Source organism: Nocardiopsis terrae (genome assembly GCF_014651695.1).
In the GTDB taxonomy this organism is placed as follows: domain Bacteria; phylum Actinomycetota; class Actinomycetes; order Streptosporangiales; family Streptosporangiaceae; genus Nocardiopsis; species Nocardiopsis terrae.
Genome location: NZ_BMXJ01000002.1, coordinates 171,214 through 227,639, shown reverse-complemented (window position 1 = coordinate 227,639; position 56,426 = coordinate 171,214). Strand labels below are relative to the sequence as shown.

55 protein-coding genes (2 of these 55 only partly in view) are annotated in these 56,426 nt (G+C 72.4%); 30 read left to right on the top strand and 25 right to left on the bottom strand.

The window, feature by feature from the left end; all coding sequences use genetic code 11:
• The 3 genes from secA2 to IE195_RS05115 form a co-directional block, all read left to right on the top strand.
• Positions 1-104, top strand: partial view of an accessory Sec system translocase SecA2 gene (gene secA2, locus IE195_RS05125; RefSeq protein WP_191268972.1) — the final stretch only. It extends 2,206 nt beyond the left edge of the window; only the last 104 of its 2,310 coding nucleotides appear in the window; its start codon lies beyond the left edge, outside the window; it ends in the stop codon at positions 102-104.
• A 139-nt stretch (positions 105-243) separates the two neighbouring features.
• The gene (locus IE195_RS05120) at positions 244-546 is read left to right on the top strand and encodes a DUF6406 domain-containing protein (protein WP_225942334.1); all 303 of its coding nucleotides are present in this window, start codon (positions 244-246) and stop codon (positions 544-546) included.
• Positions 547-1,093: 547 nt separating this feature from the next.
• Positions 1,094-1,396, top strand: coding sequence for a Dabb family protein (locus IE195_RS05115; RefSeq protein WP_191268223.1), 303 nt, complete (start codon positions 1,094-1,096; stop codon positions 1,394-1,396).
• A gap of 280 nt (positions 1,397-1,676) precedes the next feature.
• On the opposite strand, the gene IE195_RS05110 is transcribed toward IE195_RS05115, so the two are convergent.
• From IE195_RS05110 to IE195_RS05100, 3 genes are all read right to left on the bottom strand, one after another.
• On the bottom strand, positions 1,677-1,967 hold the full coding sequence (locus tag IE195_RS05110) for a hypothetical protein (protein WP_229826090.1): 291 nt from the start codon (positions 1,965-1,967) through the stop codon (positions 1,677-1,679).
• A gap of 608 nt (positions 1,968-2,575) precedes the next feature.
• Entirely contained in the window at positions 2,576-3,148 is a 573-nt protein-coding gene (locus IE195_RS05105) for a hypothetical protein (protein ID WP_225942335.1), read from the bottom strand.
• A 283-nt stretch (positions 3,149-3,431) separates the two neighbouring features.
• Positions 3,432-4,283, bottom strand: a complete 852-nt coding sequence (locus IE195_RS05100; protein WP_191268221.1) for a spermidine synthase — start codon at positions 4,281-4,283, stop codon at positions 3,432-3,434.
• 167 nt (positions 4,284-4,450) lie between these two features.
• Between IE195_RS05100 and IE195_RS05095 the strand changes: the two genes are divergently transcribed.
• A complete protein-coding gene (locus IE195_RS05095) occupies positions 4,451-6,184 on the top strand; it encodes a proline--tRNA ligase (RefSeq protein ID WP_191268968.1) in 1,734 nt (577 codons plus the stop codon).
• A gap of 101 nt (positions 6,185-6,285) precedes the next feature.
• Here the strand turns inward: IE195_RS05095 and IE195_RS05090 are convergent, their stop codons facing one another.
• Positions 6,286-6,762, bottom strand: a complete 477-nt coding sequence (locus tag IE195_RS05090; protein ID WP_191268220.1) for a ferritin-like domain-containing protein — start codon at positions 6,760-6,762, stop codon at positions 6,286-6,288.
• Positions 6,763-6,803: 41 nt separating this feature from the next.
• Positions 6,804-7,352 (bottom strand): hypothetical protein, encoded by a 549-nt coding sequence (locus IE195_RS05085; RefSeq protein WP_229826089.1) that lies wholly within the window; start codon positions 7,350-7,352, stop codon positions 6,804-6,806.
• 367 nt (positions 7,353-7,719) lie between these two features.
• Between IE195_RS05085 and rimP the strand changes: the two genes are divergently transcribed.
• The 7 genes from rimP to truB all read left to right on the top strand — a co-directional run bounded on the left by rimP (position 7,720) and on the right by truB (position 14,630).
• Positions 7,720-8,202 carry a ribosome maturation factor RimP gene (gene rimP, locus IE195_RS05080; protein WP_191268218.1) on the top strand — a complete coding sequence of 161 codons (483 nt, stop codon included), beginning with the start codon at positions 7,720-7,722 and terminating at the stop codon, positions 8,200-8,202.
• 24 nt (positions 8,203-8,226) lie between these two features.
• Positions 8,227-9,249 carry a transcription termination factor NusA gene (gene nusA / locus IE195_RS05075; protein ID WP_191268966.1) on the top strand — a complete coding sequence of 341 codons (1,023 nt, stop codon included), beginning with the start codon at positions 8,227-8,229 and terminating at the stop codon, positions 9,247-9,249.
• A complete protein-coding gene (locus tag IE195_RS05070; RefSeq protein ID WP_308428399.1) occupies positions 9,230-9,571 on the top strand; it encodes a YlxR family protein in 342 nt (113 codons plus the stop codon). The genes nusA and IE195_RS05070 overlap by 20 nt, the downstream gene beginning before the upstream one ends.
• Positions 9,572-9,804: 233 nt before the next feature.
• Entirely contained in the window at positions 9,805-12,852 is a 3,048-nt protein-coding gene (infB, locus tag IE195_RS05065) for a translation initiation factor IF-2 (RefSeq protein ID WP_191268217.1), read from the top strand.
• An 86-nt stretch (positions 12,853-12,938) separates the two neighbouring features.
• Positions 12,939-13,235, top strand: a complete 297-nt coding sequence (locus IE195_RS05060; RefSeq protein WP_017542630.1) for a DUF503 domain-containing protein — start codon at positions 12,939-12,941, stop codon at positions 13,233-13,235.
• Between the two features lie 2 nt (positions 13,236-13,237).
• Positions 13,238-13,675 (top strand): 30S ribosome-binding factor RbfA, encoded by a 438-nt coding sequence (gene rbfA, locus IE195_RS05055; protein ID WP_191268216.1) that lies wholly within the window; start codon positions 13,238-13,240, stop codon positions 13,673-13,675.
• Positions 13,676-13,742: 67 nt separating this feature from the next.
• Complete coding sequence (truB, locus tag IE195_RS05050; protein ID WP_191268215.1) at positions 13,743-14,630, top strand: tRNA pseudouridine(55) synthase TruB; 888 nt, start codon at positions 13,743-13,745, stop codon at positions 14,628-14,630.
• On the opposite strand, the gene IE195_RS05045 is transcribed toward truB, so the two are convergent.
• The 3 genes from IE195_RS05045 to IE195_RS05035 form a co-directional block, all read right to left on the bottom strand.
• Positions 14,631-14,915, bottom strand: coding sequence for a type II toxin-antitoxin system VapC family toxin (locus IE195_RS05045; protein ID WP_225942336.1), 285 nt, complete (start codon positions 14,913-14,915; stop codon positions 14,631-14,633). It lies immediately after the preceding gene.
• A 125-nt stretch (positions 14,916-15,040) separates the two neighbouring features.
• Positions 15,041-15,427: a hypothetical protein gene (locus tag IE195_RS05040; protein ID WP_191268213.1), complete on the bottom strand. Its 387-nt coding sequence runs from the start codon at positions 15,425-15,427 to the stop codon at positions 15,041-15,043.
• 28 nt (positions 15,428-15,455) lie between these two features.
• A complete protein-coding gene (locus tag IE195_RS05035; protein ID WP_191268212.1) occupies positions 15,456-16,400 on the bottom strand; it encodes an alpha/beta fold hydrolase in 945 nt (314 codons plus the stop codon).
• Between the two features lie 173 nt (positions 16,401-16,573).
• Here IE195_RS05035 and IE195_RS05030 point away from each other — a divergent pair, with 173 nt between their 5' ends.
• The 4 genes from IE195_RS05030 (at position 16,574) to IE195_RS05015 (ending at position 22,122) form a co-directional block, all read left to right on the top strand.
• On the top strand, positions 16,574-17,536 hold the full coding sequence (locus IE195_RS05030; protein ID WP_191268211.1) for a bifunctional riboflavin kinase/FAD synthetase: 963 nt from the start codon (positions 16,574-16,576) through the stop codon (positions 17,534-17,536).
• A 268-nt stretch (positions 17,537-17,804) separates the two neighbouring features.
• Entirely contained in the window at positions 17,805-18,074 is a 270-nt protein-coding gene (gene rpsO / locus IE195_RS05025; RefSeq protein WP_191268210.1) for a 30S ribosomal protein S15, read from the top strand.
• 292 nt (positions 18,075-18,366) lie between these two features.
• Positions 18,367-20,679 (top strand): polyribonucleotide nucleotidyltransferase, encoded by a 2,313-nt coding sequence (locus tag IE195_RS05020; protein ID WP_191268209.1) that lies wholly within the window; start codon positions 18,367-18,369, stop codon positions 20,677-20,679.
• A 108-nt stretch (positions 20,680-20,787) separates the two neighbouring features.
• A complete protein-coding gene (locus tag IE195_RS05015; protein ID WP_191268208.1) occupies positions 20,788-22,122 on the top strand; it encodes a M16 family metallopeptidase in 1,335 nt (444 codons plus the stop codon).
• Between the two features lie 83 nt (positions 22,123-22,205).
• On the opposite strand, the gene IE195_RS05010 is transcribed toward IE195_RS05015, so the two are convergent.
• The 5 genes from IE195_RS05010 to IE195_RS04990 all read right to left on the bottom strand — a co-directional run bounded on the left by IE195_RS05010 (position 22,206) and on the right by IE195_RS04990 (position 27,163).
• Positions 22,206-23,435, bottom strand: a complete 1,230-nt coding sequence (locus IE195_RS05010) for a Dyp-type peroxidase (RefSeq protein ID WP_191268207.1) — start codon at positions 23,433-23,435, stop codon at positions 22,206-22,208.
• Positions 23,435-24,040: a copper chaperone PCu(A)C gene (locus tag IE195_RS05005; RefSeq protein WP_191268206.1), complete on the bottom strand. Its 606-nt coding sequence runs from the start codon at positions 24,038-24,040 to the stop codon at positions 23,435-23,437. Before IE195_RS05005 ends, IE195_RS05010 begins: the two co-directional genes overlap by 1 nt.
• Positions 24,041-24,178: 138 nt before the next feature.
• The gene (locus tag IE195_RS05000; RefSeq protein WP_191268205.1) at positions 24,179-24,646 is read right to left on the bottom strand and encodes an Hsp20/alpha crystallin family protein; all 468 of its coding nucleotides are present in this window, start codon (positions 24,644-24,646) and stop codon (positions 24,179-24,181) included.
• Positions 24,643-26,310 (bottom strand): BCCT family transporter, encoded by a 1,668-nt coding sequence (locus IE195_RS04995; protein ID WP_191268962.1) that lies wholly within the window; start codon positions 26,308-26,310, stop codon positions 24,643-24,645. The genes IE195_RS05000 and IE195_RS04995 overlap by 4 nt, the downstream gene beginning before the upstream one ends.
• Before the next feature lie 262 nt (positions 26,311-26,572).
• On the bottom strand, positions 26,573-27,163 hold the full coding sequence (locus IE195_RS04990; RefSeq protein ID WP_191268204.1) for a MarR family winged helix-turn-helix transcriptional regulator: 591 nt from the start codon (positions 27,161-27,163) through the stop codon (positions 26,573-26,575).
• Positions 27,164-27,309: 146 nt separating this feature from the next.
• Here IE195_RS04990 and IE195_RS04985 point away from each other — a divergent pair, with 146 nt between their 5' ends.
• The 4 genes from IE195_RS04985 (at position 27,310) to IE195_RS04970 (ending at position 32,009) form a co-directional block, all read left to right on the top strand.
• Positions 27,310-28,446: a polyprenyl synthetase family protein gene (locus tag IE195_RS04985; RefSeq protein ID WP_191268203.1), complete on the top strand. Its 1,137-nt coding sequence runs from the start codon at positions 27,310-27,312 to the stop codon at positions 28,444-28,446.
• A gap of 121 nt (positions 28,447-28,567) precedes the next feature.
• On the top strand, positions 28,568-30,034 hold the full coding sequence (crtI, locus tag IE195_RS04980; RefSeq protein WP_191268960.1) for a phytoene desaturase family protein: 1,467 nt from the start codon (positions 28,568-28,570) through the stop codon (positions 30,032-30,034).
• The gene (locus IE195_RS04975; RefSeq protein WP_191268202.1) at positions 30,031-30,990 is read left to right on the top strand and encodes a phytoene/squalene synthase family protein; all 960 of its coding nucleotides are present in this window, start codon (positions 30,031-30,033) and stop codon (positions 30,988-30,990) included. Before crtI ends, IE195_RS04975 begins: the two co-directional genes overlap by 4 nt.
• An 11-nt stretch (positions 30,991-31,001) precedes the next feature.
• On the top strand, positions 31,002-32,009 hold the full coding sequence (locus IE195_RS04970; RefSeq protein WP_191268201.1) for a DUF5914 domain-containing Rieske (2Fe-2S) protein: 1,008 nt from the start codon (positions 31,002-31,004) through the stop codon (positions 32,007-32,009).
• On the opposite strand, the gene IE195_RS04965 is transcribed toward IE195_RS04970, so the two are convergent.
• Both IE195_RS04965 and IE195_RS04960 read right to left on the bottom strand, forming a co-directional pair.
• Positions 31,973-33,547, bottom strand: coding sequence for an FAD-dependent oxidoreductase (locus tag IE195_RS04965; protein ID WP_191268200.1), 1,575 nt, complete (start codon positions 33,545-33,547; stop codon positions 31,973-31,975). The genes IE195_RS04970 and IE195_RS04965 overlap by 37 nt on opposite strands.
• Positions 33,544-34,290, bottom strand: coding sequence for a class I SAM-dependent methyltransferase (locus tag IE195_RS04960; RefSeq protein WP_191268199.1), 747 nt, complete (start codon positions 34,288-34,290; stop codon positions 33,544-33,546). Before IE195_RS04960 ends, IE195_RS04965 begins: the two co-directional genes overlap by 4 nt.
• 52 nt (positions 34,291-34,342) lie before the next feature.
• On the opposite strand from IE195_RS04960, the gene IE195_RS04955 reads away from it, so the two are divergent.
• Positions 34,343-35,572 carry a lycopene cyclase family protein gene (locus IE195_RS04955; RefSeq protein WP_191268198.1) on the top strand — a complete coding sequence of 410 codons (1,230 nt, stop codon included), beginning with the start codon at positions 34,343-34,345 and terminating at the stop codon, positions 35,570-35,572.
• Here the strand turns inward: IE195_RS04955 and IE195_RS04950 are convergent.
• On the bottom strand, positions 35,541-36,605 hold the full coding sequence (locus IE195_RS04950; protein WP_191268197.1) for a MerR family transcriptional regulator: 1,065 nt from the start codon (positions 36,603-36,605) through the stop codon (positions 35,541-35,543). The two genes, IE195_RS04955 and IE195_RS04950, sit on opposite strands and share 32 nt — an antisense overlap.
• A gap of 92 nt (positions 36,606-36,697) precedes the next feature.
• On the opposite strand from IE195_RS04950, the gene IE195_RS04945 reads away from it, so the two are divergent.
• From IE195_RS04945 to IE195_RS04935, 3 genes are all read left to right on the top strand, one after another.
• On the top strand, positions 36,698-37,357 hold the full coding sequence (locus IE195_RS04945; RefSeq protein ID WP_225942337.1) for a DUF4383 domain-containing protein: 660 nt from the start codon (positions 36,698-36,700) through the stop codon (positions 37,355-37,357).
• A complete protein-coding gene (locus IE195_RS04940; RefSeq protein ID WP_191268196.1) occupies positions 37,354-38,856 on the top strand; it encodes an SDR family oxidoreductase in 1,503 nt (500 codons plus the stop codon). The genes IE195_RS04945 and IE195_RS04940 overlap by 4 nt, the downstream gene beginning before the upstream one ends.
• Positions 38,857-39,008: 152 nt before the next feature.
• The gene (locus IE195_RS04935; RefSeq protein WP_191268195.1) at positions 39,009-41,228 is read left to right on the top strand and encodes an MMPL family transporter; all 2,220 of its coding nucleotides are present in this window, start codon (positions 39,009-39,011) and stop codon (positions 41,226-41,228) included.
• Here the strand turns inward: IE195_RS04935 and IE195_RS04930 are convergent.
• Positions 41,188-41,973: an aminotransferase class IV family protein gene (locus IE195_RS04930; RefSeq protein ID WP_191268194.1), complete on the bottom strand. Its 786-nt coding sequence runs from the start codon at positions 41,971-41,973 to the stop codon at positions 41,188-41,190. The two genes, IE195_RS04935 and IE195_RS04930, sit on opposite strands and share 41 nt — an antisense overlap.
• A 182-nt stretch (positions 41,974-42,155) precedes the next feature.
• Here IE195_RS04930 and IE195_RS04925 point away from each other — a divergent pair, with 182 nt between their 5' ends.
• The 4 genes from IE195_RS04925 (at position 42,156) to IE195_RS04910 (ending at position 44,814) form a co-directional block, all read left to right on the top strand.
• Positions 42,156-42,944, top strand: a complete 789-nt coding sequence (locus IE195_RS04925) for a LamB/YcsF family protein (protein ID WP_191268193.1) — start codon at positions 42,156-42,158, stop codon at positions 42,942-42,944.
• Between the two features lie 28 nt (positions 42,945-42,972).
• A complete protein-coding gene (locus tag IE195_RS04920; protein WP_191268192.1) occupies positions 42,973-43,584 on the top strand; it encodes a 5-oxoprolinase subunit B family protein in 612 nt (203 codons plus the stop codon).
• On the top strand, positions 43,581-44,450 hold the full coding sequence (locus tag IE195_RS04915) for a 5-oxoprolinase subunit C family protein (RefSeq protein WP_268249152.1): 870 nt from the start codon (positions 43,581-43,583) through the stop codon (positions 44,448-44,450). The genes IE195_RS04920 and IE195_RS04915 overlap by 4 nt, the downstream gene beginning before the upstream one ends.
• A gap of 193 nt (positions 44,451-44,643) precedes the next feature.
• The gene (locus IE195_RS04910; RefSeq protein ID WP_191268190.1) at positions 44,644-44,814 is read left to right on the top strand and encodes a hypothetical protein; all 171 of its coding nucleotides are present in this window, start codon (positions 44,644-44,646) and stop codon (positions 44,812-44,814) included.
• 351 nt (positions 44,815-45,165) lie between these two features.
• Here the strand turns inward: IE195_RS04910 and IE195_RS04905 are convergent, their stop codons facing one another.
• Both IE195_RS04905 and IE195_RS04900 read right to left on the bottom strand, forming a co-directional pair.
• Positions 45,166-45,846 carry an ABC transporter ATP-binding protein gene (locus IE195_RS04905; protein WP_191268189.1) on the bottom strand — a complete coding sequence of 227 codons (681 nt, stop codon included), beginning with the start codon at positions 45,844-45,846 and terminating at the stop codon, positions 45,166-45,168.
• Positions 45,843-46,940: an ABC transporter permease gene (locus IE195_RS04900; RefSeq protein WP_191268188.1), complete on the bottom strand. Its 1,098-nt coding sequence runs from the start codon at positions 46,938-46,940 to the stop codon at positions 45,843-45,845. The genes IE195_RS04905 and IE195_RS04900 overlap by 4 nt, the downstream gene beginning before the upstream one ends.
• A gap of 168 nt (positions 46,941-47,108) precedes the next feature.
• Here IE195_RS04900 and IE195_RS04895 point away from each other — a divergent pair, with 168 nt between their 5' ends.
• Complete coding sequence (locus tag IE195_RS04895) at positions 47,109-48,344, top strand: sensor histidine kinase (protein ID WP_191268187.1); 1,236 nt, start codon at positions 47,109-47,111, stop codon at positions 48,342-48,344.
• A complete protein-coding gene (locus IE195_RS04890) occupies positions 48,341-48,997 on the top strand; it encodes a response regulator (RefSeq protein WP_191268186.1) in 657 nt (218 codons plus the stop codon). Before IE195_RS04895 ends, IE195_RS04890 begins: the two co-directional genes overlap by 4 nt.
• Here IE195_RS04890 and IE195_RS04885 read toward each other — a convergent pair.
• The 6 genes from IE195_RS04885 to IE195_RS04860 all read right to left on the bottom strand — a co-directional run bounded on the left by IE195_RS04885 (position 48,981) and on the right by IE195_RS04860 (position 56,160).
• Entirely contained in the window at positions 48,981-49,625 is a 645-nt protein-coding gene (locus IE195_RS04885) for a hypothetical protein (protein ID WP_191268185.1), read from the bottom strand. The two genes, IE195_RS04890 and IE195_RS04885, sit on opposite strands and share 17 nt — an antisense overlap.
• A gap of 210 nt (positions 49,626-49,835) precedes the next feature.
• Entirely contained in the window at positions 49,836-50,630 is a 795-nt protein-coding gene (locus IE195_RS04880) for a hypothetical protein (protein ID WP_191268184.1), read from the bottom strand.
• Between the two features lie 90 nt (positions 50,631-50,720).
• Positions 50,721-51,695 (bottom strand): arsenic resistance protein, encoded by a 975-nt coding sequence (locus IE195_RS04875; protein WP_191268183.1) that lies wholly within the window; start codon positions 51,693-51,695, stop codon positions 50,721-50,723.
• A 265-nt stretch (positions 51,696-51,960) separates the two neighbouring features.
• Entirely contained in the window at positions 51,961-53,136 is a 1,176-nt protein-coding gene (locus IE195_RS04870; protein ID WP_191268182.1) for a glycoside hydrolase family 1 protein, read from the bottom strand.
• 16 nt (positions 53,137-53,152) lie between these two features.
• Positions 53,153-55,399, bottom strand: a complete 2,247-nt coding sequence (locus tag IE195_RS04865) for a glycoside hydrolase family 3 C-terminal domain-containing protein (protein WP_191268181.1) — start codon at positions 55,397-55,399, stop codon at positions 53,153-53,155.
• On the bottom strand, positions 55,396-56,160 hold the full coding sequence (locus IE195_RS04860) for a TetR/AcrR family transcriptional regulator (RefSeq protein WP_229826088.1): 765 nt from the start codon (positions 56,158-56,160) through the stop codon (positions 55,396-55,398). The genes IE195_RS04865 and IE195_RS04860 overlap by 4 nt, the downstream gene beginning before the upstream one ends.
• 243 nt (positions 56,161-56,403) lie before the next feature.
• On the opposite strand from IE195_RS04860, the gene IE195_RS04855 reads away from it, so the two are divergent.
• Positions 56,404-56,426, top strand: partial view of an ABC transporter substrate-binding protein gene (locus IE195_RS04855; protein ID WP_191268180.1) — the beginning only. The gene runs 1,504 nt beyond the window's last position; only the first 23 of its 1,527 coding nucleotides appear in the window; its start codon is at positions 56,404-56,406; the stop codon falls past the right edge of the window.

Here is a 56,426-nt window from a genome sequence, read left to right as displayed (position 1 = left end):
TGACCTGGACCTACATGGTGCACGACCACCCGTTCAGCTCGGCGCTGGAAACGCTCGTGGGTCGGCTCAAGGGCGGTCGGGGTTCGTCGAGCGGTACGAATTAGCTTCACCACCGCATGCGCGGGTCAGGACTAAAGTCCTGGCCCGCGCATTACTTTTGTCGGTTATTCTGCTGAAACGCTGATCCGGTCTGCTGGTTCCCTGTGTCATTGATCGGGCCGGGTTAATATGGATGCGTTTTCAATGGAATCCGAGACGGTTGGGACTGAGTCCACGGTGGTCCACGAGATCGGCGCGCAGGAGAAGATCAGTTACGGGCGCAACGACCGCTTCACTGGCGGACCCGTTGGCGGAGGGAGCTTCTGGACTGACGACGACGGTCAGCCGGTGGCCAAGATCGGCGGTCCGAAAGAGTGGCGGCCCACGCCCATGATCGATGTCCGGGTGGGTGATGTGTTCAGTGTCGGCGGCCAGGTGTGGAGGGTTACGGAAATTATTGACGCCGATTCGCCGAGTGCGTATCTGATAGCTACCAGGATTAGCTGAACCACTTCCCCGGGATGACCCGGGAACCTCTTTGTCTGTGCCTCCGCTGGAATTGCAACCCATCGCAACCTTTCCCCTGGTTGCTGCGGAACGTTCCTGTTTCGGTTTTCCGGCGGGGGCTTCGCCGTTCCCCCGGCCGCGCTGGTCCGGCCGCTCTGGCCAGGCCGTCCTGTCCCGCCCGGCCGAGTCCGAGCCCCGGGGCCGAGCCCCCGAGGCCGGGTCCGCCCTGCTGCCCCGATGCCGGCCGGGCCAGATGAACGGACTGTGTGCATCACCTTGCGGAAAGTGCGTCGCAGCAGGTCAGGCGGGTGTCTTGGCTGTCGGGTGGTGGGAATCGAGACGTTCCGGTTATCCGAAGGGGGGTGTTCGCGTTACCGGTGCCTCGTTAACGTCAGTTGGGCATGGCGCGCCCCGGTGTTCGCGGGAGGGTTCTTCGTCCCCGGGGTGAGGGTCGTGGCGTCCTGCCGCCGCCGGTCCCAGGGGCTGTCCCCCGCCCCTGGGCCTGGTCGGCCCCGCCTCACGCCCGGACCCGGGTAGGTTCTCGGGTATGGCACTTCGACACATCGCGCTCTTCCGCTGGCAGGACGGCGTCACCCCCGAGCAGGTCGCCCAGGTCGAGAGACTGTTGGGCGCGCTTCCCGACGCGATCCCCGCGCTTGATTCCTACACCTTCGGCCCGGACCTCGGGATCAGCGGGGGCGCCTACGACTTCGCCGTGGTCGCCGAGGTCGCGGACGAGGCCGGTTTCGTCGCCTACCGGGACCACCCCGAGCACCGTTCAGCCCTCGCGGTCATCGGCCCGCTGCTGAGCGACCGGGCCGCGATCCAGTACTCGATTCCTGGTAAGTAGATCCTGTTCCATGGGTGCTTTTGGTTCTGTCTCTATCGATTCTTCTTTGTAGTCAGGGGTTTTCTAGCAAACCGAGTGGCGCTCGGGTCTTGCGATAGAACAGGTTTCAGTATTAACCTCTGGGTAAGCCTCGCCCGGTGAGGGCACCCGACAGTTCGGTCGTGGGGTGTCGCTGGCGGCAGGCGAACCGAAGAACCGTCGCCCGTCGAAGTCGGATCGCGCCCCGACTTCGACGGGCGACGTCCGTTGTGCGAGCCCCGTCTGCGGGAGGGGCGGATGCTCAGCCGAGGAGTCGTGAGATCTCGCCGAAGGTCGGGCACGGCCAGGCCAGGCGGCAACTCCGACAGCGGCGCCCGGCGGTCTGGTCGGGCTGCTCCGAGCCGTCGGGGCTGTGCAGCAAGAGGAGGTCCACGCAGACGCCCGCCAGGGTGGCCACCTCGTTGCGCGCGTTCGCGTAGAAGGCGACGTCGTTGATCCGGGCCAGTGCGCCGCCGGATCGGGCGTCGGGAAGTCCGACGGTCTCCGGTTCCCAGGGCACGGCCTGAGTCGAGCGCTCCAGGATCTGCTGCACGCACTGGAGCAGCCTCGCGTGGTCGGAGAGGCGTCGTCCCCTCCGCGTCGCTGGTCTCGTGAACGGCGGCATCGCTGATCTCCCCCAACGGGTGGATACGCAGCGGCTCATCCCCAAGGGAAAAGCGCTGTGACTTAGAGTACACATATCGTTGCGGATTGTCGCGATGTGGGGGTGGGATCCGCCGGGCAAAGGGTGCGGGCCGCCCCCGAGGGGAGGGACGGCCCGCCGGAAGGGGCGGGGCCCGTCAACTGGACGGGTGCACCCGGTCGGGGCGGTCAGCCGCAGCTGCCGCCACAGCCGCACGAACCACCGCTCTGGCAGCCGCAGCCGCATCCGGAGCCGCAGTTGCAGCCGCTCTGACTCGGTGGTCTGGTCAGGGGGTAGGTCACAGTCCCTCCTCAGGGCTCGACGCCGCGCCCGTGCGCGATCACGCCGGATCCCCCCGGGGTCGGGAGGGGCGTCACGGGTGCGTTTCCCGCAACAGGAAGTGCCCGCCTCCCGGCTTTCCCAACCCGAGGCGGGGAGTTGACCCTGCCTTGGTCCGGGGGCGCGAATCCGGCTCCCCTCGATTGGCACCGCGCTGACCAGTGACTTCTCCGGGTTGATCAGGCGAAGACGCTGGGAGAGGTCGCGGGGCGGCGGGTCATTCGGTAGAGCCAAACCTGGCCGAGGAACATGACCGGAACTGCGGGCGCCAGCATCGACCACACGAACACTGCGGTCACCTGGGGGATGTCCGCCGACGGAAGCTGCGCGGACGACGCCACCAGCAGCCCCGGGACCGCGATCGCCAGAGCGGAGGTGGGCCGGGACAGCATCGGACCGCTCAGGCCGCTGGTGGCGGTCAGGGCCGCCACCAGTACTGCGACCAGTACCACCGCGACCTCGGGGCGCACCAGTACCGGCCCGCCGAAGCCCGCCGCGGCGACCACCGTCACCGCGACGGAGCCCAGCGCCACCCGGGCCAGGATCCGCGTCGCCCCGGCGGCGGTGTCAGCGCTCTCCCCGGGGGCCGGCCCGACCAGCCGCGGTGCGCCGAAGGCCGCGCCGCGCAGTGCGAACAGGGAAGTGACCGCCGCCGTACACGTGACGGTGAAGGGGTTCGCGGAGAGGCCGCTGCCGAGCAGACCGGCCAGCACCAGCCCCCAGGCGATGGCCAGGGCCCAGCTGCCCGTCACGAGCGCGGTGCCGCAGACGGACCGCCACCGCCGGCCGTCCACCCGAGGGGGACACTTCGGGGCTGGTCTACTCCCCGGGGAGTACCGCCCGCCTGCGGAGGCCCCTCATGGCGGTGGCAGGGCCCGGGTCCCGGGGAGGCCCCCGGGCGGGGGAGGGGGTGTCTCCCCGCCCGGAGAGCGCTGGGGGAAGGCGCGCCAGAACCAAAGTTAGGGGGTTTTGGCGGCGAAGAAGGGGCTTATGTCCGCTTCCGGTCATTCGCCTGAGCCGAACGGCGGCCCGGCCTCAGAAGATGTCGGTCGGCGGGGCGGGCGAGTCCACGGCGTCTGCGTCGCGCACGGGGGAGTGGCCGGAGACGAACCTGTCCAGGTCGTCGCCCTCCACCAACCGCGCCATCTCCGGGTCCCGGTGCGCCAGCCGCCCCAGTTCCTCCACCGGGAGCGGCCGGTGCCCCGCCACCAGGACGAGGTTGCCGAAGCGGCGGCCGCGCAGGACACCCGGCTCGGCGGTCATCACCACGTGCGGCAGCACCGAGCGGGCCGTGGCCACCTGGGCGCGGGTGTGCTTCAGGGCGTAACCGTCGCCCACGTTGACCACCAGGAAACCGCCCGGCCGCAGCACCCGTGCGGCTTCGGTGTAGAACTCGGCGGAGGTCAGCCGGGCCGGGGTTCGCGCCCCCGCGAAGACGTCGGACACGATCAGGTCCGCGCTGGACGCGTGCCGCGCGGCGATCCAGTCCCGGGCGTCGCCGACCCCCACCCGCAGCTGCGCCCTGCGGTCCCACGGAAGGCGCCGCCGGACCATCTCCACCAGCGCCGCGTCCACGTCCACCGCGCGCTGGCGCGACCCCGGACGGCGGTGCGCCACGTAGCGGGCCACCGTCAGCGCCCCCGCACCCAGGTGCATCGCCTCGATCGGCTCACCCTCCGGGGCCACCAGGTCGACCGCGTGCGCGATCCGCCGCACGTACGAGAAGTCCAGGTAGCCGGGGTCGGACAGGTCCACGTGCGACTGCGGGGTGCCCTCCACCAGCAGGAACCACGAGTCGGGCCGGTCCGCGTCGGCGAGCAGGTCCACTCCGGGCACCGCCGAGAACTCCTCCTCGGGCTCCACCCTGTCACGCACACGTCTGCCCATGCCCCCGCCTTCGCTCCTCGAAAACCGTTCACACCCTAGGCGCACCTCCGCCCTGTCGGGAACCGGCGCGCGAACCCCCCTGCGGTGGCGCTAGCCTGGGTTTCCCCAGATCTTCCAACCTGCGCCCCCCGGGGCGTGATCACCTAGGAGTGGCCGTGCTACTGCGGATGTCGACCCTGTTCCTGCGCACCCTGCGTGAGGACCCGGCGGACGCCGAGGTGCCGAGCCACAAGCTGCTCGTCCGCGGCGGCTACGTCCGCCGAGCCGCACCCGGCGTCTACACCTGGCTGCCCCTGGGCAAGCTCGTCCTGGAGAACGTGGCACGGGTGGTGCGCGAGGAGATGAACGCGATGGGCGGCCAGGAGGTCCTCCTGCCCGCCCTGCTCCCCAAGGAGTACTACGAGGCCTCCGGACGGTGGGAGGAGTACGGCGACACCCTGTTCCGTCTGAAGGACCGCAAGGGCGCCGACTACCTGCTCGGCCCCACCCACGAGGAGCTCTTCACCCTCCTCGTCAAGGGCGAGTACTCGTCCTACAAGGACTTCCCGGTCGTGCTCTACCAGATCCAGGAGAAGTTCCGCGACGAGGCCCGTCCCCGCGCCGGGATCCTGCGCGGCCGCGAGTTCCACATGAAGGACGCCTACTCCTTCGACATCGACGACGAGGGCCTCCAGGAGTCCTACGACAAGCACCGGGCCGCCTACGTCCGGATCTTCGACCGGCTCGGCCTGGACTACGTCATCGTCGCCGCGACCTCCGGTGCCATGGGCGGTTCCGCCTCCGAGGAGTTCCTTGCCGTCGCCCCCACCGGTGAGGACACCTTCGTGCGCAGCACGGAGTCCGACTACGCCGCCAACGTCGAGGCCGTCCGGACCCCGGCACCCGCGGAGCTGCCCGTCGAGGGGCTGCCCGAGGCCCGGATCCACCACACCCCGGACACCGCCACCATCCAGACGTTGGTCGACTTCCTCAACGGCGCCGGACTGGGCCGCGACTTCACCGAGGCCGACACCCTCAAGAACGTCCTGGTCAAGACCCGCGCCCCCGGCTCCGCGGAGTGGGAGCTCCTCGCCGTGGGCCTGCCCGGCGACCGGGAGGTCGACTTCAAGCGCCTGGAGGCGGCCCTGGAGCCCACCGAGGTCTCACTCCTGGAGGAGTCCGACTTCGCGGCCAACCCCTTCCTGGTCAAGGGGTACATCGGTCCGAAGGCCCTGCTGGACAACGAGGTCCGCTACCTCGTCGACCCGCGCGTGGTCACCGGCACCGCCTGGGTGACCGGCGCGGACAAGGCCGACCACCACGTGGTCGACCTGGTGGCCGGGCGCGACTTCACCCCGGACGGCACCATCGACGTGGCCGAGGTGCGCGACGGCGACGTCTCGCCCGACGGCCGGGGCACCCTGTACACCGCGCGCGGCATCGAGATCGGGCACATCTTCCAGCTCGGCCGCAAGTACACCGACGCCTTCAAGTTGGACGCCCTCGGCAAGGACGGCAAGCCCAAGCGCGTCACCATGGGCTCCTACGGCATCGGTGTCTCCCGCGCCGTGGCCTCCGTCGTCGAGCAGTCGCACGACGACAAGGGCATCATCTGGCCGCGCGAGATCGCGCCCGCCGACGTGCACGTGGTCGGCACCGGCAAGGGCGGCGAGGTCGAGGAGGCCCTGCGGATCGGCCGCGAACTGGAGACCCGGGGCCTGCGCGTGCTGGTCGACGACCGCAAGGCGGCCCCCGGCGTGAAGTTCAACGACGCCGAACTGCTGGGTGTGCCCACCACCGTCATCGTCGGCCGCGGCCTCAAGGACGGCCTCGTCGAGTTGCGCGACCGCCGCAGCGGTGAGCGCTCGGACGTGCCGGTCGGGGAGATCGTCGAGCGCACCGTGGCCGCCTGCGCCGGGTAGGGCGCGGCCGCTCCGCCGGACACCGGAGGGGGCTCCCGCGCACACGCGGGAGCCCCCTCGCCGTTCGCCGTCCGACCCGCGTCCGGGCGGAACGTACGGTCTCACCCGTCGCCGAAACCGGGGAGCGCGTCCAGTTCGGCACCCCACTCCAGTGAGCGCACGGTCGCCTCCTGGAGGACTCGTGCCGCGGTCATCCTCAGGTCGGTGTCCTCGGCGGCGCTCAACCACAGGTAGGCGTCCATCGTCGTCTGCTCCAGGCCCGCCGCGAAGGAGTCCATGTCGGCGCCGCTGCGCCCCTCGGGCAGCGGGTAGGACGTCCGCGCGGCCGGGGGATCCACACCTCGTTCCATCGCGGCCGTGTGCAGTTCGTCCCGCAGCGCCCTGTGCTTGTACGTCGCCGCCGAGGCGCGCTCCCGCCGGGTCTCGTCCCCGGCGGCCCCGCCGACGAACTCGAAGCCGTACACGGCGGCGTGCTCGGCGCTCAGAGCCTCCGCCAAAGCCGCCGACGCGGGATCGCCGGCACCGTCCGGGCCAGCGCTCTCCGAGGAGCTCTCCGCGGGTGTGGGGCTGTCGCTCACCTGACTGCCTTTCGGTCGCTTCCGGGTGTTCGGGCTGGCGCTCAGGCCCGGGCGAGCAGGTGTGCGTGCCCTGCCTCGCACGCACCGATCCCGCTGATGAGCTGGGCCAGGGCCGGGTCGGTGACCGCGGCCGCCTGGTCGAGCCTGGCGCTGGTCGCCGCGGCGGTCAGCGCCCGCAGCCCCGCCAGGTCGAGCACGGCGTCCAACGCGGGGTCCTCGGGCGGTGGCGAGGGTTCGCCCTCCGGCCCCGCCGAGGGCTCCTCGCTCGCCCCGACCCCCTCCGGAAGGGCGTCGACGAGCGAGTCCAGATGGGTGACGTGCTGCTCCAACAGCCGTTCCAGGAGCTCGGCGGGCCCCGTGCCGTCTTCCAGCGCGGCTTCGTACCGCACCACCATCCGCTCCTTCTCCAGGATGAGCGAGCGCAGGACGGACACGTCGGGCGTCACGTCGAACGGGTACCAGTCGGTCCTGCCGCAACCGCTCAGCCCCACGGCGCCGGTCACCGCGATCCCGGACGCGACACTCGTCACCGCGAAGCCCCGCACCGCGAACCCAAGCACCGTGCGACGGCTGACGCTCCCCTGACCCACGCGCTCTCCTCCCGTGCCCCGCGACTCGGCGCGGCGTCGACAGGACCGCCGCCAACGGCGGTCAGCCCCCATCTTTCCACGGGCGGCGGCGGGCCCGGGCCGCGCCGACACCCCCTACCAGGGCGGTGTTGCGGGACCCGGGGCCGGTGCGGGCGACGCGCCCCGCCCGCTCGGACCGACCCTGGGGGCACTCAGGTGTGGATACCCTTACAGCACAACCGCCGTCGCACGCGACGCGCGGCGCTTTTCGCGTCCCTCCCGGGGCGCGGAGCGAATTCGTCGCAGACACTACGTACAGAGCTGGACCGCCCCGTTGACGGCCCACGGCCGAGCGGGCGGGATTTCGCCGTTTGAGGGGCTAACACGCATGGGAGCGCAGGCGCGCAACGAGCGCATCGCCGAGCTGCTGGAGCCGGTACTGGCCGAAGCCGGACTGGACCTGGAGGGCGTCGAACTGACACCCGCGGGCAAGCGCCGGGTGCTGCGCGTGGTCGTCGACTCCGACAACGGGGTCGACCTTGACACGGTCGGTGAGGTCAGCCAGGCCGTCAACGAGGCCCTGGACGCCTCCGACGTCATGGGCGAGCAGCCCTACGTCCTGGAGGTGACCTCGCCCGGGGCGGACCGTCTGCTGACCCTGCCGCGCCACTGGCGGCGCTCCCAGGGCCGGCTGGTGAAGGTCTCCCCCGTCGAGGGGGCCGACCTCACCGGTCGCGTCACCGGCTCCGACGACCAGGGCGTGACCCTGGACGTCAAGGGACGGCCCCGCACCCTGGCCTACGACTCGATCGCCAAGGCCAGGGTCCAGGTGGAATTCCGTCGCGCAGCCGACGCCGACGCGGCGGACTAGAGGGGGAGCCCCGTGGATATTGACATGAGCGTCCTGCGCAGCCTGGAGCGCGAGAAGGACATCGCCGTCGAACTGGTCGCCAAGGCCATCGAGGACGCGCTGCTGATCGCCTACCACCGCGAGGAGGGCCCCGACAAGAAGGCTCGCGTCGAGCTGAACCGGTCCACCGGCCACGTGGTCGTCTGGGTCGCGGAGACCGACGAGGAGGGCGGGGTCGTCGGAGAGTTCGACGGCACCCCCACCGGGTTCGGCCGCATCGCGACATCCACCGCCAAGCAGGTCATCCTCCAGCGTCTGCGCGACGCCGAGGACGAGCTGACCCTGGGCGAGTTCGCCGGCCGTGAGCACGACATCGTCTCCGGCATCATCCAGCAGGGCAAGGACCCCCGCAACGTCCTGGTCGACCTCGGCAAGATCGAGGCCGTCCTGCCCCCGCAGGAGCAGGTCCCCACGGAGGCCTACACCCACGGCGAGCGCCTGCGCGCCTACGTGGTGCAGGTCCGCAAGGGCCACCGCGGCCCCTCGGTGACCCTGTCGCGCACCCACCCCAACCTGGTGCGCAAGCTCTTCGAGCTGGAGGTCCCCGAGATCGCCGACGGTACCGTCGACATCGCGGCGATCGCCCGTGAGGCCGGTCACCGCACCAAGATGGCGGTCCGTTCCAACCGGGGCGGCGTCAACGCCAAGGGCGCCTGCATCGGCCCGCTCGGCAGCCGTGTCCGCAACGTGATGGCCGAGCTCCACGGGGAGAAGATCGACATCGTCGACCACTCCGAGGACCCCGCCGTCTTCGTCGCCAACGCGCTGTCCCCGGCCCGGGTGAACTCGGTGGAGATCCTCGACATGGCGGCCCGCGTCGCCCGCGTGGTCGTGCCCGACTACCAGCAGTCACTGGCGATCGGTAAGGAGGGCCAGAACGCCCGCCTCGCCGCCCGTCTCACCGGCTGGCGGATCGACATCCGCTCCGACGCCGAGCCCGCCAAGACCGTCGCGGAGGGTGTCGACGAGCCCGTCCCGGGCGATTACGATGCCCCTTCGGCCGGTTAATCGGATCGCGCCCATGTCCCGACACGATATGGTGGCCGGAGACGGTCCTGACCGTCCCGTGCGTACGTGCGTGGGGTGCCGGTCGCGGACAGTCCAGTCCGACCTCGTGCGGCTGGTGGCCGAGGGCACGGTCATCACGCCCGACACCCGGGGTCGACGTCCGGGGCGTGGCGCCTATCTGCACCACGACCGGCGATGCCTTGAGCTCGCCGAACGTCGCAGAGTGTGGCCCCGCGCCTTCCGGAAACGGAACGGTGGAGGCACCACCGGGTGGGACGTCTCACTTGTGGCGTCCCTACTCGGTGACGCCCCGCGTGAGTGAGCGCTTCACCGATCCGGATAGGGTTGGAATGTCTGGGCTGGCCTCAGGGTTGTAGAGACCGAGGTCGGCGTGCAGTGCTGTGTCGGCACGTAAGGGCTGGCCCATTGTTGTGTAGCGATGAGGAAGCAGGTCGAGATTGCGATGAGCGCCTGATGAGTACGCAGCGATGAGTAACTCGAGCTAACGACGGTCCGGCACAAGCCCATGTCCCGGACCGAAGCTGAAGGAGAAGAGTGGCGAAGGTCCGGGTGTACGAACTCGCGAAGGAGTTCGGTGTAGAGAGCAAGGCTGTGCTGGCCAAGCTCAACGAGATGGGCGAATTCGTTCGTTCGGCGTCCTCGACGATAGAGGCCCCCGTCGTTCGACGCCTACAAGAAGCTTTCGACAACGGTTCCGACGGAAACGGCAAGAAGGGTGGCGCGGCTCCCAAGCCGGGCCCCGCCTCCAAGCCCGCCGCCGGTTCCTCCGAGCGTCCCGCGGCCCCCAAGCCGGGGCCCGCTCCCAAGCCGGGCCCGAAGCCGGGCCCCGCGGCCAAGCCCGCCGAGCCGAAGGCTGAGAAGCCGGCTGAGCCGAAGGCCGAGAAGCCTGCCGCGCCGGTCGACAAGCCCGCGGTCCCGCATTTCGAGAAGCCCGCGGAGCCTGCTCCGAAGCCCGGCCCCAAGCCGGGCCCGAAGCCGGCCCGCGGCGAGAACGCGCCGCGCCCCGGCGGTCCCAAGCCCGGTGCGGCCGGTGGCCGCGGTGAGCGCGGCGACCGTCCCCAGCGCGGTGACCGTCCGGAGCGTTCCGGTGGTCGTGAGGGCGGCCGCGGCCCGCGTCCGGGCGGTCCCCGTCCGGGCCCGCGTCCCGGCAACAACCCGTTCGCGTCCAACGCGTCCGGCATGGGCTCCAAGCCGGCCGCTCCGCGTCCCGGCGGCGGTGCTCCGCGTCCGGGCCCGCGTCCCGCAGGTCCGCAGCAGGGTGACCAGCGCACCCCGCGTCCCGGCGGCGGCGCTCCGCGCCCCGGCGGTGCCGGCGGCCCGCGTCCGGGTCCCCGTCCCGGCGGCCCGCAGCAGGGTGACCAGCGCGCTCCGCGTCCCGGTGGCGCCGCTGGTGCTCCGCGTCCGGGCGGTGCCGGCGGCCCGCGTCCGGGTCCCCGTCCCGGTGGTCCGCGTCCCAGCCCGATGAACATGCCCTCGTCCCGTCCGGCCGCGCCCGCTGGTGGCGGTCGCGGTGGCGGCGGCGGTCGTCCCGGCGGCGGCGGTGGCCGCGGCCGCGGCGGCGCTCCCGCGGGTGCGGGTCCGCGTCCCGGTGGCGGCGGCGGTCGTCCCGGCGGTTTCGGTGGCCGTCCCGGCGGCGGCCGTGGTCGCGGCGGCGGAACGGCCGGTGCGTTCGGCCGTCCGGGCGGACGTCCCGGGCGTGCGCGCAAGTCCAAGAAGCAGCGGCGTCAGGAGTTCCACGAGCTCTCGGCCCCGTCCTTCGGCGGCGTCAAGATCCCGAGCGGCAACAACCAGACGATCCGTCTGTCGCGCGGTGCCTCGCTGTCGGACTTCGGTGACAAGATCGACGTCAACCCGGCGTCGCTCGTCCAGGTCATGATGCACCTGGGTGAGATGGTCACGGCGACCCAGTCGCTGCCCGACGAGACCCTGCAGCTGCTCGGCGAGGAGCTCAAGTACCGCATCGAGGTCGTCAGTCCCGAGGACGAGGACCGCGAGCTGCTGGAGTCCTTCTCCATCGAGTTCGGCGAGAACGAGGGCGGCGACGCCGACCTCCGTCCGCGCCCGCCGGTGGTCACCGTCATGGGTCACGTCGACCACGGTAAGACCCGACTGCTGGACACCATCCGCAAGACCAACGTCGTCAGCGGCGAGGCCGGCGGAATCACCCAGCACATCGGTGCCTACCAGGTCGCGACCGAGGTGGACGACGAAGAGCGCAGGATCACCTTCATCGACACCCCCGGTCACGAGGCGTTCACCGCCATGCGTGCCCGTGGTGCGAAGGTCACCGACGTCGCGGTTCTGGTCGTGGCGGCCGACGACGGCGTCAAGCCGCAGACGGCCGAGGCCATCGACCACGCCAAGGCGGCCGAGGTGCCGATCGTGGTCGCGGTCAACAAGATCGACGTCGAGGGCGCCGACCCGCAGCGGGTGCGCGCCCAGATGACCGAGTACGGCCTCGTGGCCGAGGAGTTCGGCGGCGACGTCCAGTTCGTGGACATCTCCGCGCTCAAGGGCGACAACATCGACGCCCTGCTCGAGTCGATCGTCCTGACCTCCGACGCGGCCCTGGACCTCCAGGCCAACCCGGACATGTCGGCGCAGGGTCTGGCCATCGAGGCCTACCTGGACCGCGGTCGCGGTTCCATGGCCACGGTGCTGGTCCAGCGCGGCACGCTCAACGTCGGTGACTCCATCGTCTGCGGCGACGCCTACGGCCGCGTTCGCGCCATGCTCGACGAGCACGGTGAGAACGTCCAGTCGGCTGAGCCGTCCCGTCCGGTGCAGGTGCTGGGTCTGACCAACGTTCCCAGCGCCGGTGACAGCTTCCTGGTCGTCAAGGACGACCGCGTGGCCCGTCAGATCGCCCAGCAGCGTGAGGCGCGCGAGCGCTTCGCCCAGCAGGCGAAGTCGGCCCGCAGGGTCACCCTCGACAACTGGCAGTCCGCCATCAAGGAGGGAGAGCGCTCCGAGCTGCTCCTCCTCATCAAGGGCGACATGTCCGGTTCGGTCGAGGCGCTCGAGGAGTCGCTGCTCAAGATCGACGCCGGTGGCGACGAGGTCAGCATCCGGATCATCGGTCGCGGTGTCGGTGCGATCACGCAGAACGACATCAACCTGGCGTCGTCCGCTGACGCGATCATCGTCGGCTTCAACGTTCGGCCCGAGGGCAAGAACAGCCAGCTGGCCGACCGCATGGGCGTCGACATCCGGTACTACTCGGTCATCTACCAGGCCATCGACGAGGTCGAAGCCGCCGTCAAGGGTCTCCTCAAGCCCATCTACGAGGAGGTCCAGCTCGGCAGCGCCGAGATCCGCGAGGTCTTCAAGGTGCCGAAGATCGGCAACATCGCCGGTTCCATCGTCCGCGACGGCATCATCCGCCGTAACAGCAAGGCACGTCTCATCCGCGAGGGCCGGGTCATCTCGGAGAACCTCAACGTCGAGTCGCTGCGTCGCTTCAAGGACGACGCCACCGAGGTCCGCGAGGGCTTCGAGTGCGGTATCGGTGTCGGTTACAACGACCTCCGGGTCGAGGACGTCATCGAGACCTACGAGATGCAGGAGAAGCCCCGCGACTAGTCGCGAGGACTGATCCACCTGGGGCCCCGGACGACCGTGTCCGGGGCCCCGCCTTTGACGGCTCACACAACACCACAGGTGATCACTTGTACGTTGGGGCGCTGACCCTGGACGTCCTCCTCGGAGACGTCCACTCGCTCAAACAGAAGCGTTCGATGGTGAGGCCTGTCGTCGCCGAACTGCGCCGGAAGTTCTCGGTGTCGGTCTCGGAGGTCGGCGAGCACGACCTCTACCGTCGGGCGAAGATCGGTGTCGCGGTGGTCGCACCGACCGCCGCCCACGCCCGGGACCAGATGGACACCTGCGAGCGTTTCGTCGCGGGCCGTCCCGAACTGGAGCTGCTCTCCGCCAGGCAGCGGCTCTTCAACGAAGAGGAAGACTGACGATGGTTGACGCCGCACGTGCGCGCAAGATCGCCGACCGTATCCAGCGCATCGTCGCCGAGATGCTGGACCGGCGGATCAAGGACCCGCGCCTGGGATTCGTCACCGTGACCGACGCCCGGATCACCGCGGACCTGCGGGACGCCACGGTGTACTACACGGTGTTCGGCTCCCCGGAGGAGAAGTCGGCCAGCTCCGCCGCTCTGGAGAGCGCCAAGGGCGTGATCCGCAGCGAGGTCGGCCGGCAGACCGGCATCCGGCACACGCCCAGCCTGACCTTCGTCATCGACGAGGTCCAGGAGAACGCCCAGCACATCGAGAAGTTGCTGATCGAGGCGCGTAAGGCTGACGAGGAGGTGGCCCAGCGGGCCACCGGTGCCAAGCCCGCGGGTGAGGCGGACCCGTACAAGGTCCCCCGCGAGGACGAGGACGACGAGTAACACCCTTCCGGGTGGCGGCGCGGCCCGCGCCGCCACCCCTCCCCTTCCCACATCCCTGAGGAGTCCCATGGCCGAGAGCGGTGTCGTGGTCGTCGACAAGCCCGCCGACTGGACGTCACACGACGTGGTCGCCAAGACCAGGGGTCTGGCGCGGACCCGGCGCGTGGGCCACGCGGGCACCCTGGACCCGATGGCCACCGGGGTGCTGGTCCTGGGGATCGAGAAGGGCACCAAGCTGCTCGGTCACCTGACCCTGACGGAGAAGACCTACGAGGCCACGATCCGGCTCGGCCTGGTGACCAACACCGACGACGCCGAGGGCGAGCCCGGCGTACGGGTGGACGCCTCCGGGGTCTCGGAGGCGGACGTGCACGCGGCCGTCGCGAAGCTCACCGGCCTGATCGAACAGGTGCCGCCGCAGGTCAGCGCGATCAAGGTGGACGGCAAGCGGGCCTACAAGTCGGCCCGTGAGGGCAAGGAGGTCGCGCTCAAGGCCCGCACGGCGACGATCTCCCGGTTCGACGTCACCGGTATCCGCCGCGTCCCGGACCCCGAGGGCGCCTTCGTCGACGTGGACGCGGTCATCACCTGCTCCAGCGGTACCTACATCCGGTCGCTCGCCCGCGACATGGGCGCGGACCTCGCGGTGGGCGGACACCTGACCGCGCTGCGCCGCACCCGGGTGGGCCCCTACGACCTGTCGCAGGCCCGCACCCTGGACCAGCTCGCCGAGGAGTACACCCAGATCCCGCTGGCCCAGGTGGTGGCCGCGACCTTCCCGGTGCGGACCATGGACGAGGCCGAGACCCGCGCCATCCGGCACGGCAACCGCATCGGTCCGAGCTCCCTGGGCGAGGGGCCCGTGGGCCTGTTCGCCCCCGACGGCACCGTCATCGCCCTGGGCGAGAACCGCCCCGGCCACATGAAGCCGGTCGTGGTCTTCTCCCCGGCCTGATCAGATCTTGATCACGGCGGCTCTGCCCGCGCACAGGGCCAGCAGGTCGTCTGGATCGGACGTCAGGATCGTCGCCGGTCCGCCGACCCGTAGCGCGGTCGCGCACAGCATGGCATCGATGGCGTGCCTGTGACCGTGAAGATCGGCGTCTCGCAGCAACTGCGCGGCCAACAGGGAGACGTCCCTGGTGACGGGTTCGATGATGATTCTGGAGAGGACCCAGTCCAGGGCCGGACGCCTGATCCTGGGGTGGACGACTTCGACCAGTGTCGCTGCGCTGGTCAAGACCGGAACTCCCTTCGCGGAAGCAGCTGTGACCCACTGGGTCATCCGACTGTCCCGAAGGACGGTCTGGGACAGGCCCTCGGAGTCCAGGACGAGGGCACTCGTCCTGGAGGTGCGGTTCCGGTTCACGCCGCCTCCCGGCCCGGGTTCTCGGATCCGGGGACAACACCTTGTTCCGTATGGGCACGATCGATTTCGTCGTGGACCTGTTGGATCGCCTCGTCACTGACCGGGCCGTTCGCTTCCTGCATCCAGGTCGCGAGCTCGTGGAGCCGTTCCTGCTCGACACGGTGTCGGAGCGCCTGCTCCAGATACGAGGACAGCCCGGAGTCGCCGCTCCTGCCCCGTGCTTCGTCCACGAGGTCCTTGGGGAGGTTGACGGAGTATTCCTGGTACGAGCTGCTCATGGGTTGAACGGTACCCAGAGTGGTTCCGGCCATACCGGGGGCACGGTTGCCGACCATCGGAAACGTGCTGTCCTGCATCCGCTCTTCATGTTGTACTTTGCTCACGCTCAGTAACATAACGGCCCGAGGTTCGCTACGGGGTGACTTCTTCGAACCCGTGGGGAAAAGGTGTCCGTGGAGAAGCATCCGCCCTGGTCCTCGCGTCGATCTGAGCTCTCCCGCCAGGCGGGCGCCGAGCGTTCAGGAACTCTGACAGGGCGGCCGTCAGCTCGCCGGGGCGTTCCACGGAGGGCAGGTGGCCGGTCTCGGGCAGCTCCAGCAGCCGGGCGCCGCGAACCCCCTTCGCGTACAGGTCGGCGACCGCCTGGACCTGGGGGACCTCCGACAGGCCCTTGACCACCAGGGTCGGTACGCCGACCTCGTGCAGGCGGTCCACCGCCGGGCGCTCGGGCCACTCCGCGTGGTTGGCGGGGCTCGCCCAGCGGCGGGCGAACATCTCCCGCAGCATCAGCAGCGACAGGTCCCATGCCTCGGTGGGCATCTCCTCGGGTGAGCGCCCCGGGCCCAGCACCATGAACCTCGCCTGCGCCTCGGCCATCGCGGCCACGTCCGCCGGGTCCACCGACGCGCCGCCCGCCCGGTAGGCGGACAGCCGTTCACGGGGCACCGCGGACAGCGCCATCTGCTGCCCGGTCCGGACGAACACCTCCGGCCACACGTAACCCGACATCCCGGGGCAGACCAGGGCTAGCGCGCTGACCCGCTCCGGGGCGTACAGGGCCGCGTCCACCGCGTAGGCGCCGCCGAAGGACGCACCGACCAGTGCGGCCTCCCCGATCCCCAGGGCGTCCATCAGGGCCAGCAGGTCCTCGTGGTGCCGGACCGGCCCCTCGTGGTCGGCCGAGTCCCCGTGGCCGCGCCAGTCGTAGCGCACCACCCGGTGCCGCCTGGCGAGTTCCGCGAACTGGTGGTCCCACATCCGCCGGTCGGCCACCCCCGCGTGGACGAGGACGACCGCGGGACCGGCCCCGGCCTCGTCGTAGGCCAAACGTGTCGTACCGGTGTCGATCGTCGCCATCCAGGCACGCTAAGCCCTGCCCCGTGGGCGTGCCAACCCGCCTCTGCCCACGGCAGAGCCGCGGCCGTGCCGCGCCGGAGCGGCAGTCCGCACCGGGGGAGTGTCGGAAACAGGGCCGCCGCCGTGGCAGGCTTGGGGCGAACGAACTCTGACGACGGACAAGGGGACCGGACGTGCGGCGATGGGACGGGCTGGAGGACATTCCCTCCGACTGGGGGCGGTCCGTGGTGGCGGTCGGTGTCTTCGACGGGGTGCACCGCGGCCACCAGGCGATCCTGGCCTCCGCGCGCGCCCACGGGCGCGAGCTCGGGCTCCCGGTGGTCGTGGTGACCTTCGACCCCCACCCCCAGCGGGTGCTGCGCGGGGTCACCCCGCCCGTGCTGACCCCCGTCGGGCGCCGCGTCGAGCTCATGGAGCCCTTCGGGGTCGACGCCGTGTGCGTTCTGCCGTTCAGCGAGGAGCTGTCCTCTCTCAGCGCCGAGGGGTTCGTCCAGCGGGTACTGGTCGACCGGCTGGCCGCCGCCGCGGTGGTGGTCGGGGAGGACTTCCGGTTCGGGCACCGCGCGGCCGGGAACGTCGCCGTGCTGGCCGAACTGGGTGAGAGGTACGACTTCACCGCCGACGGGGTGCGCCTGGTCGCCGAGGGCGAGACCATCACCTCCACCCGGATCCGTTCCCTGCTGGACGAGGGCGACGTGGCCGCCGCGGCGGACCTGTTGGGCCGTCCCCACCGGGTGAGCGGAAGGATCGTGCACGGGGCGGCCCGCGGCCGTGAACTGCTCGGTTTCCCCACCGCCAACGCGGACCTGCCCCCGGACACGGCAGTGCCCGGCGACGGGGTCTACGCCGGGTGGCTGAGCCGCCTGGAACCGGTGGGGGGACAGGAGGGCCGCTGGCCCGCGGCGGTCTCGGTGGGCACCAACCCCACGTTCAACGGGGCCGAGCGCACGGTGGAGGCCTACGCGCTGGACCGGGACGACCTGGAACTGTACGGGCTGCGCATGGCGGTCGACTTCACCGCGCGCATCCGCGGCCAGGAGAGGTTCGACAGCATCGACGAGCTGATCGTGGCGATGCACCGCGACGTCGACCGCTGCCGGGACGTGCTGGCGGCGGAGACCGGCGACAGCGCCTGAGCGGGCGTCGCCGGGACGAGTCCGGGGTCACCGCCGGGGCGGGATCCGCGGTACCTGAACTGCGGTAAGGTGGATGAGTCCACGTGTGCCCGCGGTCGGGCCACCCCAGGGGTGGCGGAGCCGGCGGGGCGCGGTGCACCCACGCCGTCGGCGTCGGTCCGCGCACACCACACGCGACGGTGACTGTTCGTACGCGCGGTCACCGCGTCTGACCCCTGTCACGTGCCGGGGTTCGCCCTGCGTACCGATTCATCAGAGAAGGAGCGTTGTGTCGATCGACACCGCCACCAAGGAAAAGATCGTCGCCGAGTACGGCACCAAGGAAGGCGACACCGGTTCGCCCGAGGTCCAGGTCGCGCTGCTCACGCACCGCATCACCGAGCTCACCGAGCACCTCAAGGACCACAAGCACGACCACCACAGCCGCCGTGGCCTGCTCCTGATGGTCGGCCGCCGTCGTCGGCTGCTCAAGTACGTCGCCAAGCAGGACATCACCCGCTACCGCTCGCTGATCGAGCGTCTGGGTCTGCGCCGCTAGGTGAATCCGGAGGGAGTGGCTTCGGCCGCTCCCTCTTTGTTAGTAAGGTGTAACCGTAGTGGCGACCGACACGGTCGCCGCACGGTAAGCCACACCCGTGCCGTTTCCCCGGTCCATATGGGTCGGTCCTCGGTAGTGGTCTCCGGCAACACCGCATCAGCTGCGGTGCCGTGGACTTCGATCGATGACCGGCCGTCATCACCTCCGGGGCACGACGCGGGCGAGAAAGCGGCGTCGCGCCCTCCGGCCCAGCCGGACGCGACGCAGTCCAACGTGTAGTAGGAGGTCGCCCATGGAGGGCGCTTACTCGGCCGAAGCCGTCATTGACAACGGCAAGTTCGGCACCCGTACCATCCGCTTCGAGACCGGCCGTCTGGCCCGTCAGGCCGCCGGTGCGGCCACGGTCTACCTGGACGACGAGACCGTCGTCCTGTCGGCGACCACCGCCTCGAAGCGCCCCAAGGAGAACCTCGACTTCTTCCCGCTGACGGTGGACGTCGAGGAGCGGATGTACGCCGCGGGCCGCATCCCCGGCTCCTTCTTCCGGCGTGAGGGCCGTCCTTCCGAGGACGCCATCCTCACCTGCCGCCTGATCGACCGTCCGCTGCGCCCCTCCTTCAAGAAGGGCCTGCGCAACGAGATCCAGGTCGTCGAGACGATCCTGGCGCTGCACCCCGAGCACCTGTACGACGTCGTCGCCATCAACGCGGCCTCGATGTCCACGCAGATCTCCGGGATCCCCTTCTCCGGCCCGATCGGCGGCGTCCGCGTCGCCCTGATCGACGGCCAGTGGGTGGGCTTCCCCACCCACGGCGAGCTGGAGAACGCCACCTTCGACATGGTTGTCGCCGGCCGTGTCCTGGAGGACGGCGACGTCGCGATCATGATGGTCGAGGCGGAGTCCACCACCCAGACCCTGAAGCTGGTCGCCGAAGGGGCCGTCGGCCCCAACGAGCAGACCGTCGCCGAGGGCCTGGAGGCGGCCAAGCCCTTCATCAAGGTGCTGTGCAAGGCCCAGCAGGCCGTCGCCGAGCAGAGCAGCCGCGAGCAGGCCGAGTTCCCGATCTTCCTCGACTACGAGGACGACGCCTACGCCGCCGTCGAGGGCGCCGTGCGCGAGGACCTGGCCAAGGCGCTCACCATCGCCGACAAGCAGGACCGCGAGGCCCAGCTCGACAAGATCAAGGCCGAGGCCGCCGAGAGGCTCGCCGAGGACTTCGAGGGTCGGGAGAAGGAGGTCAGCGCCGCCTTCCGCAGCCTGAGCAAGCAGCTCATGCGCGAGCGCGTCCTGCGCGAGAAGGTCCGCATCGACGGCCGCGGCCCCAAGGACATCCGCCAGCTGAGCGCCGAGGTCGGCATTCTGCCGCGGGTGCACGGTTCGGCCCTCTTCGAGCGCGGTGAGACCCAGATCATGGGCGTCACCACGCTGAACATGCTGCGCATGGAGCAGACGGTTGACACGCTCAACCCGGACAAGACCAAGCGCTACATGCACAACTACAACTTCCCGCCCTACTCCACCGGTGAGACCGGCCGGGTGGGCTCGCCCAAGCGGCGCGAGATCGGGCACGGCGCCCTGGCCGAGCGGGCCCTGCTGCCGGTTCTGCCCGCCCGCGAGGAGTTCCCGTACGCCATCCGTCAGGTGTCCGAGGCCCTGGGGTCCAACGGCTCCACCTCGATGGGTTCGGTCTGCGCCTCCACCATGTCCCTGATGGCGGCCGGCGTGCCGCTCAAGGAGATGGTCTCCGGTATCGCCATGGGTCTGATCAGCCAGGGCGACGAGTTCGTCACACTGACCGACATCCTCGGTGCCGAGGACGCCTTCGGCGACATGGACTTCAAGGTCGCCGGTACCCGTGAGCTGATCACGGCCCTGCAGCTGGACACCAAGCTCGACGGCATCCCCGCCGAGCAGCTGGCCCTGGCCCTGCAGCAGGCCCGCGGCGCCCGTCTGGCGATCCTCGACGTCATGCAGGAGGCCATCGAGCGTCCGGCCGAGATGAGCCCGAACGCTCCGCGCATCCTCACCGTCAGGGTCCCCGTCGAGAAGATCGGCGAGGTCATCGGCCCCAAGGGCAAGATGATCAACTCGATCCAGGACGACACCGGCGCGGACATCTCGATCGAGGACGACGGCACCATCTACATCGGTGCCACCGACGGCCCCTCCGCGGAGGCCGCCCGGGACACGATCAACCAGATCGCGAACCCGACCATGCCCGAGGTGGGCGACCGCTACCTGGGCACCGTCGTCAAGACGACCGCCTTCGGCGCGTTCGTCTCGCTGCTGCCCGGCAAGGACGGTCTGCTGCACATCTCGCAGATCCGCAAGCTGCACGGCGGTCAGCGGATCGAGAACCTCGACGACGTGATCAGCATCGGCGAGAAGATCCAGGTCGAGATCCGCGAGATCGACGACCGCGGGAAGCTCTCCCTGGTCCCGGTCGAGGTCGTCGAGTCCGAGGCCGCACCGGCCCCCAAGGCGGAGAAGCCCGACGAGGCCGAAGCCGCGGACGAGGGCTCCGACAAGGGCGACGACAAGGGTGAGGGCGCCCCGCGCCGTCGTCGGCGTCGTAGCTCGGGCGGGCGTTCCGAGAACACCTGATCCCACCTGACCCGGTACGGGGCGGTCGCGTCTTTCACGATGCGGCCGCCCCGCCGTCGTTCGACACGTATGCTCTGCTGGATGTTCCGACGCGTAGAAGAAGGATTTATGAGTTCTGTCCCCATCGCCGCCGAGCAGGATCCGGGCACGACCGTGACACTGCTGGAGCCCGACGGCGGTTCCGGTCTGGTGCGTCGGACGGTGCTGCCCGGCGGACTGCGCGTGGTCACCGAGAACATCCCCGGGGGCCGGTCCGCGGCCTTCGGGATCTCCGCGGCCACCGGTTCCCGCGACGAGGACTCCGCGCACGCGGGGTCGGCGCACTTCCTGGAGCACCTGCTGTTCAAGGGGACCAGGACCCGGTCGGCGCTGGAGATCTCCGCGCTGCTGGACGGCGTGGGCGCCGACCACAACGCCTACACCACCAAGGAGCACACCTGCTACTACGCGAAGGTCCTGGACCGGGACCTGCCGCTGGCGGTGGACGTGGTCGGCGACATGGTCGCCAACTCCGTGCTCGACGAGGGCGAGGTGGAGACCGAGCGCGGCGTGATCCTGGAGGAGATCGCCATGTACGAGGACGAGCCCGCCGACCTGGTGGACGACGTCTTCGCGGAGCACTTCTTCGGTGACACCCCGCTGGGCCGCCCCATCCTGGGCACCACCGACAGCATCGGGGCGCTGGCCCGCGACCGCATCGCCGAGCAGTACCGGGACGCCTACGTGCCCTCGGAGCTCATCGTCACCGCGGCGGGCAGCCTGGAGCACGACAAGGTGGTCGAGCAGGTCCAGGCGATGTTCGCCGACCAGTTGGCGGCCGCGGGCGAGGCCCGCCCGTCCCGTCCGCGCGGGCCCGGTGAGCCGGTGCGCACGTACGGCGGCACGGTGGTGCAGCCGCGGGAGACCGAACAGGCCCACATCATCCTGGGCTCGGAGGGGCTGACCCGCGCCGATCCGCGCTGGCACGCCCTGCGCCTGCTCAGCGCGGCCCTGGGCGGCGGCATGTCCTCCCGCCTGTTCCAGGAGGTGCGGGAGAAGCGCGGCCTGGCCTACGCGGTGCAGGCCTACCACACGGCCTACGCCGACACCGGCACCTTCCAGATCTACGCGGGCTGCCTGCCGGAGAAGGCCGACGAGGTCATCGGGGTCTGCCGCGACGAGCTGGCCAAGGTGGCCGCCTCCGGTATCACCTCGGAGGAGCTGAGCCGGGCCAAGGGGCAGATCCAGGGGGCCATGGTGCTGGGCAGCGAGGGCACCAGCGCCCGGATGGGCCGCCTGCTCTCACACGAGCTCACCCGGCCGCGGCACTCCTCCATCGACGAGGACCTGGCCCGGTACGACGCCGTCACCCGCGACGACGTGGCCGCGGCCGCGGCCGAGCTGCTGGCCCGCCCGCGCGCGCTGGCCGTGATCGGCCCCTACGAGGCCGACCGCGAGTTCTAGGCTCCCGTGTGCCGGTCCGTTCCGGGCCCGCTCCGCACGCCGCGGGGCGGGCCCGGTCCCGTTTCCCGGGCCCCGCGGGCCGGTCAGCCCTCCAGGAGGCCCTGTCCGACGAACCCTCCCTCGGCGCAGCCGGGCGGGACCGCGTACACGGCCGACCCCACCGCCGTCACCCACTGGTTGAGCAGGTCCAGCTCGTCCAGGCGGCGCTGGACGGGCAGGAACTGGCGTACCGGGTCGGCCTGGAAGGAGACGAACAGCAGTCCCGCCTCCCCCCTGGCGCGGTCCTCGTAGTTGTAGCCGCGGCGGAACATCCGTTCGTCCGGGTCCCCGGTGCGGGCGCGGCGCACGTGCGCGAAGTCGGCGATCACCGGGAGCCCGCCGTCCCCCTTGGCCTCGAAGTCGGGTTCGTCGTGCTCGCTGTCCCCGGTCAGCGGCGCGCCGTCGGACAGCCTGCGACCGATCACCGCCTCGCGGGCGGGGCGGTCCAGTTCGTCCCAGGTGTCCAGGTGGGTGGCGATCCGGCGCAGGACCAGGGAGGTTCCCCCGGTCAGCCAGTCCGGTCCGGCCCCGCCCCACACCAGGCGCTCGAAGTCCTCGGTGCCTGGGGCGGGGTTGACGGTGCCGTCCACCTGGCCCATGAGGTTGCGCATGGTGGTCCCGTCGGGTTGGGACCCGTGGGCGCGGCGGAAGCCGTCCTGGCTCCAGCGCAGCCGACCGAACGCCCGGGTGTCCTTGAGCAGGATCCGGGCGGCGTGCGAGACGGTGACCGGGTCGTCGGCGCACACCTGGAGCAGCAGGTCGGTCTGGCCCCAGGCGGGGTCGAGGTCGTCGTGTTCGAAGTCGGGCAGGTCGGTGAGCCAGTCCGGGACCGCGTCGGGGTCCACCCGCTCCACCAGGCCCGGACCGAAACCGAAGGTCACGGTCAGGCGGGCGGGCACCCGGGCGAGTTCGGGCTCGGTGTCGGCCAGTGCCGGTTCGCCCCGGGTGAGGCGTGCGGCGTCGTCGCTGAGCAGGAACAGCAGCCGGCGGACGCCCTCCGCCGCCACCTCCGGGTCCAGGTCGATGCCCAGGAGGGTGGCGTGCGCCTGGGGCGGGGTCTGCACCCCGGCCTGGCGGGACCCGTGGAAGGCGACGCTCTGTTCACCGTGCGGTGGAGGAGTGGAGGGCGGTGCGGGTTCGTCCGCGGGCAGCGCCCGTTGGGCGAGGGTGGCGCCGAGTGCGCCCGCCCCGGCCGCCGCCCCGCCCAGGAAGAGGTTTCGGCGGCTCAGCCGGCCGCGGGGCCGCCCCCCGTCCGGGTGCCCGGCGGCGCCCATCAGTGGTCCCCGTGCTCGTCGTCGCCCTCGTGTTCCTGGTCGCCGTCCTCGTGGCCGTCGCCGCCCTCGTACTCCTCGTTGGCCCCGGCGTGTTCCTTGACCGGGGCGGTGAACTCGGCGGTGGAGCCGTCGGCGAACTCCAGGGTGAGGGCGGTTTCCGATCCGGGCTCCAGGTCCCCGGTCAGGCCCATCAGCATGATGTGGTCCCCGCCCGGGGTCAGCGGGAGGGTTCCGCCGGCGGGGACGAGGAAGCCGTCCTCCTTCTCCCGCATGGTCCCCTCGGTGCCGCCACCCACCACCTCGTGCAGTTCCGCGGTCTCGGCACCCTCGTGTGCGGCGGCGACGACGGTGACGTCGGTGTCGGTGCCGTTGGCGATCTCGCCGAAGGCCGCGGTCATGCCGTCGTCCTCGGTGGCCGCCTTGATCCAGGGGTCGGTGACGGAGAAGCCGTCGGCCGCGGTACCGGTCCCGCCGCCCTCCGCGGAGGAGCCGTCGGCTCCGGCGGTGTCGGGGGCCTCGGCGGTGTCGGTACCGCCGCAGGCAGCCAGGGCCAGGAGCAGGGTGAGGGACAGCGGCGCCAGGGACAGGGTTCGGACGTGGGTCACGGGATCTCCTCGGGCGGGCCGCCGGATGCGGCCGTTCGGTAGGAGAGTCGGTCACGCGGCGGCCCTGGTTCCCACGGACACGGAAAAGCCCCGCCGGAGGGTGTCCTCCGACGGGGCCGGGTGCCTCGGGGGGCGGGGTCAGCGGCGCTTGCGCCGCGTGACGGTGATGCGCTTGGGGCCCCGCTGGTTGGCGGCCCCTCGCACGACGACCTCCAGGAGTCCCTCGCCGTAACTGGCCGTGATGTCCTCCTCCTCGACCCCGTCGGGCAGGCTGATCTCGCGGCGGAACGTGCCCATGAACCGTTCCGAGGAGTAGTAGACGACGTCCTCGCCGTCGCGCTGGCGCTCCCCGCTGATGGTCAGGATGCCGTGGTTGAGGCTGATCGCCACGTCCTCCTCGTACACCCCCGGCACCTCGCACCGGATCACCAGGTCGTTCCCCTTGGCGAGGATGTCGGTGGGCGGACTCCAGGCGTCGGCGAAGCCGCGCTCGCGTTCGCCGGCCTGACCGCCCTCTATCGAGGACATGGTGTCGGAGATGCGGTTCATCTCGGTGATCATGTCAACGACCCCGTGGAAGGGGTTGCTGAACCTCTTGGGTGTCATGTGCCCTCTGCCTCCTCTGGATTGTCGCCCTCGTTCCTGCGGTCCACCCGGACGCTTCCCGTACGGGCGGGCGGCGGCCGGTCCTCCGCCCGCAGCCGTTTGGCCTCACCGGGCTTGGGTTCGCTGCCCAGCCCCTTGAACAGCCCCCACAGCATGAACACGAGGATGACCGCGAAGGGCAGGCCCGTGACCACGGAGGCCGCCTGGAGCGCGTCCAGGGCGTTCGTCCCGCCCAGTACCAGCAGGATGAGCGTCACGCCGCCCTCGCTGACCGCCCAGAAGGCGCGCTGGAGCCGGAGCGGTTTGGTGTCCCCGCCGTTGGTGAGGGTGTCCACCACCAGTGATCCGGAGTCGGAGGAGGTGACGAAGAAGATGGTCACCACCAGGATCAGCAGGACGGAGGCGATCACCGTGACGGCCGGTGCCAGGGGCAGGGCGTCCAGCAGGTGGTAGGCGGCCTGGGCCTCGTCGCCGTCGTTGAAGCCGCCCTCACCGAACAGTTCGTAGTACAGGCCGGAACCGCCGAACACCCCGAACCACAGCAGGGAGACCACGACCGGGGCGAACAGGGCGCCGAGGATGAACTCGCGGATGGTGCGGCCGTAGGAGATGCGGGCCAGGAAGACACCGACGAAGGGCGCCCAGGAGATCCACCAGCCCCAGTAGAAGACGCTCCAGCCGGTGGTGAAGTTCGCGGCGGTCTCGTCGGCGAGCGGACTCGGGAAGGACAGGCTCCAGGGGACCAGGTTGCCCAGGTACTCGCCCGCTCCGGTGAGTGTGGAGCTGATCATCCACAGCTTGGGTCCCACGGCGAAGACGAACGCCAGCAGGATGAACGCCAGCCACAGGTTGATCACCGACAGGCGGCGGATGCCCTTGTCGATCCCGGACAGGACGCTGAACAGGGCGATGCCGGTGATGACGATGATGATGGCCGACTGGGACCACGAGTTGTTCGGCAGGCCGAAGACCTCGGACAGGCCCCCGTTGATCTGCAGGGTGCCCAGGCCGAGCGAGGTCGCCAGGCCGAAGATGGTGCCGAACACCGCCAGGATGTCCACCAGGTTGCCCGGCCAGCCGAAGGCCCTGTCGCCGAGCAGCGGGTAGAGCGCCGACGCGGGGCGCAGCGGCAGCCCCTTGCGGAAGGCGAAGTAGCCCAGGGACAACCCGAGGGCGATGTAGATCGCCCAGGGATGGAAGCTCCAGTGGAAGAAGCTCAGTCCCAGGGCTTCCCCGACCGCCTCGGGCTGGGGCTCCGGGGCCGCGCCGGGCTCGGGGGCGACCGGGGCCAGCTCGCTGGAGCGCGGTGAGTGCAGGTGGGTGACGGGCTCGGCGACGCCCCAGAAGACGAGGCCGATGCCCATACCCGTGGTGAACAGCATCGCGAACCAGGCGATCGTGCCGAACTCGGGCCTGGAGTCGTCGGGTCCGAGTCGGATCTTCCCGAACCTGCTCAGCATCAGGAAGACGGCGACGCCGAGGAAGAAGGTGGTCGCCAGCACGTAGAACCAGCCCAGCTGGGAGCCGATCCAGTCACGGGCGGCGGAGGCCCCGGCCAGCAGGGGGTCGGTGAGAACGATCCCCAGCACGACGAAGGCGATGATGACGGCGCCTGAGACGACGAAGACGGGTGGGTTGGTGTGGTCGCGAACGTACTCGCGCAGGGATGAGATGGTGGCTCCTTCCCAGCCCCGCTGGGTGTACGGGGGTTGGAGCGCCGGTTCCTGCACCGGCCACGGACATGTCCCGTGGGATGGTAGAGGCTTTGGTCCCTGGCAGTAAAGCGACCTCGCGCTCACGGAGAGTTCCGACAAAGTGTGCCATGTCGGTCTTCGAACGCAACTCCGGAGTCAGGGGCCAAGCGCCGGTCCCCGGGGCTCCGGTCCTGCGGGGGCGCCGGTCCGCTGTGGCGGCCGGGCGGAGCCGTCAGTGGCGGCGGGGTGCCCGCTGGGCGACGAGCGTGTCCAGGGCCGTGTTCACCCGGTCCAGCCAGCCCGTGATCACCTCCAGCTCCTCCAGCGAGTAGTCCTCGTGCAGCGAGGTCATGACGTCGCGCATCCCCGGTGCGGTGCCGGCGGCGATCTTCTCGGCCCCCTCCACCAGGCGCACCGCGACCTTGCGCCGGTCCAGCGGGTGGGGGGTGCGTTCGACCAGGCCGTGTGCCTCCATCCGGTCGATCACCCCGGTCACCGAACCGGTGGACAGGCACAGGCTGTCCGCGATCTCCCCCGGGGTCATGGTTCCGGCCACCCGTAGCAGTGTGTAGCACTGGAAGTCGGTCGGGTTCATGCCCGAGCGCTCCGACATCCGGTGCAGCAGCCGCACCAGCCCCACCGCCAACTGCTGGCCGTCGGTCTGCAGCGCCATGTACAGGTCCGTACGTGAGCGCGGCCCGTGCGCTCCGGACCCGTGCGGTTCGTCCGGCTCCGGCGCGGGCGCGTTCACCCCCGACGCCTCCACCCCGGACGCGGTCGACCCCTCGGGCCCGGCGGGCCGGGTTCTGGGCGCGCTGTCCATGGGTCTCCCAACGTCGCGGTGATCGGGCCCTCCGGTCACCGGGAACGAGTTTAGGGGGACCTCGAAGTGTTGGGTGGCCTGGGAAGAGCACGATGTGTAATAGTTCGGAATATAAGAATCATGGAAACCGAGACATTTGGTTCGTTATGCCTTCCGCTGAGGAGGTTGTCATCACCGAAACCGGTAGGGAAGCACCCGCCGTACCCGGGCGAGCCCCGGCCGGGGACGTCGACGGGGTCCGGGCGGCCGTGGGCGGGGTCCTGCACGAACACCTGGGCGCACGGGTGCGCGAAGTGGATCTGCTCGACCCCGGGTGCGGCCGTGAACTGGCCGAACGCATCGTCTCCTTCACCCTGGGCGGCAAACGGCTCAGATCGGTCCTGCTCTGGTGGGGGTGGCTCGCCGGCGGGGGCGCCGCCCGGGGCGGCCCCGCCCGGGCGGCGCTGTCCGCCGGGGCCGCCATCGAGATGCTCCAGACCTTCGCGCTGGTCCACGACGACGTCATGGACGCGGCACCCACCCGGCGGGGAGAACCCTCCGTGCACGCCGCCCACGCCGCGGAGCACAGGACGCGCCGCTACCGCGGTGAGTCCGCACGCTACGGCGACTCCATGGCGGTCCTGACCGGCGACCTCGCCCTGGCCTGGGCGGACGACCTGCTGTACGGGGCACTCGCCGACCTGGCCACCCGGGCCCGGGCGTACCGCGTGTGGAGCGACATGCGCACCGAGGTGATGGTCGGGCAGTTCCTGGACCTGCGCTCCCAGGCGCGCGCCGAGCGCTCGGTGCGCACCGCCCTGCGGACCGACCGGCTCAAGACGGCCTCCTACACCGTCGAACGCCCCCTGCAACTGGGAGCGGTCATGGCCGGAGCCCCCGCCGCGACCGAGGAGGCGCTGCGCGGCTACGGCTGCGACGTGGGGGTGGCCTTCCAGCTCCGCGACGACCTCCTGGACCTCTACGGGGACCCGGCCCGCACCGGGAAGGAACCGGGGGAGGACCTGCGCGAGGGCAAGAACACCATGCTCCTCGCGGCGGGGATCGAGCTGGCGCGGGAGTGCGGTGACCTCGCCGCCCTGGTCCTGTTGGAGGGGGTGGGCGCCGGCCCCGTGGACCCGGCCGAGGCCGCCGCCGCACTCGACCGCGTGGGCGCCCGAGCCCTGGTCCGCGGACGCTGCCGCGCCCTGGCCAGGCGGGGGACGGCCCGTCTCGCCGACCTCGACCTCGCCCCGGCCCTGCGGGAGGGGTTGGTCGGCTTCGCCGAGACCGCGGCACGAATCTGACCGGCCCCGCCCACGAACCCCACCCATGAACGGAAGAGATCCCGTGAACCCTGCCCAGACACCGCAGCGAACCACCGGGCGCCCCCGGCCGCCAGGGCGCCCCCGTACCGGCCGGGACCCCGTGGTCGTCGTGGGCGCCGGGCTGTCCGGCCTGTCCTGTGCCCTGCACCTGCTCGGCGCCGGACGCGAGGTGGTGGTCGTCGAACGCCAGGAGCACCCGGGCGGCCGCGCCGGCCGCCTGGACATGGACGGCTTCCGCGTGGACACCGGGCCCACGGTCCTGACCATGCCCGAAATCCTGGACGAGGCCTTCGCGGCGGTCGGCGAGAGCCTCCGGGACCGCCTCGACCTCCTGCCGCTGGCTCCGGCCTACCGCGCCTCCTTCGCCGACGGTTCCGTCATCGACGTGCACACCGACCGCCGCCGGATGACCGCCGAGGTCGCCCGGGTCGCCGGAATCCGGGAGGCGGTCGGTTACCTGCGCCTGCGCGAGTGGCTCACCCGCCTGTACGAGGTGGAGATGCGCTCGTTCATCGACGCCCGGTTCGACTCGCCCCTGGACCTGCTCGGCCCGGACCTGGCGCGGTTGGCGGCGATGGGCGGCTTCGGCCGTCTGGCTCCCGCGGTCGGCCGCCACCTCGGGGACGAGCGCCTGCGCAGGATCTTCTCCTTCCAGTCGCTCTACGCCGGGGTGGCACCAGAACGGGCGCTGGCCGCCTATGCCGTCATCGCCTACATGGACACCATCGCGGGCGTGTACTTCCCGCGCGGCGGGATGCGCGCCATCGCCGACGCCCTGGCGGGAGCCGCGGCCAAGGCGGGCGCACGGCTGCGTTACGGGTGCGGCGTCACCCGGCTGGAACGGTCCGGTGACCGCGTCACGGCGGTACTGACCGACCAGGGCGAACGCATCGCCTGCGACCAGGTCGTCCTCACCGTCGACCTGCCCGCCGCCCACCGCCTCCTGGGACACCGTCCGCGGCGCCCGGTGCCGCACCGGTTCTCGCCCTCGGCGGTGGTCCTGCACCTGGGCACCGACCGCACCTGGGACCACCTGGCCCACCACACCATCTCCTTCGGAGAGCAGTGGGAGCGCACCTTCACCGAGATCATCGACCAGGGACGCCCGATGAGCGACCCCTCGCTGCTGGTCACCCAGCCCACGCTCACCGACCCCTCGCTGGCCCCGGACGGCCACCACCTGCTCTACGTTCTGGCCCCCGCCCCCAACCTCGCCGCGGGCGACACCGACTGGGACCGGGAGGGTCCGCGCTACCGCGACGCCGTCGTCCGGACCCTGGAGGAGCGCGGCCTCACCGGACTGGACGCCTCGGTACGCGCCGAGCGGCTGGTCACCCCGGCCGACTGGGCCCGCCAGGGCCTGGCCCGGGGGACCCCGTTCTCGTTGGCGCACACCTTCGCCCAGACGGGCCCCTTCCGCCCCCGCAACACCGTGCCCGGCACCGCCAACGCCGTCCTCGCGGGGTGCGGCACCACACCGGGGGTGGGACTGCCCACCGTGCTGCTCTCGGGGAAACTGGCCGCCGCGCGCCTTCTGGCCGCATCGAAACGACGGGGACGCCGATGAGCACCGCCACCGCCGAACTGGACGCCGCGGGCATCACCGCCCGGCGCCTGCGCGAGGACTACCTGCGCTGCCGCGGGCTGCACGCCCACCACGGCCGCACCTACTACACGGCCACCCGGGTACTGCCCCCCGAACGCCGCCCCGGCATCCACGCGCTCTACGGGTTCGCCCGCTGGGTGGACGACATCGTCGACGAACCGGCCCCCGGAACCACGGTCGAGGACCGCAGGTCCCGTCTGGACCGCATCGACGCCGACCTCGCCGCCGCCCTGTCCGGGGCCGAACCGGCGGAACCGGTCCTGCGCGCCCTGGCGCACACCGTACGCCGCTACGCACTGCCCCCCGAGTACTTCACCGCCTTCATGGCCTCCATGCGGATGGACCTGACGGAGACCGGGTACCGCGACCTCGCCCACCTGCGGGAGTACATGTACGGCTCGGCCGCGGTGATCGGGCTCCAGGTCCTGCCCGTCCTGGGCACCGTCGCGCCCCGCGAGGAGGCCGCACCGCACGCCGCCGCCCTGGGCGAGGCCTTCCAGCTCACCAACTTCCTGCGCGACGTGGCGGAGGACCTCGGACGCGGGCGCGTCTACCTGCCCGCCGACGCCCTGGACCGGCACGGCGTCGACCGGGCCCTGCTGGCGCACTGCGCCGACACCCGCGCCCCGGACCCCCGGGTGCGGCGGGCCGTCGCCGAACTGGTGCAGGTCAACCGGGACCTCTACCGGCTGGCCGAACCCGGGGTGGCGATGCTCGAACCGGTGGCCCGGCCGTGTGTCGCCACCGCCCTGCGGCTCTACCGGGCCATCCTGGACGAGATCGCCGCGGCGGACTTCGACGTGTGGAGCGTCCGCCACCGGGTTTCCGACACCCGCAAGATGGCGGCGGCCATGCCCGCCCTCGCCCGCTCGCTGTGGGCGCGGGCCGTCCCGCGACCCCGCAGCTCCACCCCCTGAGGAGAGCACAGATGTCCCTGCCCGACCCCGAACCGCGACGGATCCCCCTGCGCCGGATGCCCAGGGGCACCTGGGCCCGCCAGGAACCCACCTGGCGGGAGGCGGCCCCGGGGGTGATCGGGGCGGCCCTCAAACGTGCCCTGGCCCGCCCCTCGGGCAACTGGTACGTCCTGGCCGCCGCCGAGGAGGTGCGGACCGACCGCCCCTTCGGCCGGGTGGTGGCCGGCACCGAACTGGTTGCCTGGCGCACCCCCGACGGGGCCGTGCACGCGGGCCCGGGGGCCTGCCCCCACCTGGGCGCACCGCTGTGCCGGGGAGCGGTGGACCGGGGGCGCCTGGTGTGCCGCTGGCACGGGCTCTCCCTGGGATCCGAGGGCTTCCCCGGCTGGAGCCCCTACCCCGCCCACGACGACGGCGTGCTCGTGTGGGTGCGCCTGGACCGCGCGGGCGGCGAGGAGCCCCTGGACGCACCCGTCGTCCCCGAACGCCCCGCGGCCGCCCTGCGCGTCTCGGCGGTGGAGAGCATGGCGGGCCGGTGCGAACCCGAGGACGTGGTCGCCAACCGGCTCGACCCCTGGCACGGATCCTGGTTCCACCCCTACTCGTTCGTCGGGCTCCGGGTGACCGAAGTGCCGAGCGGACCCGACCCCGACCCGGACCGGATGGTGGTGGACGTCGGCTTCAGGGTGGCCGGCCGGTGGGGCGTTCCGGTGCGCGCCGAGTTCACCTGCCCCGATCCCCGGACCGTGGTCATGCGCATCATCGAGGGCGAAGGGGAGGGGAGCGTGGTGGAGACCCACGCCACCCCGTTGGGCACGGACGCCCGAGGTGTGCCCCGCACCGCCGTCATCGAGGCGACCGTCGCCGCCTCCGAACGCACCGGCTTCGCCCTGGCCCGCAGGGCCGCGGGGGCGGTCCGTCCGCTGATGCGGATGGCCGCCCGCCGCCTGTGGCGCGACGACCTCGCCTACGCCGAACGCCGCTACCTGCTTCGCGCCCGCGGCTGCTGGCCCGGCTGACGCAGGGACCGGGCCGCGGCGCGCAGCGGAGCGAACCTGCCCCGGCGGGGCACGCTCCACACGGTGTGGCCCGGCAGCCCCCACCGGGCGAGCAGGGCGTTGGCGGCCAGGACACCGCTGGTGGCCGCGCGCTCCATCAACGCCACCGGCAGGTCCACCCGCACGTGGTCCCCGGCCACCACCAGCCACGGGACCGGTGTGGTCACCGTGCAACGCCGTGCGTGCCCGCCCGGCGGGAACAGCGGACAGTCCTGCCGCACCTCGTGCCGGGCGTCCACCACCCGCGCAGCGCGCAGTTCGGGGTAGGCGGTCAGGGCCTGTTTCCACAGCGAGGCCTGCTCGGCCGCCGGGTCGCACCCCTGCGGCAGTGCGTAGGCGTGCAGTTCCACGACCGAACCGTCGGTGCGCCGTGCCCAGGCCGACGCCTGGTCCTCGTAGCGTTCCAGGACGCTGATGTTGTCCAGGGTGGGGTACCCGGCCGTGCCCAGGAAGGCCTGCCGGTGGGGACGCACCGGCCGGTCCAACCAGTAACGGGAGACCAGGAACGGCGGTGCGGACGGCACCGCGGCCACCCGGGCCCGCCAGGCGCTGGTGCCCAGGCCGGGGGAGTCCGCCACCAGGCGGCGCAGCCCGGGCGGATCCGCGGCCAGTACCACCCCGTCGAAGGACGAGCCGTGCTCCCCGCCGGTGCCGGACCAGGCCACGGTGGCCGCGTCGGCCCCCGACGGGGTGATCCGGTCCACCCGGGCCCCCTGGTGGAAACGGACCCCCGACCGGCGCAGGCGCTCGGCCAGCGGGTCCCACAGCGCCTGCGGGAAGGGTGAGCGGGGCACGTCGAACACCAGCCCCTCGGCGGAACCGAGGAAGTAGATGTGGAACATCACGGCCATCTCCGCCGCGGACAGGTGCTCGGGTGCGGCGAAGAAACTCCGGCTGAAGACCTCGAAGGCCAGGTGGCGGGCGCTGAGCGGGAAGCGGACCAGATCCAGCAGCTCCCGGGCGCTCAGGTGGTCCAGGCGTTCGTACACGCCCGGCGCGTCCACGTCCAGCAGTTGCAGCGCGGCGGGCAGGTTCACCCCGACCAGCTCACGGAGCGGGAAACTCCGGCTGGTGGCCGCCAGGGCGAGGGCGTTCCACGGCGGGGCCGGGGGGAGGCCGGAGAACCGGTCGGCCAGCCCGGAGGAGTGCACCAGCGGGTAGTCCGGCAACGGCGCCAGGCCGGACAGTTCCGGGTCGGCGTGGCGCAGCAGCGCGCGCAGGTTGTAGTACTGCCGGAAGAAGGCGTGGAAGCCCCTGCTCATCGTCGCGGTGGAGCCGTCCGCCAGTTCGGTGTCCCAGCCGCGCAGCCGGCCGCCCAGCCCCTCCTCGCGTTCCAGGACCCGCACCCGGACACCGCGCTCGGACAGCGCGCGGGCGGCCGACAGCCCGGCGATGCCCCCGCCGACCACCGCCACCCGCGGGGCGCGCCGGGGCGGCGGTCCCACCGGCGGGGGCGCCGGGACCGCCTCCGCGGCCGGGTCGTGTACGTCCGCGTTCACCAGCGGCCCCCGGGCCGCGCGCCGACGAAGGTGTGGGTGATCCCGTACTGCCAGCCCGGCAGCGGGGCCCCGGCCACCGACTCCAGCCCGGCGGCGCGCATCCGCGCCAGCAGGGCGCGGGCGCCGTCGAACTCCACCACGCTGCGCCACAGGTAGCGGAACAGGTCCGCGCGGCCGGTCAGGGCCCGCCCGGAGGGGATGACCACCCCCCAGCACACCGCGGTCCACACCGCCCGGGCCGACACCGAGTCCGCCACGGAGTACTCGTGCAGGGCCACGCGTCCGCCGGGCCGCAGCACCGCCGAGACCGCGGACAGCAGGGCGTCGGGGTCGGGGACGTTGCGGATCAGGTACGCGGCGAACACCGCGTCCGCCGGGCCGCCCAGACGCTCGGCCACCCACTCCGGTGTCAGCGTCTCGGCCCGTGCCCGGTGGAACTCCACACCGTGCGGCCAGACCTTGGACCGTGCGGCGTCGAGCATGCCCTGCGAGGCGTCCACGGCCACGATCCGGGCCCGCGGCGCCGCCTCCGCCAGGGCCGCCGTGGACGCTCCGGTCCCGCACCCCAGGTCCAACAGGCGCAGGCCCTCACCCCGCCCCGGCAGCCGTAGCCGCCGCACGGAGGTGCGCAGGTCGCGGTGGTATCCGGGGTTGGCGCCGACCAGCCGGTCGTAGGCGTCGGCCGCGTGGTCGAACTCGTGGGTGACCGCTCCGGTCTTCATCCGGCCCGTCGTGGTGGTCATGTTCCTCCCGTGTCCACCCGCCGGACGCCCCGCGCCCCGGCATGCTGGTGGTATGGCCGACTACGAAGTGGTGATCATCGGTGGGGGAGCCGCAGGGCTCACCCTGGCCCATCGCATGGGCGGGGTCAACGAACGACGCGGACGGCCCCTGCGCACCGCCCTGCTGGAACCGCCGTCCGGGCCACACACGCCGCCCCCGCGCACCTGGTGCTTCTGGGAGGCGGAGGGCGGACTCTGGGACCCGCTCCTGGCCGCACGGTGGCGCGACCTGACCGTGCTGGGGCCCGACGGCGCCGAGTACCGCTCCCCGGCCGACCCCTACCTGTACAAGATGCTGCGCTCCACCGACGTGGCCGCGCACGTCCGCGACCGCGCCGACGAGCACCTCGACCAGCGGGAGCTGTACGTGACCGGGCTGGTCGACGGTCCCGACCACGCCACTGTGCACGCCACCGCCCCCGACGGCACCGCGGTCCGCCTGAGGGCCCGGTGGGTCTTCGACTCGCGTCCGCCGCCCGTGCCGCAGGACGGGCGCACCACCCTGCTCCAGCACTTCCGGGGCTGGTTCGTGCGCACTCACCGCGACGCCTTCGACCCCGGTGCCGCCGTTCTGATGGATCTGCGTCCGCCCCAGCCCCGCACCGGGGTGGCCTTCGGGTACGTGCTCCCGCTGTCCTCCCGGGAGGCGCTGGTGGAGTACACCGAGTTCGGGCGCAGCGCCCTGACCACGGCCGAGTACGACGTGGCGCTCACCGACTACTGCACCCGGGCCGGACTGGGGGACGTCGAGGTCACCGCCGCGGAACAGGGGGTGATCCCGATGACCGACGCGTCCTTCCCCACCCGTACCGGTCGGCGCCTGTTCCGCATCGGCACCGCGGGCGGGGCCACCCGGCCCTCCACCGGCTACACCTTCAGCGGGGTGGCCCGCCAGACGGCAGCGGTGGCCCGGGCCCTGGCCGAGGGCCGGACCCCGGTGCCCCCGGTGCCCTACCGGGCCAGGCACCTGGCCATGGACGCCATCATGCTCCGGGCACTGGACAGCGGGCGGGTGGCGGGCGCCGACTTCTTCACGCGGCTCTTCGCCGCCAACCGGCTCGGCGACGTCCTGGCCTTCCTGGACGGCACCTCCCGCCTGCCCGGGGAGCTCGCGATGGGGCTGACCACCCCCCTCGGGGCGATGTCCCGGACCACCCTCGACCACCTGTGGTACAGCCTGCGCACCCGCGCCGGCGGGATCCCGGGCCGGTTCAGGGCGCCAGGGCGGCCATCGCCTCGGTGAGGGAGCCCAGGTGGCCGTCGGCGAACCGCCGGGCCGCCCGCACACCGCGCCAGCCCGGGCCCGCCGTGTACAGGCCGACGTGTTCCCTGGCTGCGGCGGCGGCCCCGGCGGCGGCCAACAGCGTCCCGGCGCCCTGGTCGCCACGGGTGTGGCACCACAGCACCACGGCGCTCGGCCCGATCCGCCGGACGGTGCGCACGACCGCCTCGGTGGGGGTGCAGGGCCCCAGGACCCGGTGGGCCCGACCGGCCTCCCGCAACGCCGCGGCCAGGGCCTCCACCGGCAGGCTGTGCATCTCGTGCGGGGCGCAGGCCAGGACCACCGGTCGGCCGGACCCGGGCGCGTGGCCCGGTCCCGGCCGGTCCGGCGGTCCCGGGGGCACCCGGCGCAGCGCCGAGGAGACCGCCCAGGACAGCAGGTGCTCCACCTCCACGTAGCGGCGGGTGTCCTCCCACTTGCGGCCCATCCCGTACAGCAGCGGCATCGCCAGGTTCTCCCAGACCGCGACGGTGCCGTGTTCGGCCAGTGCCCTCTGCAGCAGGTGTTCGACCAGGTCGGAATCCATGCGCATGGCGGCACGGGCGATCCCCTGCAGGGAGGGGGACGCGGTGCCGAGCGGCAGGGTGTCCCCGCCGGGCCGCCCCGGCCGTCCGGAGGCGGGCGGGGCGGGGCTCCCGGATGGTGTTGACGGGGTGCCGTGGGGGTCTGCTGGGGCGTGAGTGTGATCCTGTCCGGTTCGCTCGGGCGTGTCCGGGGAATCCTTCTGGGACACGGCGGCGGACGCGCGAAGGACCGGCCGAGCCGCCGGGGTCCGGTCCAGGATCCGCTGTGCGGCCGTGGCGGGGGGCACGCCCTCACCGACCAGACGGCACAGTTCCCGCAACCGGTCCATGTCGGCCGGTGAGTACCTGCGGTGGCCGCCGGGGCTGCGCTCCCCGGGACCGATCCCGTAACGCCGGTCCCAACTGCGCAGCGTGGTCGGAGTGACCCCCAACAGGCGGGCCGCGGCCCCCGGGGAGAGTGCGTCGTTCATGGCACCCCAACACGTTGCGAAAGCGGTGCGACTTGTGGCGCGCGTCGCTGACCTCCGACTCTAGTCGGGAGAGCACCGAAAGGGGCGACAACATGGATCTGGACACCAAGCGCCGGGCGGACCGGCGGCTCGACATCGTCTACCGGATCGGCGCCGGTCTCACCGGACTGGTCCTGATCGGTTTCGGCACCGCGGGACTGATGATCAGACTCCCGCTGTTCGACACCCAGGGCGAGGTGATCGCGGGACTGTCCACCAACGGGGCGCTGAGCTTCCTGTCGATCGCCATCGGATCGCTGCTGGTGGGCGCGATGGTGCTGGGCGGGATCTTCGCCTCCACCGTGTGCGTGGCGGTCGGTGCGGCCTTCGTAGCCAGCGGGCTGGTCAACCTCTACCTGATGAGTACCGACTTCAACATCCTGGCCTTCTCCATGCCCAACGTCATCTTCAGTTTCGTCGTGGGCCTGATGGTGATGACCTTCGGCATGTACGGCCGCTTCAGCGGCGGCCTGGCCGAGGACAACCCCTTCCGCCAGCACCGGGAGTCCCGGCACCGGGGCCGGGTCCCGGCTCCGCGCGCCGAGGGCGTCGGCGGGTCCGTCGGTCACGGGAGCACCGACGAACGCCTCCGGGACGCCGCAGGGGAACCCGACCACCGGGTGGAACAGCAGGCCGGAGCCCGGGACGCGGCCGCTGACGGGGGCGCACCGCGCGTGCGCGGCCGCCACCGCGCCGACGGGGCGGCGGAGTGAGCGGCGCGCCCCGCCGGGGGCGTCTGGCACTGGTCACCGGAGCCAGCGGGTACATCGGCGGCCGCCTGGTCCCCGAACTGCTCGCCGCCGGGTACCGGGTCCGCTGCCTGGCCCGGACCCCGGACAAGCTCCGCGACCACCCCTGGCGGGAGCGGGTGGAGGTGGTACGCGGCGACGTGATCTCCGGCGAGGGCCTGGCCGAGGCCCTGGCCGGGGCGGACGTGGCCTACTACCTGGTGCACTCGATGGGCGGGGGCGGCGACTTCGAGAGCAACGACGCGAAGGGCGCCCGTACCTTCGCCCGCGCCGCAGGGGAGGCCGGCGTCGGCCGGGTGGTCTACCTGGGCGGGCTCGCCCCGGACGGGGAGGAGCTCTCGGCGCACATGGCCTCCCGCAAGGAGGTCGCCGACCTCCTGCTGGACGGTCCGGTGCCCACCGTCGTGCTGCGCGCGGCGGTGATCCTCGGTTCGGGTTCGGCCTCCTTCGAGATGCTGCGGCACCTCACCGAACGCCTGCCCGCCATGACCACGCCGCGGTGGGTGCGCAGCCGGGTACAGCCCATCGCCGTACGCGACGTGCTGCGCCTGCTGGTGGAGGCCGACGCCCTGCCGGCCGACACCAACCGCGCCTTCGACATCGGCGGGCCCGAGACCCTCACCTACGCGGAGATGATCCAGCGCTTCGCCGCCGAGGCGGGTCTGGCCCGCAGGCTCATCCTCCCGGTGCCCGTGCTGTCGCCGGGGCTGTCCAGCCTGTGGGTCGGCCTCATCACACCGGTTCCGCCCGCGGTGGCGCGTCCGCTGGTGGAGTCGCTGCGCCATGACTCGGTGGCCGGAGAGGACGACCTGGCCGAGCTGTTGGACGACCACGAGCGGATCGGGTTCGACCGGGCGGTGGCGCTGGCGCTGCGCCGCATCGACGAGGACCGGGTGGACACCCGCTGGTCGTCCGCGGCCTGGCCCAGCGCCCCTTCGGACCCCCTGCCCACCGACCCCGACTGGTCCGGGGGCAGCCTGTACACCGACCGCCGCGCCCGGGTGGTGGACGCTCCCGCCGAACAGCTGTGGCGGGTGATCGAGGGGATCGGCGGGGAGCGGGGCTGGTACTCCTGGCCGCTGGCCTGGGCCGCCCGGGGCTGGATCGACCTGGCCGTGGGAGGGGTGGGGCCGCGCCGCGGCCGACGCGATCCCGAACGCCTGCGGGTGGGGGACTCGCTGGACTTCTGGCGGGTGGAGGAGATCGTGCCGGGACGGCTGCTGCGGTTGCGGGCGGAGATGCGGCTGCCCGGACCGGCCTGGTTGGAGCTGGGGGTGGGTGAGGCCCGTGGGCGCACCGTGTACCACCAGCGGGCGCTGTTCCACCCGCGCGGGCTGTTGGGCCACCTGTACTGGAAGGCGGTGACGCCCTTCCACGGGGTGGTGTTCGGGTCGATGGCCGCCAACATCGCCGCCCGGGCCGAGCAGGGCGCCGCGGGGGACCAGCGGGACCGGGGCGCCTAGCCGCGGGTCCGCCCCGGGAGAAGCCCCCTCACCCGCCCCGAACCGGTGGGGCGGGTGAGGGGGAGGGGACGGTGCACTCTCAGGATTGGCTAGGATTCCAAGAAGCTCGCATTTCTAGCTATATCTCAGCGAACCCGGAAGGACAACCGACGGTGAGTACACGACTCGAACCCCCGGCCCGGCGGTCACGCTGGTGGGTGGGGGCCGCCCTCCTGGTCGCCCTGGTGTGGATCCTGGGCGCGGGCCCCCTTGGCGCCTTCCTCGGCAGACTCGGCGAGGTCCAGACCAACGACCCCGCCGCCTTCCTCCCGGACGGTGCCGAGTCCACCGAGGTCGACCGGATCGCCGAGGACTTCGACCGCGCCGACAGCGTCCCCGCCGTCGTCGTCCTCTCCGGGGACGAGGACCTCGCCGACGCCCGACTCGCCGACGCCGCCTCCCTCGCCGAGCGGATCGGCGAACAACCCTGGGTCTCCGGCCAGGTGGTCGGCCCCGTCCCCGGCACCGAGGACCCCTCCGTCGCCCAACTCGTGGTCCCGGTGGACAACAGCTACGACACGGGGGAGTCCGTGGCCGAGCTGCGCGCCCTCCTCGCCGACGACCCCGTCGACGGCCTCCGGGCCCAGGTCACCGGTCCCGCCGGATACGCCGCCGACCTCTCCGCGGCCTTCGGCGGCATCGACTCCACCCTCCTGCTGGTGGCCGTGGCCGCCGTCCTGGTCATCCTCGTCGCCGTCTACCGCTCACCGCTGCTGCCGGTCCTGGTCATCGTCGCCTCCCTGCTCGCCCTCGGCCTGTCCGGCGCCCTGGTCTACGCCGCAGCCGACACCGGGCTGGTCAGCCTCAACGGCCAGAGCCAGGGGATCCTGTTCATCCTCGTCGTGGGCGCCTGCACCGACTACGCGCTGCTGCTCGTCGCCCGCTACCGCGAGGAACTCGCCGTCCGCGACCGGGTGCCCGACGCCGTCCTCGCGGCCGTACGAGGGGTCACCGGACCCGTCCTGGCCTCCGGCGGCACCGTCATCCTCGGCCTGCTGTGCCTGCTGGCCGCCGACCTCAACTCCACCAGCAGCCTCGGCCCCGTGGTGGCCATCGGCGTGGTGGCCGCCATGCTCGCCGCGATGACCTTCCTGCCCGCGGCCCTGGCCCTGTGCGGGCGCGCGGCCTTCTGGCCCGCCGCCCCGCACGGCCCCCGCCAGCAGGAGGGGCGGACCACCGACGGGGTCCTCCAGCAGCACCCCTTCTGGGGGCGGACCGCCCGCACCGTCGCCCGCCGCCCGCGCGCCCTCTGGCTGGGCACCGCCGCCCTACTGATGGTCGCCGCCGTGTTCGCGCCCCAGTTCACCGCCGAGGGCACCGGGCAGGCCGACGTCTTCCGCACCGAGGTCGAGGCGGTCGACGGTCAGCGCACCCTCGAACGCGGATTCGGCTCGGACTCCGGCGCGGCCCCCGCCCTGGTGGCCGCCGACGCCGACCGCCTGGACGAGGTCGTCGAGGCCGCGGAGGCGACCCCGGGAACGGACGGCGCGGCAGCCGTGACCGAGCCCGCACCGCCCGGAACCCGGAGCCCCGCCCTGGTGGTGGACGGCCGTATCCTGGTCGAGGTCGGCCTGACCGCCGACCCCGAGAGCACCGAGGCCGTCGACACCGTCCGCGAACTGCGCGAGAACGTGCGCGCCGTGCCCGGCGCCGACGCCCTGGTCGGCGGGGTCAGCGCCACCGACCTCGACACCCGGGAGACCGCCCAGCGCGACTTCGCGGTCGTGGTCCCCCTGGTCCTGGTCGTCGTGTTCCTGGTGCTGATCCCGCTACTGCGCTCCCTGGTGGCGCCGTTGCTGCTCATGGCGGCCAACGTGCTCTCGTTCGCCGCCGCCCTCGGGGTGGGCACCCTGGTGTTCGACCACGTCCTGGACCTGCCCGGGGCCGACCCTGTGGTGCCGCTGTTCGCGTTCGTGTTCCTGGTGGCCCTGGGCATCGACTACAGCATCTTCCTGATGTCGCGGGCCCGAGAGGAGACGCTCCTGCACGGCCACCGTGAGGGCGTCCTGCGGGCCCTCACCGTCACCGGCGGGGTGATCACCTCCGCCGGGGTGGTGCTGGCGGCGACCTTCGCGGCGCTCGCGGTCATCCCGCTGCTGTTCCTGCTCCAGCTGGCCTTCCTGGTGGCCTTCGGGGTGCTGCTCGACGCACTCGTGGTGCGCACCCTGCTCATCCCGGCGCTCGCCCTGGACGCGGGGCCCCGGCTGTGGTGGCCCGGGCGCGCGGGCCGGAACGCGCACCCGGGCCCGGAAACCGGTGCGGACGCGGTCTCCGGCACGGGCGCGCGACAGCTCACAACAGCTCGCCGGGAAGCTCCCGGTAGGCCCGGCTGAGCTCGTCGAGCAGCTCGGGGCGGGGCAGGCGGACCCCGTCCACCGACGCCACCGGGCGGACCCCGGTGGTGGCGTTGGTGACGAAGGCGCCCGCCATCCTGGTGGCCGCGACGGCCGCCAGCGGGCGCGTGGAGACCGGGACCCCGAGCCGCTCGGCGGCCTGGCTGACCAGGCGCATCGTCACCCCGGGCAGACAGGGGGCCTGAGGCCAGACCAGCCCGGACCCCTCCAGGAAGCCGATGTTCCAGGTGGGCCCCTCCGACACACGGCCGTCCACACCCGTGAACAGCGCGTCGTCGAAACCGTCCAGTTGGGCCGCGCGCCGCTGCCGGATCACCCCGAACAGCCCCGTCCCCTTGATCGTCGGGGTGTCCCGGTGGAACAGGCGGGTGCCGAGGTGGACCGGCGGCGGCGCGGAGCCCGGGGCCGCCCGCGTGGACACCAGGATCTGGGGCAGGGGCCGTACGGAGGGGCGGACCAGGTCCAGGGCGGGGTCGTAGACGGTCACCCGGACCACGGAGGGCGAGGGGTGCGCGCGGGCGGAGCGGCGGGCGAGCTCGCGCACGCGCGCGATGTCGAGTTCGGTGCCGAAGAGGGTCGCGCAGTCCCGGCTGAGGCGTTCCACGTGCAGGTCCAGGCCGCGCACCCGCAGGTCCGTGACGAGCATGGTCGTGAAGTGCCCGTAGCCGTACAGGGCGAGGCCAGCGAGTTCTCCCGTGCTGACGGGGCGTCCGTTCAGTTCCATTACGGGCACCATTCTGGCACTTCGGGACCTGCGGCAGGAGGTGGTTCGGGGGCCCGGCCCGGCCGTGTCCGGCCAAGCGCCGACCATGCCCGTTCGGGCGGGATCATGGAGGCACCCGGCCCGCCGGCGGGAGGTAACAGCCGCCCGGCCGGGTAGGACGATCAGGAAAGGGGAACTCCACGTTGCGTATCGACCTCAACTCCGATCTCGGTGAGAGCTTCGGCCGCTGGGAGCTCGGTGACGACCGCGCCCTGCTGTCCGTCGTGACCAGTGCCAACGTCGCCTGCGGCTTCCACGCGGGCGACCCCTCGGTGCTGCGCCGCACCACCGCGGAGGCGGCCGCCCGCGGGGTCGCCGTCGGCGGCCACGTCTCCTACCGGGACCTCGCCGGGTTCGGCCGCCGCTTCGTGGACGTGCCGCCCGCCGAACTCACCGACGAGGTGATCTACCAGCTCGGCGCGCTGTCCGCCTTCACCTCGGTGGCCGGCGACCGCGTCCGCTACGTCAAACCGCACGGCGCCCTGTACAACGCGATCGTCCACCACGAGGAGCAGGCCGCCGCGGTCGTCGAGGCCGTCCGCGCCTTCGACCCGGGCCTGCCCGTCCTCGGCCTGCCCGGATCACGCTTCCTGGCCCTGGCCGGGAAGGCGGGCCTGGCCGCCTACCGAGAGGCATTCGCCGACCGCGCCTACACCCCGCAGGGCACCCTCGTTCCGCGCCGCGAACCCGGTGCGGTCCTGCACGACCCCGAGGCCGTCGCCGAGCGCTGCCTGCGCATCGCCCGGGGCGAGCCCGTCGAGGCCGTGGACGGTACCCGGATCCTGGTCGAGGCCGACTCCCTGTGCGTCCACGGGGACAGTCCCGGCGCCGTGGAGACCGCCCGGGCCGTTTCCGAGCGGCTACGCGCCGAGGGCGTCACCATCGCCCCCTTCACCGGCGCGCCCGCCGCCGCACCGCCGGCCTCCGCCTGACCGAACCCGACCCGATCTGGAGCCGTACGTGCGCGTCCTGAAGTGCGCAGACACCGGGATACTGGTGGAGGTCGCCGACCTCGACCAGGTCATCGCCCTGGGCGCCGCCCTGGAAGCGGACCCGTTGCCGGGCGTCGCGGACGTCGTGCCGGCCGCCCGCACCGTCCTGCTGCGTCTGGAACCCGGGACCGACCCGGCCGGGGTCGCCGCGGCCGTCACCGGACTCCCCCTGACCACCGAGACCCACCTCAGGAGCGGGGACACCGTCACCATCGGCGTCCACTACGACGGCGAGGACCTCACCGACGTCGCCGAACTCACCGGACTCAGCCCGCGCGGGGTCGTCCGCGCTCACACCGCGGCGACCTGGACCGTCGCGTTCTGCGGGTTCGCCCCCGGCTTCGGCTACCTGGTCGGTGACGACCCCCGCCTGCGCGTACCCCGCCGGGGCGAGGCCCGCACCCGGGTCCCCCGGGGGTCCGTGGCGCTGGCGGGGGAGTTCACCGGTGTCTACCCGCGCAGCTCCCCCGGAGGGTGGCAGCTGCTCGGCCGCACCGACACCGTGACCTGGGACCTGGACCGGGACCCGCCCGGCCTTCTGCGGCCCGGCGTCCGGGTGCGCTTCGAGGAGGTCGCGTGAGCGGCACGGACGGGAGCGCGCTGGAGGTCCTGGCGACCGGGCCGATGACCACCGTGCAGGACGCGGGCCGGTTCGGCCACGCCGCCCTCGGCGTGGGCCGCTCCGGCGCGGCCGACCCCGACTCCTACGCGCTCGCCAACCGGCTCCTGGCCAACCCCCCGGGCGCCGCTGCCCTGGAGGTGACGCTCGGCGGACTGCGGGTCCGGGCGCACGGCACGGTCACCGTCACGGTGACCGGAGCCCGGGTACCGGTCCGGGTGGACGGGGGCGGCGCGGCGGCCAACGAGGTCCTGCACCTGCCCGACGGAGCCGAGCTCACCCTGGGCGCCCCCGAACGGGGGCTCCGTTCCTACCTGGGCGTACGCGGGGGAGTGGACGTACCGCCCGTGCTGGGCTCACGCAGCACCGACGTGCTCGCCGGGCTCGGCCCCGAAGTCCCCGTGGCCGGGGACGTACTGCCGGTCGGACCGGCCCCCGCCGCCTTCCCGAACCTGGACCACGCCCCCGTCGGGCCGGTCGGCGGCGACCGGGTGGAACTGCGGGTCGAACTCGGTCCCCGAGAGGACTGGTTCACCGAACGGGCCCGCACCGCCCTGCTGTCCGGGGACTACGAGGTGACCCCGCGCAGCGACCGGGTGGGCGCCCGCCTGGCCGGACCGGCCCTGGAACGGGCCCGCGAGGGCGAACTCCCCAGCGAGGGCATGGTCGCCGGGTCGCTCCAGGTCCCCCCGGACGGCGAACCGGTGCTGTTCCTCGCCGACCACCCGGTCACCGGCGGCTACCCGGTCATCGCGGTGGTCTGCTCCGCCGACCTGCCCCGGGCCGCCCAGGCCCGCCCGGGGACACGGATCCGCTTCGTGCTCTGAGCAGGGGCGCCCCGGGTACCGGAGCCGTGGCCGGGGCGCTGTTCAGCGGTCCGCGCCGCGCGGGGCCCCGGGGTCGGGGAATGGGTGATGGCGCTTCGGGGTTGGCATCATTTGGGACCCCAAAGTCGGGGCAGTTTTTGCCGGCTCAATCCCGGCCGAACTCGTAGTCGTCATTCACTTTATTATCTATGTTGTGACCTTTGTTATCACTTTAGCCTTGAGTAATAAATCGGCCAAGGAGGGGCCGGTTAAGGCCTTCCTGCGAAAGGTGGTGGTGCAGGTGGATAAGAGCAAGAACCTGTTCGACGGCATCATGAGGTTCGCTGACAGTTGGTTGTCGCTGCCCATTATTTTCCGGTGCTAGCTCCCAGGCGCCGACGGCTGAGGCCCGCACCCACGGTGCGGGCCTGTTGCTTTCCGGGTCAACGGTCTTGGGGAGGATAAGCCCCGGGGTCGGGGAAGGACTGGTCGGAGCGGTTCCGCCCGCCCCGCAGGCGTGCGCCCCGACCCTTCCGGGTTTCCGCTGCCCCGGCCGGTTCCCGCCCGGGCGACGGGCGCGCGGGGGCGGAACCGGAGGTGTCACGGGCGGGGAGGTCGGACTCGGGTCGCGCTGCCTGGCACATGGGACGCTCCAAGGGGCTGGGCTGCCTCCCAGCCTAGCGGGCTGACCGGAAACGTTGCCGGTGCGAGCCGGGGGACGGGCCCGGCGCCGACCTCAGGCGGGCGCCGGGGCGCCCAGGCGGCCGTCGCGCATCTCCAGCACCCGCCCGGCCGCACCGAGGTGCTCGGTGTCGTGCGTGACCAGCAGCGTCGCCACACCGAACGTCCGTGTCGCCTCCCCGACCAGCTCCATGACCCGTGCGCCCCGGTCGTGGTCCAGCGCCGCCGTCGGCTCGTCCACCAACAGAGCGCTCGGCCGCCCCGCCAGCGCCCGGGCGATGTTCACCCGCTGGCGCTCGCCCCCGGACAACTGGTGCGGGCGCCGGTGCTCCTTCCCGGAGAGCCCCACCGCGGCCAGGGTCTCCATCGCGGAGGCCCGCGCCTCGCGCACCGGACGGGACCGCATGTGCCCGGTGACCACCAGTTGCTCCACCGCGGTCAGCGAGCTGATCAGGTTCGGCTGCTGGAAGACGATGCCCACCTCGGCCAGGCGGAGTTCGGCCGTCTCCCGGGGGCGCAGCCCCAGCGTGTCCGTACCGCCGACGCGCACCGTGCCCGAGTCCGGCCGGATGAGGGTCGCGGCCACCGCCAGCAGGCTCGACTTGCCCGACCCGGACGGGCCGACCACGGCCGTCACCTCCCCGGGGGCCACCCGCACCGACACGCGGTCCAGGGCGGTCACCACCCCGTCGCCGTCGGGGTAGGTCAGGGTCACGTTGCTCAGTTCCAGGCTCATCGGACGCCTCCCAGGGCGGTCAGCGGGTCAACGGAGGTGATACGGCGCACGGCCAGGACCGCGCCGAGCATGCCCAGCACGACCATGGCGGCGACCGGGCCCAGGGTGGTGGCCGCGGTCAGCGAGAACGGCAGGGCGGAACCGGCCAGGGCGCCCAGCCCCACGCCCGCGGCGCCGCCCGCGGCGGTGCCCAGGAGCAGCACGATCAGGGCCTGGGCCAGGGCGTCGCGCAACAGGTAGCGGGTGGAGCCGCCGAGCGCCTTGAGGATCGCGACGTCCCCGCTGCGCTGGATCGTCCACACGGTCAGGAACGCCCCGATGACCAGGGCGGAGATCGCGTAGAGGAAACCCTGCATGGCGACCAGGGAGCTGTTCTCCGAGGAGAACGAACCGATCGCCCGGAGGCTGCCGGACAGGGTGGTGGAGACGGTGCCCGCCGCCTCGTCCGCGGCACCGGCCGCTTCCTCCGGCCCGACGGATGAGGCGACCACGTTGGCGATCGGCGCGTCCTCGCCCTCGGCGTGCCGCACCCGGGGGTCGAGCTCCTGCCAGGTTCCGATGCCGGTCCACACCGCCGGGGTGTGGCTGTAGTGCTCGGTTGGGGCGAGGGCGTCGACGGTCAGCTCGGTGCCGGCGACGGTCACCGTGTCGCCCTCGGCGACGCCGAGGTCCTCGGCGATCTCCTCGCTGACGACCAGACCGCCGTCGGCACCCAGACCCCCGGGTGCCAGGCGGCCGCCGGGGACCACCCCGAACAGCGCGATGGCGGCCCCTTCGCCGCCGTCGATTTCGATCCGGCTCCGGGTCACGCCGACCGGTTCGGCCCACTCCACCCCCTCGGCGGCGGACCAGGCGTCGAGTTGGGCCCGGGTGACGGTGCTGTCGGCGTAGGACTCCTCGGGGTCGCCGTCACCGGACGTGCCGAAGGCGATGCGGCTGGCGGGCAGGTTCCCGACCGCTGACGTGGACTGGTCGGCCAACCCCGCCGTCAACCCGGACAGCAGCACGATGAGCAGGGTGATGAGGGCGACGACGGAGCCCATCAGCGCGAACCGCCCCTTGGAGAAGCGGATGTCACGAAGGGCGACGAACACGGCGGCCCTCCTTTCGGTGGACACTCGGTGGATGCGTGCCTCCAGCCTCGTCCGCTCCGGGGCCGCCGTCATCGGGCGAACGGAGCGTTCCCGGGGGCGGCGGGGTGGAGCGCGGACTCCATCGAACGGTTGATGACCCGGTCACCCGTACCGTCATAAGCTGCACTGATGCGGTACGGAAGGGGGTGGGCGCCCGAACTGCCCGGTGTGGTGACGGTGCTCCGGGTGCTGCGTCTGCTCCTGCACGCCTGCTTCCTGTTCCTGCTCGGGGTCGGCACCGCCCGGTACGCTCTCACCGGCCCGGCCGCCGCCCACCCGCAGTGGACGCACTGGGCTGTCGGCTGCGGGGCCGCTCTGCTCGCCGCGGTCTACTGCGCCGGGGCGCTGGCCGCCCGGCACGACGTGCACCGGACCCGCTCCCTGGTGTGGCTCGCCGCGGTCACCCTGCTGTGGGCCCTCCTGTCCTGGGCGGCCCCGGACTTCGTGTGGCTGGCCTTCCCGCTGTACTTCCTGCACCTGCACCTGCTGCGCGGGCTCCACTCGGTGGCCGCGGTCGTGGTCATCACCGCCGCCGCCGTCCTGGGCCAGGTCCTGCACGGCGGGGCCCTCACCGCGGGAATGGTCCTCGGGCCGGTGCTCGGAGCGGTGTTCGCGGTGGCCATCGCCGCCGGTTACACGGCGCTGGACCGGGAGAGCGAACGGAGCCGGGAACTCATCGACACCCTCACCCGGACCCGTGACGAACTCGCCGCCGCCCAGCGCCGCACGGGGGTGCTCGACGAACGCGAACGCCTGGCCCGGGAGATCCACGACACCCTCGCCCAGGGCCTGTCCAGCATCGTGCTGCTGTTGCGCACCGCGGAGAGCGCCCTGCCGAAGGACCCCGGTCTCGCGGCCACCCGTGTCGCCGAGGCCCGGGAGAGCGCCTCCGCCAACCTCGCCGAGGCGCGCAGGTTCGTCCGGGACCTGGCCCCGCCCTCGCTGACCGGGGCCAATCTGCCTGACGCCCTGCGGCGGCTGTGCGAACGGGTGGGCCGCACCGGGGGTCTCGACTGCCGGTTCCGCACCGACGGCACCCCGGCCGAACTCCCCTCCGGCTACGAGGTCGCGCTGCTGCGCGCCGCCCAGGCCAGCCTCGCCAACGTCACCGCGCACGCCCGCGCCACCACCGCCGTGGTCACCCTCGGCTACCTGGGGGAGGAGGTCACCCTGGACGTGTACGACGACGGGGAGGGTTTCGTGCCCGAACGGCTCCGCCCGCGCCAGGACGGCACCGGTTACGGGATCGCCTCACTGCGCGAGCGCGTGGCCGCTCTGGGCGGGGACCTGCAGGTGGAGTCCGCGCCGGGCGAGGGCACCGCGGTGGCCGTCCGACTGCCCCTGACCCCGGAGGAGTCCCGGTGACCGACAGCCCCCTGCGCATCCTGCTGGTGGACGACCACCCGGTGGTCCGCCACGGACTCAAGGCGATGTTCGCCGAACGCCCCGACATGGACGTGGTGGCGGAGGCCGCCGACGGCCGGGCCGCCCTGGACGTACTCACCGGGGGACCGGGCGGCGGCCGGACGGAGGTCGACGTCGTGCTGATGGACCTGCGGATGGGCGCCGGCATGGACGGGGTCACCGCGATCCGGCGCATCACCGAACTCGACTCCCCGCCGCCGGTCCTGGTCCTGACCACCTACGACACCGACGCCGACATCCTCGCCGCGGTCGAGGCGGGCGCCACCGGCTACATGCTCAAGGACGCACCGCCGGACCAGCTGTGCGAGGCGGTGCACGCGGCCGCGCGCGGGCAGACCGCGCTCGCCCCCGACGTCGCGAACCGGCTCATGGCCCGGCTCCGTTCACCGCACCCGGCGCTGAGCGGACGCGAACTGGAGATCCTCGGCCTGCTGGCCAGGGGGCTGTCCAACCGGGCGATCTCCCGCGAGCTGTTCATCAGCGAGGCCACGGTCAAGACCCACCTGGTGCACGTGTTCGACAAGCTCGGGGTGGACAACCGCACCGCGGCCATCACCACGGCCCTGCAACGCGGCCTCATCCGCGTCGAGTGAACACAGGCCTTCCGTTCCGGGCCTTCGGGCGCAGGCCCAGGCGCCGCAGCTCCAGCGCGGCCAGTTCCGCCACCACCGTCCGGTCGTTCTCCTGCCAGGCCCCGGCGGGGTCCTCGTGCACCGCCGCCAACCCGGCGGCGGGGGCGCCGGACAGGGCGCGCAGCGCCAGCAGCCGGGTACGCGCCTCGGGGGCCAGCGCGCGGAGCCGTACCGTTCCGGTGGCGCGGACGATCCAGCGGGCGCGGGCGGGCAGCCAGGTGGCGGCGAGCAGGAACAGCGGAAGGGCGGCCACGAGCAGCGGCAGGGTGAGGGCGAGCGTGCCCACGGAGTCCTGGAAGGAGTCCCCCGCGGCGCTGAGGGACTCGCCGGTCCCGCTGAGGCCGGTGAAGGGGGCGGCCAGGGCCTCTCCGGCGAGGGGGACCTGCCGGACGTTCTCGGCGGCGGTGTCCATGTGCTCGGTCAGTCCCGCCCCGGTGCTGGACATGAGCTCGCCCGGACGGTTCAGGGACAGGAGGGTCTCACGCAGGGCCAGGGCCGCGTGGATCCACACGAACGCCCAGACGAGCGCGGCGAGGTCGCAGACGAGTTGGAGGCAGGCGCGGACCGGAGTGTCGGCGTACAGCTTCACAGGGCTCCCGGGGGGTGAGGGGGCTGGGGGGTGATGCCCACCCTTGCCCGTTACCCGTTTCCGCCCGGCGGCACCCGCCCCGGGGACGCCGGGCGCGGGGCGGATCAGCGTGGTTCTCGCGGCGCGGAGCATGACCCGGGACTGTCTCCCCGAACTCCTCGCCCTGGGGATTGCTGGAGGCGGCGCTCTTCACCGGCCCGGATCGAGGTCTCAGAAGTCGGGGGCGGCGGCGAGTGCGCGCAGCGGTTCCGGAAGGGGCAGCCCGTTGAGCTCCCACCCGGGGAACCCGCCGTGTGCGACCACGGCGCGCAGGTACTCCACCAGGGTGACCCCGGGGCGCCCCCGGACGCCGATCAGGACCGGATCCGCCGAGGCGTCGGGCAGCAGGACGTCGTGGGTGCCGCCGCTGACGTTGGCCTTGTGGAGTTCGTCCGGTGCCAGGTCGAAGCTGGTCACGGCACTGACTGGCCGAGTTCTTGCGATGGTGTTCCGGGTGTCCTCGGCCCCAGGGACCCCCTCGTCCTCGTCCGGGGCCCGGAGGCACTCCTCCACCCAGAAGCGCAGGTGGTCGATCCCGGGCAGGCAGAGAGGGTCCGGTGATCCGGTAACCGGGGAGAAATCGGTCTCCTCCGTCCAGGTCGGGACCGAGTGGTAGTGCAGCCCGATCTCCGGCCAGTCCCCGGTCAGACCGACCTCCCCGACCGTGCTCAGGTACGCGGCCAACGCGGCGGGCACACCCCCGATCTCCTCGGCGAGTGCGGCCGTCTCCGCCCGGGCGTCCGGACCGGGCGGTGTGTGGAAGGGGAACCCGCCGGAGGGCTCGAACCCCAGCTCGGGCAGGGACTCGGCGAGCCGGGACACGTGGGCGGCCACCCGGGCCATCGTCAGGTCGGCAACCTCCCGGACGTCCTCGCGCAGGTGGTCGGGGACCTGGCCCAACGCGCCCAGGTCGGCCCAGACCTCCTCGTGCCTGCCCGAGAGGTAGTGCTGTGCGTGGCTCGTCATGGAGGAGAGCCTAGGACGGTGTCCCGACGGTTTCCGGAACGGGCCCGTCAGGAAGACGGGCCCGCAGGAAAGCGGCCGGAGGGGCGGGGGTCAGGAACGCGGGCCCGTGCCGGACCCGGGGTCGCGTACCCGCACGATCTGGCTCAGGGCCGCGAGCAGCGGCAGTTCCAGTAGCGGCCCCGCCACCAGGGCGAGGGCGATGAGCGGGCGGTCCGGGAACGCGGCCACGGCGACCGCCAGCGCCACCGGCGAGTTGCGGGCCACCGAGGTCATGGTGAGGGTGACCCGCTGGTCGGCGGGGAGCCGGAGCAGTCGGCCCGTGCCCGCCGCCACCAACGGCATGACCAGGAAGAACAGTGCCAGCGGGAGCAGCAGCACCACCAGCTCGCCCAGGTGCCCCACCACCGTGCGGGCCTGCCAGGCGAACATCGCGAAGACCGCCGCGTACAGCAGTGGCAGGACCGAGGCGGCCACCACCGGCAGGACCCTCCGGTCCCGCCACCGCGCGCCCCGCCAGCGCCGGGCGCCCCGACGCAGCAGCACGGCGAGAACCACGGGCACCACCAACACCAGCAGAACCGCCTCCGCCAGGGTGCCGGTGTCGACCATCGCGGCCTCGCCGCCGAGCAGCAGCACATACACCGGCAACAGCAGCAACTGCAGAACCAGATTCACCGGCAGTACCGCCGCCGCTGCCCCCATGTGCCCGCGCGCCAGCCCGGTGAACACCAGGTACCAGTCGGTACACGGGGTGACCAGCAGCAGGAGGAGCCCGATGCGCAGGTCGGGGGAGCCGCCCAGCAGCCCGGCCCCCAGGGCCCAGGCGAAGAGGGGGGTGAAGACGAAGTTCAGCACCAGGCTGGCGGCGACCACCTTCCGGGCGCCGCGCACCTGGCGTGCCTGCCCGGCGTCCACCTGCGCGAACACGGCCGCCAGCATCACCACCAGCAGGGGGAGCACCAGGTGTCCCGCGGTCGCACCCAGCGGCCACAGCAGCCCGGACCCCAGCCCGAGCACGGCGGCCAGCGCCACGAACACACTCTGGAACTTCTCTGACGTGGACACGCTGTGGCTTCCCGCGGCTTCTCGGACGACGGTCGAACGCCCGCCCACGCTATTCGACGGTGGTCGCCGTCGCTTTCTGCGGGGGTTTCGCCGGGCCAGGACAGTGGGGCGGGTAACGGGGCGGGCAGCACGGAGCCGACGGGGACGGAACTCCCCCTGACATCGAGTCAACCGCGAACCGGCGGGGGTACGCCAGGGGCGGCCCCGGGCCTGTGGACAACCACCGCCCGGGGCCGACCCGGGGCCAACCGGGACCGCCTCGGAGTCAGCTCGGCAGCTCACCCCCGCGGGCGAGCTCCCCGTACCAGCGGCCGCTCGGTTTCACGGTGCGCGCGAAGGTCTTCCGGTCCACCCCGACCAGCCCGAACGTGGGCGCCCAGCTGCCCCACTCGTAGTTGTCCAGCAGCGACCAGTGCAGGTAGCCGCGCACGTCCACCCCGTCGGCCATCGCCCGGCCCAGCCCGGCCAGGGCGCCGGTGGTGTACTCGATCCGCTCCTCGTCGGAGGAGGTGGCGATACCGTTCTCCGTCACGAGGACGGGGACCCCGCCGGTGCGTTCGGCGGTGTGCCGGACGGCCCCTTCGAGGGCCTGCGGGTGGAACTCCCAGCCGGTGATGGTGCGGCGGACACCCGGTTCCGGCTCCCTCGGCCCCTCCGGCCCGACCACGACCCGGGTGTAGGCCTGCACACCCACGAAGGCGTCGTCCTTCGCGGCGTCCAGGAACTGGTCCTCGCGGGTGTACGCCCACTCCTCGGCGAGGGCGTCGGCGCCGTCCACCGCCTGGAAGTTCTGGTTGGCCACGGTCCACCCGGTGGCCGTCCCCGGCAGGTCGGACAGCTCCTCGCTGGCGGCGTGGTGCGCCGCCACCAGCGCCTCGGCGGTCTCCTGGTCCGGCGGTGGCATCGCCCCGGCCACGGCCTCCCTGCGCTCGCCCTGACGGAACATGTTGGCCATCATCGCGAGCATGTTCGGTTCGTTGACGGTGCACACCCACGGCACACCGTCCAGGACCGCCCTGGCCTGGCGCACGTACCGGCGGAACAGGCCGACGCCGTCCGGGCCGGTCCAGCCGCCCGCCGCACGGAACCAGGCGGGCGAGGTGAAGTGGTGCAGGGTCACCACGGGGGTGAGTCCGCGTTCCAGGCACCCCTCGACGATCCGCCGGTAGTGCGCCAGTTCGGCCAGGGAGAAGCGCCCCGGCTCGGGTTCGATCCGGGCCCACTCGATCCCGAACCGGTAGCTGTTCAGCCCCAGGTCCCGGACGATGTCCAGGTCCTCGCGCCACCGGTGGTAGCTGTCGCAGGCGTCGCCGCTGCGCTCGGGCAGGATCGACCCCTCGGTGTTCTCCAGCGCCCAGATGTCACTGTCGGTGTTGTTGCCCTCGACCTGGTGCCCGGCGGTGGCCGCGCCCCAGAGGAACCCCTCGGGAAGGTTCGTCATCGTGTCGTCCCCCTCCTCAACCGGTGATCTCGCCGCGTTCGACGGCCGCCCGGCGTTTGGCCTCCACGTCGTCCACGAGGAGGTCGAGCATCTCCTCGGTGACCCCGAGGCCGAAGGTCCGCAGCGTGATCAGCGGCAGGGAGTCCGCCATCCGGAGCAGGTCCTCTGGCACGTCCGAGAGCCCGGGGAACGAGGACATCAGCTCCCGCATCACCGGCCCCCCGACGCGGTGGGTGCGCCACTCGCTCACCGTGCAGTACTTGGTCAGCTTCCGTACGTACCGGTCGCCCTCGGTGGTGATCCCGCCGGTGAGCCGGACGTCCCGGGAGGAGGCGCCGACGGAGACGGTGTAGGTGCCCGCGGCCAGGGACCAGCGGTGGTCCCTGGGGTCCCAGACGGACAGGTCGCGTCCGGTCAGCGGGAGCTCGATCCGGGTGCTCTCCCCCGGTTCCAGCGCCGCCTTCGCGAAGCCGCGCAGTTCGCGGCGGGGCCGCGTCGGGTGGTCCTGCTCGACGCCGGTGTAGAGCTGGGCCACCTCGCTCCCCGCGCGGTCGCCGGTGTTGGTGACGGTGAACGACACCGTCCACGCGTTCTCCCCGTTCGGGGCCACCTCCAGCTCCGAGTACGCGAAGCTCGTGTAGGTGAGCCCGAACCCGAAGGGGTAGGCGACCGGGACGTCCAGGGTGTCGAAGTGGCGGTAGCCGACGAACACGCCCTCGCCGTGGCGGACCCTGCCGTGCTCGCCGGGGAAGTTCAGGTACGTGGCGTGGTCGCTCAGCCGCACCGGGATGGTCTCGGTGAGACGGCCGGACGGTGCGGCGGCCCCGGTCAGCACGTCCACGACGGCGGCCCCGCCGGCCTGGCCGAGCAGCCAGCCCTCCAGGACGGCGTCGGCCCGGTCCTGCCACTCGGCCACCGAGACCACACCGCCGTTGGACAGCACGACCACGACCCGCTCGCTGACCTCGCGCACCCTGGCGAGCAGTTCGAGCTGGGGCGCGGGCAGGCCGATCGTGGTCCGGTCGTAGCCCTCGGACTCGGCGGACTCGGGCAGCCCCAGGAACAGCACGGCGGTGTCCGCCTCGCGTGCGGCCTCGACGGCCTCCTCGGCCAGCGCGGGCTCCTCGGTCCCGTCCAGGGTGAACCCGGCGGCGAACCGCACACCCGCGAGGGCGCCCTCGGAGACGGCGGCCTCGAAGGAGTCCAGGGCGCTGTGCACCCTGGTCGGCACCACGTGGGAGGAGCCGCCGCCCTGGTAGCGGGGGGTGCGGGCGAACTCGCCGACCACGGCCACGGACCGGTCGGCGGCCAGCGGCAGTGCACCGCCGTCGTTCTTCAGCAGCACCAGCGCCTCACGGGCGGCCTCGCGGGCCAGGGCGTCGTGCGCCTCGTGCTCCGGGGAGCGGGTGGTGTCGGTCCGCACCCGGTCCTGGAGCCGTTTCAGCCGCTCCACCACCGTGTCCAGCACGGACTCGTCCAGTTCGCCCCCGCGCACGGCGTCTGCGACGAGCTGGTCGGTGCCGCTGGGCGGCATCTCCAGGTCGAGCCCGGCGCGTACCGCGGCGACCCGGTCGAAGACGGCGCCCCAGTCGGAGACCACCACGCCCTCGAACCCCCACTCGCCGCGCAGCAGGTCGGTCAGCAGCCACGGGTCCTGGCTGGTGTAGACCCCGTTGAGCCGGTTGTAGGAGCTCATCACCATGGCGGGTTCGGTGGTGCGGATGACCTCCTCGAAGGCGGGGAGGTAGATCTCGCGCAGGGTGCGCTCGTCCACCTCGGCGCTGACGCGGTGCCGGTCGGTCTCCTGGTTGTTGGCGGCGAAGTGCTTGACGCAGGCGCCGACGCCCTGGGACTGGATGCCCTCCACCAGTGCGGCGGCGATCCGCGCGGTGACGTGGGGGTCCTCGGAGACGTACTCGAAGTTGCGGCCGCACAGGGGCGAACGCTTGATGTTCATGCCGGGGCCGAGGACGACGTCCACCCCCAGCGCGCTGGCCTCGCCGCCCAGGGCCTCGCCGACCCTGCGCACCAGGTCCGGGTTCCAGGTGGAGCCGAGCCCGACGGCGGGCGGGAAGCAGGTGGAGGGGACGCTGCCGCCGATGCCGAGGTGGTCGCCCTCGTCGGGTTGCTGCCGCAGGCCGTGCGGGCCGTCGGCCAGGTGGAGGGGGCGCAGTTCGCCCTCCACCCCGGTGCTGTGCCAGGTGTCGGAGCCGGAGGTGACCGAGGCCTTCACGGTCAGGTCGAGGCGGGGGTGGGTGCTCATCTGGACCTTTCTTGGGTGGGGTCGGTGGCGCTCGTGGGGTCGGCTGGGCCGGTGCTGTCGGTGGCGCCGGTGGTGTCGGCGGCACCGGGCGTGGGGTCGTCGGGGTCGGGCGCGGGCCGTTCCCCCGGGCCCCGGTCCCGGGCGGGGATCCCGAGGCTGCGCAGGAAGGCGAGGACGGAGGCCCGCATGTCGACGGCGCCCGGGTCCAGCAGCCACTGGACCTGGAGTCCGTCCAGGAGGGCGAGGAACTGCTGTGCGGCCGTCTCGGGGGAGGGCGCGGGGGTGGGTTCGGTCCGCTCGTCGAGCAGGGCGGCGAACGCGGGTACGAGCAGGCCGCGCAGGATCTGGTAACGGCCGAAGAAGTACTCGTGCGCGGGGTGGGCGGGGTCGGTGGCCTCGGCCGACAGGTTGACGTAGAGCGAGACCAGTCCCGGGGTGCCCGTGTTGCGTTCGACGATCCCCACGACGTTGTCGACGAGTTCCCGGGGGGTGAGGCCCTCGTCGAGGACCAGGGGGGCGTCGACCGCGTCGCGCCTGCTCAACACGTGTATGAGGGTCGCCTCCTTGTTGGGGAAGTGGTGGAGCACCCCGGCGTGGGTGAGCCGGGCGTGCGCGGCGATGTCGCGCAGGGACACCGCCCGGTAGCCGGAGCGGGAGAACAGCTCCGTGGCGGAGTCGATGATGCGCTGCCGGGTGCGTTCCCCCTTGCTCATGCGGTTGCCCTGGTTCAGGCGCTGCCGGGCGCGCTCTCTGTCCGTCACGGGACGGTCTCCTAGCGGGTTGTCGCGTGTTCGTGCCACGAGTTTCTGTGTCTCCCGGCGGCCGTGCAGGCCGTGGTGGCTCCGAGATTACGGTCCCGGCCGCCCGTTCTCCCGCTCTTCCTGGATCGGTTTCGGTGTTGTACGGTGACCGACACGAAACCTACCATGTGGTTAATTTGTGGTGCCAGACACAACAACCAATCCCCCGGAGTTTCCTTCGGGCCTTGCTCACCGGAGTGGGACATGCAGACCAAGACCCGCATCAA

Excerpts from the sequence above, each read along its gene's own strand:
- IE195_RS04945 (WP_225942337.1), top strand. The coding sequence starts at position 36,698 with ATGGATCTGGACACCAAGCGCCGGGCGGACCGGCGGCTCGACATCGTC.
- IE195_RS05010 (WP_191268207.1), bottom strand. The coding sequence starts at position 23,435 with ATGGGCGCCGCCGGGCACCCGGACGGGGGGCGGCCCCGCGGCCGGCTG.
- IE195_RS04990 (WP_191268204.1), bottom strand. The coding sequence starts at position 27,163 with ATGGACAGCGCGCCCAGAACCCGGCCCGCCGGGCCCGAGGGGTCGACC.
- IE195_RS04950 (WP_191268197.1), bottom strand. The coding sequence starts at position 36,605 with ATGAACGACGCACTCTCCCCGGGGGCCGCGGCCCGCCTGTTGGGGGTC.
- IE195_RS05095 (WP_191268968.1), top strand. The coding sequence starts at position 4,451 with ATGTCGACCCTGTTCCTGCGCACCCTGCGTGAGGACCCGGCGGACGCC.
- IE195_RS05015 (WP_191268208.1), top strand. The coding sequence starts at position 20,788 with ATGAGTTCTGTCCCCATCGCCGCCGAGCAGGATCCGGGCACGACCGTG.
- rbfA (WP_191268216.1), top strand. The coding sequence starts at position 13,238 with ATGGTTGACGCCGCACGTGCGCGCAAGATCGCCGACCGTATCCAGCGC.
- nusA (WP_191268966.1), top strand. The coding sequence starts at position 8,227 with ATGAGCGTCCTGCGCAGCCTGGAGCGCGAGAAGGACATCGCCGTCGAA.
- IE195_RS05035 (WP_191268212.1), bottom strand. The coding sequence starts at position 16,400 with ATGGCGACGATCGACACCGGTACGACACGTTTGGCCTACGACGAGGCC.
- IE195_RS05100 (WP_191268221.1), bottom strand. The coding sequence starts at position 4,283 with ATGGGCAGACGTGTGCGTGACAGGGTGGAGCCCGAGGAGGAGTTCTCG.
- IE195_RS04865 (WP_191268181.1), bottom strand. The coding sequence starts at position 55,399 with ATGAGCACCCACCCCCGCCTCGACCTGACCGTGAAGGCCTCGGTCACC.
- IE195_RS05120 (WP_225942334.1), top strand. The coding sequence starts at position 244 with ATGGAATCCGAGACGGTTGGGACTGAGTCCACGGTGGTCCACGAGATC.
- IE195_RS04880 (WP_191268184.1), bottom strand. The coding sequence starts at position 50,630 with ATGACGAGCCACGCACAGCACTACCTCTCGGGCAGGCACGAGGAGGTC.
- truB (WP_191268215.1), top strand. The coding sequence starts at position 13,743 with ATGGCCGAGAGCGGTGTCGTGGTCGTCGACAAGCCCGCCGACTGGACG.
- IE195_RS05115 (WP_191268223.1), top strand. The coding sequence starts at position 1,094 with ATGGCACTTCGACACATCGCGCTCTTCCGCTGGCAGGACGGCGTCACC.
- rimP (WP_191268218.1), top strand. The coding sequence starts at position 7,720 with ATGGGAGCGCAGGCGCGCAACGAGCGCATCGCCGAGCTGCTGGAGCCG.
- IE195_RS05000 (WP_191268205.1), bottom strand. The coding sequence starts at position 24,646 with ATGACACCCAAGAGGTTCAGCAACCCCTTCCACGGGGTCGTTGACATG.
- IE195_RS04985 (WP_191268203.1), top strand. The coding sequence starts at position 27,310 with ATGCCTTCCGCTGAGGAGGTTGTCATCACCGAAACCGGTAGGGAAGCA.
- IE195_RS04895 (WP_191268187.1), top strand. The coding sequence starts at position 47,109 with ATGCGGTACGGAAGGGGGTGGGCGCCCGAACTGCCCGGTGTGGTGACG.
- IE195_RS04955 (WP_191268198.1), top strand. The coding sequence starts at position 34,343 with ATGGCCGACTACGAAGTGGTGATCATCGGTGGGGGAGCCGCAGGGCTC.
- IE195_RS05070 (WP_308428399.1), top strand. The coding sequence starts at position 9,230 with ATGCCCCTTCGGCCGGTTAATCGGATCGCGCCCATGTCCCGACACGAT.
- IE195_RS04870 (WP_191268182.1), bottom strand. The coding sequence starts at position 53,136 with ATGACGAACCTTCCCGAGGGGTTCCTCTGGGGCGCGGCCACCGCCGGG.
- IE195_RS04960 (WP_191268199.1), bottom strand. The coding sequence starts at position 34,290 with ATGACCACCACGACGGGCCGGATGAAGACCGGAGCGGTCACCCACGAG.
- IE195_RS04930 (WP_191268194.1), bottom strand. The coding sequence starts at position 41,973 with ATGGAACTGAACGGACGCCCCGTCAGCACGGGAGAACTCGCTGGCCTC.
- IE195_RS04975 (WP_191268202.1), top strand. The coding sequence starts at position 30,031 with ATGAGCACCGCCACCGCCGAACTGGACGCCGCGGGCATCACCGCCCGG.
- IE195_RS04905 (WP_191268189.1), bottom strand. The coding sequence starts at position 45,846 with ATGAGCCTGGAACTGAGCAACGTGACCCTGACCTACCCCGACGGCGAC.
- IE195_RS04970 (WP_191268201.1), top strand. The coding sequence starts at position 31,002 with ATGTCCCTGCCCGACCCCGAACCGCGACGGATCCCCCTGCGCCGGATG.
- IE195_RS05020 (WP_191268209.1), top strand. The coding sequence starts at position 18,367 with ATGGAGGGCGCTTACTCGGCCGAAGCCGTCATTGACAACGGCAAGTTC.